Raw genomic sequence first — 55,544 nt, 5'->3', positions numbered from 1 at the left:
GTGAGGGCGACGGCGTCGGCCAGGGGCCCGGCGTTCACGGCGTCCCCCCGGTCCGCTGCCCGGCGGCCTCGGGCGGTCCGGCGTCCTGCCCGTCGCCGCGGGGGTCGACCAGCATCCCGCCGACGTAGCGGGCGACCGACACCGAGCCGACGAACGCGAGCAACGAGACGACGACGAGCACCGGCACGAGCGTCGGGTCCCGCGCCAGCGCGGCGTGCACGGCGAGGCCGGCGGCGATGATGACCAGCAGCGTGTCGGTGGCCACCACCCGGTCCAGCAGCGACGGGCCGCGGGCGAGGCGGACCAGGGCGAGCAGCGCCCCGCCACCGAGCATCCCGTAGGCCAGCCAGTAGACGACCGTCACGAGGGCCTCCCCGCGGGCTGCACTGGGCGCTGCAGCGCGGCGATCTCCTCCGCGGTGCCGAACGCCCGCACCACCCGCTCCTCGGTCAGCAGCACCGACCTGCGCTGCCGGTCGAGGTCCTCCCCGCTCTCCACGCTGAGCACGTGCAGGCCGATCACCCGGTGCTCGCGGTCGATCTCGATGACCATCGACCCGGGGACGAGGGTCACCGCCTCGGTCACGATGCTGATCAGCAGGTCGGAGTCGGTGCGCAGCTCGACACGCAGGATCGCGCTGGACGCGATGCCCCGGGGTCGCACGGTCTGCCACGCGACGAGCGCGCCGGCCCGGGCGAGGTCGGCCAGGAAGGTGCCCAGGAAGGTGAGCAGCGCCACGGGGCGCACCCGCACACCGCCGACCACCGGCGGCAGGGGGAGGACGAGGGTGACCACCAGTGCCACGGCCACCCCGGAGATCAGGTTCGCCCACGACCACGTGCCCCACAGCAGGTTCCACACGAGGACCAGCCAGAGCAGCAGCGGGAGCTGGTGACGCAGCCGGACGGCGACGCCCCCGTCGGTCGCGGTGCCGCTCACGGCGCCTCCCCCGTCCCGCCGAAGACGGCCTCCAGGTAGGGGCCGCGGTCCCGGAGGTCCCCGGCGGCACGCTCGGCGACCCCGTAGAGCGGACCGGCGAGGAGGGTGAGGGACACCGTGACCGCGACCATGGCCGTGGTCGAGGTGACCATGATCAGCGGCAGGGGTTCCAGCGGGGGCTGGACGCGGTGGTCGCCCATCTGGTCGGCGGCCGGCGTGCTCGCCGTGGCCACGGCCGCGTGCCGAGCCCAGGCGGCCCGCCGGGCCGAGGCGCGCCACCGGCGGCCCCCGGCGACCGTGGCCCCGGCCGGCGTCCGGCCGTCGCGGGCCGCCCCGTCGCCGGAGGGCCGGTCCCCGGTCACCGGGGAGCCGACCGGCTCGGGCACGAGTTCGGGCCCGGCATCGGCGGCCGCGGCGCGGTCGGTGTCCTGTGCCGGGGGCTGCGCCGCCGGACGCCAGAACGCCCGGCTCCACACCCGGGACACGGCCAGCAGGGTGAGCAGGCTGGTCACCGCGCCGGCGGCGACCAGCGTCAGTGGCAGCCAGCCGCCGTCCTGGACGCCGGCCTGCAGCAGCCCCAGCTTGCCGATGAAGCCGGAGAACGGCGGGATCCCGGCGAGGTTCATCGCGGGCACGAAGAACAGCACCCCCAGCAGGGGCGAGGCCTTCGCCAGCCCGCCGAGCCGGTCGATCGCCGTCGAGCCGCCCTGCCGCTCCACCAGCCCGGCGACCAGGAACAGCGTGGTCTGGATGGCGATGTGGTGGGCGACGTAGAAGACCGCGCCCGCCAGGCCGGCCGTCGTCGCCAGGGAGATGCCGAACACCATGTAGCCGATGTGGCTGACCAGGGTGAACGACAGGATCCGCCGGATGTCGGTCTGCGCGACGGCGCCGAGGATCCCGACGACCATCGTCGCCAGCGCCGCCCACATGAGCACGTCGTCGAGCGCGCCGGTGGGGAACAGCAGCGTCTGCGTCCGGATGATGGCGTAGACGCCGACCTTGGTGAGCAGCCCGGCGAACACGGCCGTCACCGGAGCCGGCGCGGTGGGGTAGCTGTCGGGCAGCCACGCGGACAGCGGGAAGACCGCCGCCTTGATGGCGAAGGCGATCAGCAGCATCGACTGCAGCAGCAGCTGGGTGCCGGCCGGCAGGTCGGCCAGCCGGCCGGCCAGCTGGGCCATGTTGACCGTGCCGGTGGAGGCGTACACCAGGGCGATGGCGGCCAGGAAGAGCAGCGAGCTCAGCAGGCTCACCACGATGTAGGTGATGCCCGCGCGGATCCGGGGGGCCGAGCCGCCCAGGGTCAGCAGGACGTAGCTCGCGGTCAGCAGGATCTCGAAGCCGACGTAGAGGTTGAACAGGTCGCCCGCGAGGAAGGCGTTGGCCACGCCGGCCATGAGGACGAGGAACGTCGGGTGGAAGATCGACAGCGGGGTCTGCTCCCCGCCGTCGGCCGAGCCCTGCCCGACGGCGAAGACGAGCACCCCGAGACCGACGCCGCTGGCCACGACGAGCATGAGCGCGGACAGCCGGTCGACGACCAGCACGATGCCCAGCGGTACCGGCCACCCCCCGACCGAGATGGCGGCGGCGCCGTCGACGTCGGCGAGCAGGAGCAGGGCCACCGACACCGTGAGCACCGCGCTGAGCACCAGGATGCTGAGGGCCCGCTGCGTCCACGGGTGCCGGCCGACCAGGAGCGCGCCGGCCGCGCCCAGCAGCGGCAGCAGCACCGGGAGCGGGGTGAGGACGCTGATCACCGGGAGGCCCCCCGGGTCGGTGGCAGGTCGATGTCGTCGGAGGGGATGCCCGCGTACCGCCGGGCGAGGGCCTCCTCGGCTGTGGAGTCACCCGCCCGCGCAGTCCGGTGGAGGCTGTCGGCGTGCGCCGCGGGCCGGTCCTCGGGCGCCAGGTCGTCCGGGTCCAGCTCGTCGGCGTGGACGCCCTCGCGGCGGGCGACGCGGCGGTCCTCCTCGTCGACGCCGACGACCTCCTGCCGGACCAGCCGCCACGACCGGTGGATGATCGCGAGCAGGAACGAGGCGATGCCGAACGTGATCACGATCGCGGTGAGCACCAGGGCCTGCGGCAGCGGGTCGCTCATGTCCTCCGGCTCGGTGACCCCGATGATCGGCGGTCCGCCGGCCGGGCCCGCCGCGGACAGCACCAGCAGGTTGGTCGCGTTGCCCATGAGCAGGAACCCCAGCACCACCCGGGTGAGGCTGCGGTCGAGCAGCAGGTACACGCCCGCCGCGTAGAGCCCCCCGATGACCAGGGGCAGGACGACGGTGGGGGTCATCGCAGGATCACCTCCTCGGGTGCCACGTCGAGGGTGTCGTCCTCGTCCTCCTGGCGGTCCAGCTCGGCGCCCAGGCTGCGCAGCACGTCGAGGACCAGCCCGACGACGATCAGGTAGACGCCCATGTCGAAGAACAGCGACGTGACGAGCTTGACGTCGCCGAGCACGGGCAGGGTCGTCTCCAGGATGGCCGTCTGCAGCACCTCGGCGCCGAACAGGAGCCCGCCCACGCCGCTGGTGCCGGCGACCAGCAGCCCGGCGCCGAGCAGCAGCCCGGGGTCAACCGGCGCGGCCTCGCCGAGCTCGTAGCGCCCGCCGGCCAGGTACCTCAGCACCAGGGCGAGGCCGGCCACCAGCCCGCCGGCGAAGCCGCCCCCGGGCTGGTTGTGCCCGCTGAACAGCAGGAACAGCGAGAAGACGACGATGCTGTGGAACAGGATCCGGGTCAGCACCTCGAGCACGACCGAGCGCCGCTCCGGGGGGAGCGCCTCGCTGCCGGCCAGCCAGCGCCGACGCGGCGCCCGCCGCGACCCGCGTGCGGCCCGCTGCTCCTGGGCCAGCCGCGCGATGACCCCCGTCCGCCGCCGGAGGAAGACCAGGCTGGCGATGCCGGTCGCGGCCACCACCAGCAGCGCGACCTCGCCGAGCGTGTCCCACGCCCGGATGTCCACCAGCGTGACGTTGACGACGTTCTCGCCGCCGCCGAAGTCGTAGGCCTGCTCCGGGTGGTCCACCGAGACCGGGGTGGCCGTACGGGCGCTGAGCGCCACGGCGCCCACCCCGGCCATGAGCAGCCCGACCGCCACGGCGATGACCCCGCGGACGGCGCGCTCCCGGGGCCGGTGCCGTTCGGTGATGTCCTTGGGCAGCTTGCGCAGCACCAGCACGAAGACCACCAGGGTGAGCGTCTCCACCAGGAACTGGGTGAGCGCGAGGTCGGGGGCGCCCTGCAGGGCGAACAGGACCGCCAGGCCGTACCCGGTGACACCGACGACCAGCACCGCGGACAGCCGCTGGTGGATCCGCAGCGCCAGGGCGGCGGCGATGAGCACGACCGCGCCGACCAGCGCCTGCACCGGGGTGTCCCAGGCCCGCCACTCCCCCGGCCACGGCGCGCGGAACACCAGCACCGAGCCCGGCAGGGCGAGGACGACGACGAGGATGGTGCCGAGGTAGGCCGGCAGCGAGCCGCGCTGGGTGGTCCCGGTGACCAGGACGGCGAGCCGGTCGACGGCCTGCAGCGTGTTCCAGTAGCCCTCGTCGGCGGAGGCACCGACCGCCCACCCGCGCTGCAGCTGGTACACCCGGTACCGGACGGCGAACAGCGCGGCCCCGCCGAGCAGGGTCAGCAGCGACAGCGCCAGGGCCGGCTGCCACCCGTGCCAGAGCGCCAGCTTCTCGGCCTCCCCGGCCAGCAGCGGCATCGTGTCCGCGTACCCGGCGACCAGCGGCTCCAGCAGCGGGCTGGCCGGGCCGAGCACCAGACCGGTCAGGCCGAGGACGACCGGTGCGGCGAGGAACAGCGGGGTCGGTGGGTGCGCCAGCTCGGCGGGAGCCGTGGGCGGCAGCGCCGGCTTGCGGGCGAAGGCCCCCCACACGAGGCGGAGGGTGTACGCGGCGGTGAGGGCCGAGCCCAGCACCAGACCGGCGAGGACCGCGAGGGCGGTCGTCCGGTCGGGCAGCCCGCCGTCCCACAGCGCGGTGAAGGCAGCCTCCTTGCCGACGAAGCCCAGCAGCGGGGGGAGGCCGGCCATCGACGCCGCGGCGAGACAGGCGGCGGCGGCCAGCACCGGCAGCCGCCGCCCGAGCCCGGAGAGCTCTCGCAGGTCACGGGTGCCGGTGGCGTGGTCGATGACGCCGACGCTGAGGAAGAGGGTGGACTTGAACAGCGCGTGGGCCAGCGTCATCGCCAGCCCGGCGGCAGCCAGCTCGCGGCTGCCGGCCCCGACCAGCGTCATGAGGAAGCCGAGCTGGCTGACCGTGCCGAAGGCCAGCAGGAGCTTGAGGTCGGTCTGCCGCAGCGCCCGGTAGCCGCCGACCAGCATGGTCGCCACGCCCAGCCCCAGCACCAGGGGTCGCCACCCGGGGACGTCGGCGAAGCCGGGGGCCAGCCGGGCGACGAGGTAGACCCCGGCCTTCACCATCGCGGCCGCGTGCAGGTAGGCGCTGACCGGCGTGGGCGCCTCCATCGCGGCGGGCAGCCAGAAGTGGAACGGGACCATGGCCGACTTGGTCACCGCCCCGGCGAGGACCAGCACGGTGCCCGCCGTGAGCAGCGGCCCGCTGCCGGGGTCGGCGACGACCTCGGAGAGCAGGTAGCTGCCGCTGGCCTCCCCGATCATGATCAGCCCGACGAGCATCGCCAGCCCGCCCGCGGTGGTGAGGACGAGCGCCTGGCTCGCCGCCCGCCGCGCCGCCAGGCGCGCTCCAGAGCCTCCGATCAGGAGGAAGGAGAAGACGGTCGTCAGCTCCCAGAAGACGTAGAGCAGCAGCAGGTCGTCGGCGAGGACCAGCCCGAGCATGGAGCCGGCGAAGGCGGTGAGGGTGCCCGCGAACCGGCCGGTGCCCTCGTCGCCGGGCTCGAAGTAGCGGGCGCAGTAGACCAGGACCAGCGCACCCACCCCGGTGACCAGGGCGGCGAAGGCCAGGGCCAGCGCGTCGAGCCGCAGGGTGACGGTCAGGTCCAGCTCGGGGACCCACGCGACGGACTGGCGCACCTCGCCACCGCCCACGACGGTGCCCAGCCGGGACGTCGTCCAGGCGAAGCCGGCAGCGGGCACCAGGGCCAGGGCGAGGAACGCCTGCCGCCCCCACCAGCGCACGAGCACGGGCGCCAGCACGCCGGCGACGAGGTGGAGCAGCAGCAGGGCGAGCACGTGTCTCCGGGAGTCGATGGGCGGCTCGGGGACACCAGGGACGTCGGTCGGACGGCAGCCGGCGGTGATCTCAGCTTACCCGCCCGGCCTGACCAGCCCGGACTCGTAGGCGAGGGCCACCGCCTGCACGCGGTCGCGCAGCCCCAGCTTGAGCAGCACCCGGCTGACGTGCGTCGTCACCGTCGCCTCGCCGAGGACAGCCGCGCGGCGATCTCGGCGTCGGACAGCCCGGCGGCCACCAGCGCCAGCACGTCGGTCTCCCGCTCGGTCAGCCGGGCCAGCGCCCCGACGCGCTCCGGGTCCGGCACCGGCGCCGCGGCGAAGGTCTCGATGACCCGCAGGGTGACCGCCGGGGCTGCTGGGCGCGGTCCCGGCGGTCGTGGTCGGCCTGCGGCTGCTCCAGCGCAACCGCGCGGAGGCCGCCGCCGCCTGAGCCCGGGACCCGTCCCCGCGCACCTCCGGCGCTGAGTGCCACGGCACTCGGCGCCGGAGGTGCGTCCGCTCAACTCTCGGCGAGCTCGGCGGCCGTCAGCCAGTCGGTCTCCACCTGCTCCTTCTCGGCCAGCACCGCGCGCAGCCGGGTGTCCAGCTCCCCGACGCGCACGTGGTCGGTCGCCGCCGCGGCCAGCTGGCCGTGCAGCCGCTCCTCCTCCGCCGCCAGCTTCTCCAGCCGCCGCTCCAGCCGGGCGGCCTCCTTGCGGGCGGCCCGGACCTCGCCGGCGGACCGCCCCGGGACGTCGTCCGCCGGTGCCGGCGACGACGCACCGGCGCCGGCCGCCGAGGACAGCGCCGCCTCGCCGGCCGCCCGGCGGGCCAGGTACTCCTCCACCCCGCCGGGCAGGGCGGCCAGCGAGCCGTCGCCCATCAGCGCGACCACCGAGTCGCACACCCGGTCGACGAAGTAGCGGTCGTGGCTGACCACCAGCACGGTGCCGGGGAAGCCGTCGAGCAGGTCCTCCAGCGCGGTCAGCGTGTCGATGTCCAGGTCGTTGGTCGGCTCGTCGAGCAACAGCACGTTCGGCTCGGCCATGAGCAGCCGCAGCAGCTGCAGCCGCCGGCGCTCACCGCCGGAGAGGTCGCCGACCGGCGTCCACTGCCGCGACGCCGGGAAGCCGAACCGCTCGGCCAGGGACGACGCGGAGATCTCCTGGTTGCCGATGCGCGCGATCCGGGCGATCTCCTGCACCGCCTCCAGCACCCGCAGCCGGCCGGGCAGCTCGGTGACGTGCTGGGACAGGTAGGCCGCCGCGACGGTCTGCCCGCGCACCACCCGGCCGCGGTCGGGCTCGGTCTCGCCGACCAGCAGCCGCAGCAGCGAGGTCTTGCCCGCCCCGTTGACGCCGACGACGCCGATCCGGTCGCCCGGGCCGACGTGCCAGGTGAGGTCGCGGAAGAGCGTGCGCGGCCCGTCGTCGGTCGGGACGGCGTGGTCGACGTCCTCCACGTCGTAGACGGTCCTGCCGAGCCGGCGGGCGGCGAACCCCTGCAGCGCCATGGTGTCGCGCGCCGGCGGCTCGTCCTCGATGAGCGCCTGGGCGGCCTCGATGCGGAACCGCGGCTTGCTGGTGCGCGCGGGCGGCCCGCGGCGCAGCCAGGCCAGCTCCTTGCGGACGAGGTTGAGCCGGCGCTCCTCGGTGGCCGCCGCGACCCGGGCCCGCTCGGCCCGGGCGAGGGTGTAGGCCGCGTAGCCGCCGTCGTACGCGTGCACCCGGCCGTCGGCGACCTCCCAGGTGCGCGTGCACACCTCGTCGAGGAACCACCGGTCGTGGGTGACGACGACCAGCGCGCCGACCCGGTCCCGCACGTAGTCGGCGAGCCACGCGACGCCCTCGACGTCGAGGTGGTTGGTCGGCTCGTCGAGCACCAGCAGGTCCAGCGGCCGGACCAGCTGCGCTGCCAGCGCGACCCGGCGCCGCTCGCCGCCGGACATCGGCGCCACCGGGCTGTCCAGGCCGAGCCGGTCGAGCTCGAGCCCGGTCAGCACGCTGCGCACCGCCGGGTCGGCGGCCCACTCGTGCTCGGCGGCGAACAGGCTCCCGGGCAGGACGACGTCGCGCACCGTCGCGCCGGGCGGCAGGGTCCCGGACTGGTCGAGGACGCCCAGGCGCACGTCGCCGCGGCGGGTGACCCGGCCGGAGTCGGGCTCGTCGGCGCCGGTGAGGACGCCGAGCAGCGTGGACTTGCCGCCGCCGTTGCGCCCGACCACGCCGATCCGCTCGCCGGCGGCGATGCCGAGGGAGACGTCGTCGAGCAGGACGGTCGTGCCGTGGGCCTTGTGCACCCGCTCGAGGTTGACCAGGTTGAGGGGCGCGCTCATCACCGCCGAGTATCCGCCCGGTCCGGCCGGCCCCGGCGCTCGCCCGGGGCGCGGTGCCGCGGTGTGTCCCGTGCGTTCCGTGCGGTCAGGGCGCGCCGCGGGGGTGGAGTGCCTACACCGCCGACCTGCGGGTCCAGGCGGGGCCACATACCGTCGGGCCGGTGCGTCTCCCCCCGGTCCCCTGGTCGGAGGTCGAGCGCCGCGCGCGCACCGTGCCCGGCGGCCCGGTCGCCCGCGTCGGGGGCACCGACGACCTGACGGTGCGCGGTCTGGTGACCGACTCGCGGCTCGTCGTCCCCGGTGCCCTGTTCGCCTGCGTGCGCGGCGCGACCAGCGACGGGCACCGGCACGCCTCCGCGGCGGCCGCGGCCGGCGCGGCGGGGCTGCTCGTCGACCGGCCGGTGGCCAGCACCCTGCCGCAGCTGCAGGTGCCGTCGGTGCGCGCCCAGCTCGGCCCGCTCGGCGCGCTGCTGGCCGGCGACCCGGCTGCGGCGCTGCGGCTGGCGGGGATCACCGGCAGCAACGGCAAGACGACGACCAGCGCGTTGCTGCGGGGCGTCCTCGACGCCGGCGGCGACTGCACCGGCGTCGTCGGCACCCTGGGGGCGGAGGTCGGCGGCCGGTCGCGGACGACCGCGCTGACCACCCCGGAGGCACCCGAGCTGCACCAGCTGCTGCGCTGGATGCTCGACGCCGGCGCACGGCGGGCGGTCGTCGAGGCGTCCTCCATCGCGCTGGACATGGGCCGGATGGACGGGTTGCGGTTCGAGGTGTCGGTCTTCACCGGCTTCGAGGAGGACCACCTCGACCACCACGGCACCCTGGAGCAGTACTGGGCCAGCAAGGCCCGCCTGTTCGAGGCCGGGCGGACCGGCGCCGCGGTGGTCGTCGTCGACGAGCCCTGGGGACGGCGGCTGGCCGACCAGGCGCAGGTGCCGGTGACCCGGGTCGGCTCGGGTGCTGACGCCGACGTGCGGGTGCTCGGCTGGCGGACCGGGAGCAGCGGCACCGAGCTGCTCATCGGCGACGACACCGGCGGGCACCGGGTGCGCAGCCCGCTGGTCGGGCGGGTGCACGTGGGCAACCTGGCGGCCGCGTGGGCCACCGGCCGGGTGCTCGGCGTCCCGCCGGACCGGATCGCCGCCGGGCTGGCTGCCGTCGCCCCGCCCCGGGGGCGCAACACCGTCCTGGGCGGGTCCGGCCGGCCGCGGGTCGTCGTCGACTACGCGCACACGCCGCGCGCCCTGGCCGCCGCCATCGCCACCGCGCAGGACCTCAGCGGCCCGGGCGGCCGGGTGCACCTGGTGCTCGGCGCCCGGGGCCGGCGCGACCGCTACAAGCGCCAGGGGCTGGGCGAGGCCGCGCGGGCCGCGGACGGCGTGTGGCTGACCAACGAGGGCAGCCACGGCGAGGACCCGGCCGCGATCCGCGCCGAGCTGCGCGTGGGCCTGCTCGGCTCCGCGGCCGGCGTGCGCACGGTGCCCGACCGGCGGGCCGCGATCACCGCCGCGGTGCGGGCCGCCGGGCCGGCCGACGTCGTCCTGGTGGTGGGCCGGGGCCACGAGACGCGGCTGCTGGACACCACCGACCCGCGGGACGCCGTCCACCTGGACGACGCCGAGGTCGCCGCGGAGGCGCTGGACGAGGCGCACCCGCAGCCCGGGGACCGGCTGCGCGAACGCGCCTCCTGACGCGGGGGAATGACGGCGGACCCGCGCACCGTTACCCTCGGAGTCAGTTGAGAGTTCAACCGAGGAGGCCGGCATGCCCGCCGTCACCGTCGAGGACACCACCACCCTGCCCCGCGTCCCGCTGCCCGTCCCGGGGACGGTGCGCCGCCGGGTGCGCTCGGTGACCACCGCGCCGTCGGGCTTCGAGGGCGAGGGCTTCCCGGTCCGCCGCGCGTTCGCCGGCGTGGACCTGCGTGACCTCGACCCCTTCATCCACATGGACCAGATGGGCGAGGTCGAGTACGCCCCCGGTGAGCCGAAGGGCACCTCGTGGCACCCGCACCGGGGCTTCGAGACCGTCACCTACATCATCGACGGCACCTTCGAGCACGCCGACTCCCACGGCGGCGGGGGCTCGATCACCGACGGCGACACCCAGTGGATGACCGCCGGCGGCGGCGTGCTGCACATCGAGCGCCCGCCGGAGCACCTGGTCGTCAGCGGGGGACTGTTCCACGGCCTGCAACTGTGGGTGAACCTGCCGCGCGCCCAGAAGTGGGTCGAGCCGCGATACCAGGACCTGCGAGCCCGCGAGTCGGTGCTGCTGGCCAGCCCGGACGCCGGCGCCCTGGTGCGGGTCATCGCCGGCGACGTCGGCGGGCACACCGGCCCGGGCTCCACCTACACGCCGATGGCCATGGTGCACGCCACGGTCGCCCCCGGCGCCACCCTCGACCTGCCGTGGCAGCCGGACTTCAACGCGCTGGTCTACGTGCTGTCCGGTGCCGGCTCGGTGGGCCCGGAGGGGCACCCGGTGCGGACCGGCCAGCTCGCCGTCCTCGGCCCGGGCGACACGATCTCGGTCGCCGGGGCGCGGCACCAGGAGTCGCGCACGCCGGCGCTGGACGTCGTCGTCCTCGGCGGCCGCCCCATCCGCGAGCCGATCGCCATGTACGGGCCGTTCGTGATGAACACCCGCACCGAGGTCGTCGAGGCCTTCGACGACTTCCGGGCCGGCCGGCTCGGCAGCATCCCGGCCCAGCACGTCCCGCACGGCGCCGTCCGCGGCGAGTCCGGCCAGCCCGGCGCACAGTAGGTCCAGGCTCCCGCACGCAGGAGGACCCGATGAGCAACCTCGAGCGCCGCCCGGCCGCCCGCGAGCTCGGCGGCCTGGACGGCACCGCCGCCGGGCCGGTGCTGGACCTGTTGCCGGGCAAGGAGGTGCTGCTCGGCGAGAGCACCCGCGTGCGGCGGCTCCTGCCCACCCTCGGCCGGCGACTGGTCGGCGCGTGGGCGTTCGTCGACCACTACGGCCCCGACGACGTCACCTCGTCGGCCGGCATGCAGGTGCCGCCGCACCCGCACACCGGCCTGCAGACGGTGTCCTGGCTGCTGGAGGGGGAGATCCACCACCGCGACTCGGTCGGCAGCGACGCCCGCATCCGGCCCGGTGAGCTCGCGCTGATGACCGCCGGGCACGGCATCGCCCACTCCGAGCAGTCCCCGGCGAGCCACCCGCGGTACCTGCACGGGGCCCAGCTGTGGGTGGCGCTGCCCGACGCCGCCCGCGACACCGCGCCCGCCTTCGCCCACCACACCGACCTGCCCGGCTTCACCTCCGACGGGCTGACCGCCACCGTGCTCATGGGCTCCCTCGGCGGGGCCACCTCCCCCGGCACGGCGCACACCCCGCTGGTCGGCGCCGACCTGGACCTGTCCGCTGGGGCCGACGTCCAGCTGCCGCTGGAGCCGGACTTCGAGTACGCGGTGCTGGCCTCGTCCGGGTCGGCGCAGGTCGAGGACGCGCCGCTGGAGGTGGGCGCGATGCTCTACCTCGGCACCGGCCGCCGCACGGTACGCGTGCGCGCCGGGCAGGACGCACGGCTGCTGCTGCTCGGCGGCGAGCCGTTCGAGGAGCGGATCGTCATGTGGTGGAACTTCGTCGGCCGCTCCGGCGAGGAGATCGCCGAGTACGCCGAGCGGTGGAACGCCGAGGACGAGCGCTTCGGTGCCGTCGTCGGCTACGACGGCGACCGGCTGACCGCCCCGCCGCTGCCGCCGGTGCCGCTCAAGGCCCGCGGCCGGGTGCGCTGACCGTCGTCAGGGCGCCGGCGGGACGACGCGGTCAGCGGCGAGCCGGTCGAACAGCTCCAGGAAGCGGTCCTCGGTGTCCAGGCAGTCGGCGAACCCGGCCTGCCGGAGTTTGACGGTCGAGCTCACGTTGTCGAAGCCCGACCGGAAGATGAACTCGCCGAAGTCCCAGCTCACGAGGTCCTCGTACGGCGTCGGCACCAGGCCGTGCCGGGCGGCCAGCCGCTCCCAGACGTCCCGCCGGTCGGCCATCGCCTCGGCGAGCGGCACCGGCTGCGGCTCGGCGTGGTCCATGCCGAGGTGGCGGGCGAACACCGGGAAGAGGTGCCGCCAGCGCAGCTGGTCGCCGTTGGTGACGTTGTAGACCTCCCCGTCGGCGTGAGGTGCGCCGCCGGCCCACACGGTGGCGCGTGCGAGCAGCTCGGCGTCGGTGACCTGGTAGAGCGCGTCGTAGGCGGCCAGGCTGCCGGGGAACCTCAGCGGCTGGCCCAGCTCCCGGCTGATCGCCGCGTAGACAGCGATCACCATCAGCAGGTTCATCGGGTTGCCGACGGCGTAGCCGATCACCCCCTCCGGGCGCAGCACGGTGCACCGGAAGCCGCGCTCCGCGGCGACGGCCCGCAGCAGGTCCTCCTGGTCGTAGTAGAAGTTGGGCTGGACGATCCGCGGGTCGCGCTCCCGGGCCGGGGTGTTGAAGAAGCCCATGTGTGCGCCGTAGGCCTTGCCGCCCTGGTAGAGGGTCACGTGTTCCAGCGGGGCGCCCGCGGCGGCCAGGGCGTCGAGCGTGTGGCGCAGCAGCGCGACGTTGACCTCCGACAGCTCCCGGGTCGTCGGGCGTTCGGCGTAGGCGCCGGCCACCAGGTGGGTGACGTCGCCGAGGCCGGCCATGCCCTCCCGCGCCGAGCCGGCGTCGGCGAGGTCCACCGGCAGGTGCTCCCAGGTCGCCTGCCGCGGGGTGCGGCGGCTGACCCCGCGGACGGCCCACCCGGGTCGCCGGGCGTACTCGGCCGCCACGTGCGACCCGATGACGCCCCCGGCTCCGGTCACCACGACGCTGCCTGCCACCTGCCGCTCGCTCATACCGGTCCCGTCCCCCGTCGGCGGCTGTCCCACACCCACCGGGTCCCGGCGCGCGAGCGTCACGTCCCCGGCGACCGGGCGCGGGTCCGCGGTGGCGCCCTCACCCGATGAGGCTGAGCCACAGCGGCAGGGTCAGCATCGCGGCCAGGGTGGTGAGGGACAGCTGGGCGGCCACGAACGGCCCGTCCCCGCCCATCCGCGCGGTGAGGACGTAGGAGGCGGTCGCCGGCGGCACGGCGGCGAAGGCCAGCAGCACCGCCCGCTGCTCCCCGACGACGCCCAGGACGGTCGCCAGGCCGAGCGCGGCGGCGGGCACCACGACCAGCTTGACCAGGGCCAGGTGGGCGGACACCAGGCGCCGGCCGCGCTCGGGCCACGCGCTCCGCAGGGCCGCACCCACGGTGAGCAGCCCCAGCGGCACGGCGGCGGCGGCCAGCCGGGACGCCGTCGCGTCCACGGTCTCCGGCAGCGTCACGCCCGCCAGGTTGCCCGCGAGCCCGGCGGCGGTGGCCAGGATGAGCGGGTTGCCGACCACGGCGGTCAGCAGGCGCAGGCCGGCGCTGCGGCGGTGCTCCTCGCCCGCCGGGGCTGGCGCGCCGTGGGCCAGCGCGCTGACGGCCAGCACGTTGACCACCGGCACGCTCACCCCGAGCAGCACCCCCATGAGGGCCACGGCGGCCGGCCCCCCGTCGTCGACGAGGGCGAGCGCCAGGTAGGAGTTGAACCGGAACGCCGTCTGCCACCCGGAGGCGGCCGTCGACCGGTCGGCCCCGGGCAGCAGCCACACGGCCGCGGCGACGAGGGCGCCGACGCCGGTGGCACCCAGCGCGGCCAGCAGCACCGTCCCGGCGCCGGCCGCGCCGAGGTCGGCGGCCAGCGTCGTGCGCACCAGCAGGACCGGGAACAGCACGAGGTAGACCAGGCGCTCCAGGTCCACCCAGAACTGCGGGGAGCGCCAGGCCCAGCGCCGCAGCACCACGCCCAGGACGAGCAGGGCGAACTCCGGCAGGACCAGTCCGACGTCGATCACCGGCCGGCACCCGGGCTGCCTTGGGCCACTGCGCTCCGAGTGCGTTCCCCGATCACGACTGCACACCCAAGCAGGTCAGGGCACCGACTCCCGAGGCGCCGGGCACACCGGGCCGGGGGTCGACGTTGCTGGCGGCATGACCACCGTCGACCCCCGCATGCTCGACTTCCTCGCCCGGCACCGGTGGGGCGTGCTGGCGACCGTCAAGCGCGACGGCCGCCCGCAGCTGTCCAACGTCGGCTACGCCTGGGACCCGGAGGCGCAGCTGATCCGCGTCTCGGTCACCGCCGACCGGGCGAAGACCCGCAACCTGCAGCGCGACCCGCGGGTCACCCTGCACGTCTCCTCGCCGGACTTCTGGAGCTGGGCCGCGGTGGAGGGCACCGCGGACCTGACGCCCGTCGCCGCCGACCCGCACGACGCCGCGGTCGAGGAACTGGTCACCTACTACCGCGGCATCTCCGGCGAGCACGAGGACTGGGACGCCTACCGTGCGGCGATGGTCGCCGACCGGCGGCTGGTCGTCCGGCTGCGCCCCGAGCACGCCTACGGGCAGCTCCGCGCCTGAGAGAGGACCCCCTCGCCCCCAAGCCCCGTCGCAGGGGCCTGCGCCGAGCCTGCGGGGCGTGAGGGCCGCGGGGGCCTCAGCTGCCGGGGACCGGCATGTCCCCGGGGACCTGCATGACGGAGAACGGCGCACCCCACGGGTCGTCGACCACGGCGAGGCGGCCGTACTCGGTGTCCATCGGCGCCATGGTCACCTTGCCGCCGGCGGCCTCCACCGCGGCGACGGTGTCATCGGTGGAGCCGACCGCGAAGCAGGCCGTCCAGCCCTTCGCCGCGCCCGGCTGGGTACCGCCCACGCCGCCGAGCGGGTGGTCGCCCAGCGTGAAGGTCTGGTACCCCTCGGCGCCGGGGACGTCCTCGTAGGTGAACCCGAACACCGCCGCGTAGAACTCCTTCGCCGCGGCCGGGTCGTCCGCGGCCACCTCGCTCCACACCAGGGAGCCGGGCTCGTTGAACACCCGGTAGCCGGTGTGCTCCCCGGACTGCCACAGCCCGAACGCGTTGCCCTGCGGGTCGGCGGCGATGACCATCGTGCCCATCGGGCCGACCTCCATCGGCTCCACGACCACGGTGCCGCCGGCCTCGCGGATGCGCGCGCAGGTGGCCGCGGCGTCGTCGGTGGCGAAGTACGTCGTCCAGCCCGGGGAGTCGGCGGGGTTCATCAGCGGGCCCAGACCCGCGGCCGGCTCGCCGTCGCGCGTGGCGTTGAGGTACCCGCCGTACTCCGGTTCGCCGCCGGTGTACTCCCAGCCGAGCAGGCGGCCGTAGAAGTCACGGGCGGCATCGACGTCCGAGGCGCCGTAGTCGATCCAGCACGGGGTGCCGGCCGGCCACGGGGTGTTCCGAGTGGGCATGGCTCCTCCTCGTCGGGTGGGGGAGGCCACCCTGGCACCGGGGACCGACAGTTCCCAGGGCCCGTCGCCCCGGTTCGCCGGGAGTCCACCGCACCGGGCGACCGGTCAGAAGCGCCCGCCGCCGGAGCGGCCCCGGCTGCGCGAGCCGCCGAAGCTGCCCGCCCGGCGCCGGCCACCACCGCCGGGGGACCCGCCCCCGCCGAAGCCGCCGCCGTACCCGCCGGCCCGGCCGCCCCCGCCGAGGAGGATCCCGCCGAGCACCAGGCTGCCGAGGTCCACACCGCCGCGCGGCCCGCCGCCGTAGCCGCCCCCGAACCCGCCGGGGCCGTAGCCGCCGCCGGGGCCGCCGCCCCACCCGGCGACGTCGGACTGCGCCTGCTGCAGCGCCCGCTGGGCCAGCGCGTCGGCCGTCTGCGCCTCGCGCAGCGCGCCGACCGGGTCGGTGCGGCCCTGGGCGACCGCGAGGTCCAGGTGCCGCTGCGCCTCGGCCAGCCGGGTGCGCGCCTCCGCGCCGACGGCACCGCGACGGGTGCCGATGAAGTCGCCCGCGGCGGCGATGCCCGACCGGGCAGTGAGCAGCGCCTGGTCCAGCGAGGCCGCGGCGCGCCGGGCCCGCTGCTCGGCGTCCCGGGCGACGGCCAGCGCCTGCTCGAGGGCGATGTCGGCCTCCTCCAGCTGACGCAGCGCGGCCAGCGGGTCGGGTCGCCCGCCGTCCGCGGGGTGCAGCGCGGCGTCGGCCGCGGTCAGCGCCGCCTCGGCGCGGGCCACCTGGGGGCGCAGCCCGGAACCGGTGCCGCCGGCAACCAGGGCCCGGGCCTCGGCGAGGTCCGCCTCGGTCTCGGCCCGGACCTCCGCCACCCGCGCCTCGGCGGCCTGCAGGTCGCCGCCCAGCCGGGCGACGGCGTCCAGCAGCGTGCCGGTCTGGGCGAGGGCGTCCTCGGCGACCCGGATGTCGCCGACAGCGGCAGCCGACCGCCCGGCCGTGAGCTCGTCGCGCGCCTCGGCGACCGCCTGCTCCGCCGCGTCCAGCCGGGCCCGCGCCTGGACGGGGTTGTCGGCGACCGGCGCCAGCGCCGCCGCGGCGTAGCGGCGCTGCAGCGCGGCGAACCGCTCCTCGTCGGCCGGCAGGCGGCCGCGCAGCGCGGTGATCCGCGAGGTCAGCGCGTCCAGCGCCTGCGGGGCCGTGCGCTCCAGGTCGCGCAGCCGGTCGAACGCCTCGGCCTGCTCGTCGAGGCGGGCGTCGGCCGCGGTGGTCAGCTGCAGCATCTCGGTCAGCATCCGCCGCTTCGTGGGCTCGTCCTCGGGGTGCTCGTCGTCCAGCAGCTGGCGCAGCGTGAAGGCCCGGGAGAGGTCCTGCTCCGAGGCGGCGAGCGCCTCGGTGAAGCCGGCGACCGCATCGGCGCCGTACTGCAGCCGGGCGTAGTCCAGGTCCAGCCGGGAGGTCTTCACCGCCTCGTCCAGCTCCAGCAGCGCGGTGCTGGCCTGCGCCTCCAGCTGCCCGGTCGGGACGCCGGCGTGCGGGTCCGGCCGCTCGATCCGGCGGGTCGGCGGCGGGCCCTGCCCGCGGCGGCGGCGGGCGCGCGTGACGAGGTAGGCGCCGCCGGCGACCGCCGCGACGCCGGCGACGACGGCGACCGCGCCCAGCCCGCCGCCTCCCCCGTCGCTGCCCAGGCCCTCGGCGAGGGCCACGGCCGCCCCGTCGAAGTCGCCCGCGGTGAGCTCCGGCTCGACGTCGGAGGTGACCACCTGCTGGAGGTCCTGCTCCGAGAGCCCGAGGTCCGCCGACGGGCTGTACCCGTAGAGCCGGTCCTCGACCGCGACGGCGAACAGCACGTCGTCGCCGCCGAACCCGGACAGTCCGGCGGTCCGGTCCGCCCACGTGTCCGGGTCGACGCCGTCGAAGGTGTCGACGTAGACGACGAACAGCTGCACCTGGTCCTCGGTCTGCAGCTGGGCGAGGACGTCCTGGACCTGCGCCTCCTGGGCCGGGCTCAGGACGTCGGCGGTGTCGGTCACCTGCCCCGGCACGTCGAGGGGCTCCTCGGCCAGCGCGGGCCCACCACCGAGGAGGACGGCGGCGGCCAGCGGGACGAGGGCGGCGGTCAGCCGGCGCACGGGGACCTCCGGGGTCGGGTGCGCCGGACCTTACCCGCGCCCGCCCGTCTGACCCGCCGTTCCCCGGGGTAGGGGCACGTCCCCGAGACCTGGAGGCACCGTGCCCGACCCCGACCGCATCCCCGCCGCCGACCTGCCGCCTGGAGCGGTCCGCCGCGTCGGCAGCTGGGCCGTCGGCAACCGGGACGGCGGGTACTTCGCCGTCTCCCGCCGCTGCCGCCACCAGCTCGCCGACATGTCGGAGGGGAAGCTGGACGCCAACGGGTGCCTGGTCTGCCCGTGGCACCAGGCGCGCTACGACGTCCGCACCGGCGAGATGGTGGAGGGCCCGCGCGGCTTCCTCGGCTACCACGGCCCGACGCCGGGCTACACGCAGTTCGTGCGGGCCTACGCCCGTCGGCTGCGGCTGCGCGTCCGCCGCGCGGTCCGCCGCGGCGACGACGTCGTCCTGGAGTAGGGCGACGGCGTCAGAACACCTCGGTCGGCTCGTCCAGGCCCTGCACCAGCGAGTCGCCGCCGGCGTCGTCGGCACCCCTGGGCCGCACCGACACCCCCTGGGTGGCGGCGACCTCCTCCGCCGACCGGGGGGTCAGCAGGCCGTCCCGGATCTGCTCGGCCCAGTGGCAGCTGACCAGGTGGGGTGGGCGGGACGAGCCCCCAGCCAGCTCGCGCAGCACCGGCACCTCGTCGTCGCAGCGGGTCTCCTGCCGCCAGGGGCAGCGGGTGTGGAACCGGCAGCCGCTGGGCGGGTTCGCCGGCGACGGCAGGTCGCCGGCGAGCAGGATGCGCTCGCGCCGCTCCTCCACGACCGGGTCGGGCACCGGCACGGCGCTCATCAGCGCCCGCGTGTACGGGTGCAGCGGCGCGTCGTAGAGGTCGTCGGCGGGGGCCTGCTCGACCAGCGAGCCCAGGTACATGACGCCGACGACGTCGCTGATGTGCCGGACCACGGCCAGGTCGTGGGCGATGACGAGGTAGGTGAGGCCGAGCCGCTGCTGCAGCTCCTCGAGCAGGTTGACCACCTGCGCCTGCACGCTGACGTCGAGGGCGGACACCGGCTCGTCGGCGATCAGCAGGTCCGGCTCCAGGGCCACCGCGCGGGCGATGCCGATGCGCTGCCGCTGGCCGCCGGAGAACTCGTGCGGGTAGCGGCGCAGCGCCGCCGACGGCAGCCCGACGGCGTCCAGCAGCTCGCGGATGCGCGCGGCGATGCCCGCCTTCCCCCCGCCCAGGCCGTGCGCGCGCAGCGGCTCGGACAACAGCGACTCGACGTCCTGCCGCGGGTCCAGGCTGCCCAGCGGGTCCTGGAAGACCATCTGCATCCGCCGGCGCATGCTGCGCAGCGCCTCGCCCCGCAGCGAGGCGACGTCGGTGCCGTCGAAGAGCACCTGCCCGGCGGTGGGCTCGACCAGCCGCAGGACGGCGCGGCCCAGCGTCGACTTGCCGCACCCGGACTCCCCCACCAGGCCGTAGGTGGTGCCCCGGTCGACGGCCAGGTCGACGCCGTCGACGGCGCGGACGTGGCCGACCGTGCGGTCGACGAACACCCCCCGCTTGATCGGGAAGTGCACCTGCAGCCCCTGCACGCGCAGCAGCGGCTCGCCCGCGGCGGTCACCGGCCGGCTCCGGACGCCGTGCTGCCGGACGACGTGCTGCCGGAGTCCGTGCTGCCGGACGACGGGGCCCCGGCGGGGGTCTGCCGCGGGTACGTGAGCGGGTGGCGGCAGCGCAGCTCGCGGCCGGGCCCGTCGTACTCCAGCGGCACGGTGCTCCCCGCGACCTCGGTGAGGCAGTCGTCCTGGGCGTTGTCGCAGCGCGGGGCGAACGCGCAGCCCTCGGCCCAGGGGATGGCGTCGCGCGCCGACCCGCGGATCGGGGTCAGCGGGGTGCCGCGGCCGGCGTCCAGCCGCGGCACGGAGGCGAGCAGCCCGCCGGTGTAGGGCTGCCGCGGGCGGGCGAACAGCTCGTGCCGGTCGGCGGTCTCGATGACCTTCCCCGCGTACATGACGTGCACCCGGTCGCAGAGGCCCGCGACGACGCCGAGGTCGTGGGTGATCATCACCAGCGCCGTCCCGGTGTCGACGACCAGCTCGCGCAGCAGCTCGAGGATCTGCGCCTGGATGGTCACGTCGAGGGCCGTCGTCGGCTCGTCGGCGATGAGCAGCCGGGGCGAGCAGGCCAGCGCCATCGCGATCAGCGCCCGCTGCCGCATGCCGCCGGACAGCTGGTGCGGGTACTCCTTGAGCCGGCGGGTGGGGTCCGGGATGCCGACCCGGTCCAGCAGGTCGGCGGCCTCGGCCACGGCCCGCTTGCCGGACATGTCGCGGTGCTCGACGAGCACCTCGGTGACCTGGGTGCCGATCGGCACGGTCGGGTTCAGCGAGGACAGCGGGTCCTGGAAGACCATCGCCATGTCCGCGCCGCGCAGCTCGCGCAGCGTGCGGTCCGGTGCGCCGATCAGCTCGGCGCCGTTGAACCGCACGGACCCGCCGACCTGCACCCCGCGGCGGGGCAGCAGGCCCATGACCGCCAGGGAGGTCACCGACTTGCCGCAACCGGACTCCCCGACCAGCCCGATGGTCTCCCCGGCCGCGACCGAGAAGCTCACCCCGTCGACGGCCCGGGTCGGCCGCTCGCCGCGGCGGGTGAAGGTGACGGTGAGCTCCTCGACCTCCAGCACCGGGACGGCGGACCGGTCAGGGGCCGCCGGCGGCAGCGCCTCGATGCTCATGGCCTCACCTCCGGAACTTCGGGTCGAGTGCCTCGCGCAGCCGCTCCCCGAGCAGCGTGAAGCCCAGCGCGACGACGATGATGCACACCGCCGGCCAGATGGCGAGGGCCGGGCGGATGGACAGGAAGTCCTGCGCGCTGGCCAGCATCGCGCCCCACTCCGGGCGGGAGATGTCGGGGTCGCCCAGGCCCAGGAAGGACAGCGCGGCCGCCTCGATGATCGCCGTCGCCAGCGACAGCGTCGCCTGCACGATCACCGGGGACAGCGAGTTGGGCAGCACGTGGCCGAACACGATCCGCCCCCGCCGCACGCCCAGCGCCCGCGCCGCGAGGGCGTAGTCGCTGCCCCGCTGGGCCAGCATCGACCCGCGCAGCAGCCGGGCGAAGACGGGCACCTGGACGACGGCGATGGCGATCATCAGCGCGTACTGGTTCTGCCCGAGGAGCACCGAGACGGTGATCGCCATCAGCAGCCCGGGGATGGACAGCAGGATGTCCACGAACCGCATGACCACGGTGTCCACCCAGCCGCCCAGGCCGCCGGCCAGCACGCCGAGTGCCATGCCCACCACGACACCGAGCACGGTGGAGACGAACCCGATGAGCAGCGACTGCCGGGACCCGTAGACCAGCCGGGACAGCAGGTCGCGGCCGAGGTTGTCCACGCCGAGCGGGAAGCCCTCCCGCGGGCCGGGGATGGAGCCGGGCCGGATCTCGCTGAGCAGGTACTGGGTGACCGGGTCGCGCGGCGCCAGCAGCGGCGCGAGTGCCGCGACCAGCAGGAAGACCACCACGATCACCGCGCCGGCGATGGCCACCGGGTCCCGGCGCAGCCGGCGGACCGCGCTGCGGGTGAGCGAGACCCCGCCCTCGCCCTCCGGCACCTGGCCGGCCCGGGCGGCGAGCTCGTCGATCCGGCGCCGCCGGACGTCCCCCAGCGCGGTCACCGGCTCCGCCCCCGTCCGCTTCGCCGGCTCACCGGACCCTCACCCGCGGGTCGAGGACCCCGTAGGAGATGTCCACGAGCAGGTTGACCAGCACGTACACCACCGCCAGCAGCAGGATGAAGCCCTGCAGGATGGCGAAGTCGCGGTAGGTGATCGCGTCGCGCAGGGCCAGGCCGACCCCACCGAAGGCGAACACCGTCTCGGTCAGCACGGCCCCGGACAGCAGCAGGCCGGTCTGCAGCCCGATGGTCGTCGAGACCGGCAGCAGCGCGTTGCGGACGACGTGCCGCCGGCGCACCGTGGCCGCGGAGAGCCCCTTGGCGTTCGCCGTCCGCACGTAGTCCTCGTTGACCACGTCGAGGACCGAGGCCCGGGTGATCCGCACGATGATCGCCAGCGGGATGGTGCCCAGCGCCAGCGCCGGCAGGACCAGGTGCAGCAGCGCGTCCCACGCGGCGTCCCACTCGCGGGTCAGCAGGCCGTCGAGCACGTAGAAGTTGGTGATCCGGGTGGCGTCGATGCGCACGTCCTGGCGCCCCGAGCCGGGCAGCCAGCCGAGCTCGACGGCGAACAGCAGCCGCAGCAGGTAGGCGAGGAAGAACACCGGGACGGCCACGCCGAGCAGCGAGCCGACGACCGACGCGGAGTCCAGGGCGCTGCCGTAGCGGCGGGCCGCGACGTAGCCCAGCGGGATGCCCACGCCGATGGCGAAGACCATCGCGGCCAGGGTCAGCTCGATGGTGCCGGGGAACCGCTCGAAGAAGACCTCGGTGACCGGCCGCCCGTACTGCGTGGAGTTGCCGAAGTCCAGGGTGACGGCGCGCTGCAGGAAGCGCAGGTACTGGATCCAGATCGGCTGGTCCAGGCCGAACAGCCGGTTGTACTGCTCGATGTCCTCGGGGGTGGCCCGCTCCCCCAGCGCGGCCTGCGCCGGCCCGCCGGGCAGGGCGCGCAGCCAGGCGAAGAGCAGCACAGACAGCCCCAGCAGGATGGGGACCAGCTGCAGGAGCCGGCGGACGGTGAATCGGAGCACGCGCTCGCTCAGCCTCCCGGGTCGACCACGTCCGGGCCCCGGTCGCGGGCCCTCGGTTCAGGCACGGACCGGCGACCGCGCCGGCGGCGGCATGGTGCCACCACCGGCGCGGTCGCCGGGCGCGGGGTCAGCTGGTCAGGGACACCGTCGAGAAGTCCTCGGCGGTCAGCGGGCTGGGCGTCAGCCCCTGCACGTCCTCGGCGACGACCAGCGCCGGCGGGGAGTGCGACACCGGGACGGCCGGGAGGTAGTCCATGATCAGCCGGTTGGCCTCCTGGTAGAGCGCGGTCCGGTTGGCCGGGTCCGGCTCGGCGTCGGCCCGGTCGAGCGCCGCGAACACCTCGGGCGCGTCGAACGCGCCGAACTCGGCCTTGGCCAGCCCGTCGGCCTTGGCCGCGAAGAACGTCCCGATGAAGTTGTAGGCGTCGTTGTAGTCACCCGTCCACCCGAGCAGGTGGACGTCGGCCTGCCCGGCCTGCGCGGCCTGCAGGTAGTCCGGGTTCCACTGCAGCGCGGTCGGCTCGATGGTGAAGCCCACCTCCGACAGGTCCTCGCTGATCGCCTGGAACATCGCGGCCGGGTCCGGGAGGTAGGGCCGGGTGACGTCGGTCGGGTAGTAGAACCGCAGCGTGCGGCTGGCCGGGTTCACCTCGTCGATCAGCTGGCGGGCCCGCTCGGGGTCGTAGTCGTAGGTGGTGACGTCGTCGGCCCAGCCGTCGACGGTCGGCGGCATGAACTGGGTGGCCACCTCGGCGCCCTCGGGGAGCAGCGAGTTGACGATGGTCTGCCGGTCGATGGCGTGCGCGATCGCCTGGCGGATGCGCGGGTCCTGCAGCGCCGGGTTGGCGTTGGTGCCGGCCACGTTCCCGGCGTTGATGCCCAGGTACAGGATGTTGAACGGGTCGCGCACCAGGACCTGCGCGCCCTCGCCCTCGAGCGTGCCGTAGTCGGCGGGGGCGACGAAGTCGTAGCCGTCGATGGTGCCGGCCTGCAGCTCCTGCCGGCGGGTGTTCCCGTCGGGGATGGTGCGGAAGACGATCTCGTCGAGCAGCGCCGGCTCGCCCCAGTACTCGTCGTTGCGGACGATGGTGATCTGGCCGTTGCCGCGGTCCCAGCTGTCGAACCGGAAGGGCCCGGTGCCGGTGGGGTGCTCCAGGCCGTACTCGGAGTAGGTGAAGGCGTCCTCGTTGCCGGAGAGGTTGTCCGCGTCGTACTCCTGCAGCGCCGTCGGGCTCTGCATGGAGAAGGCGGGCAGGGTGAGCGCGGCCGGGAACTTGCTGGTGACCCGGTTGAGCCGGATGACCGCGGTCAGCTCGTCGGTCGCCTCGCACCCGGCGTAGATGTTGGGCACGTCCGGGGTGTCGGCGAAGCCGCCGAAGACGTCCTGGTAGTAGGACGACGCGCTCGGGCTCTGCGCCAGGCCGGTGAAGTTGTACCAGCGCTCGAAGTTGAAGCAGACCGCCTCGGCGTTGAAGTCCGTGCCGTCGTGGAAGGTGACGCCGTCGCGGAGGGTGAAGGTGTACTCCAGGCCGTCGTCGCTGACCTCGTAGCCCTCGGCGAGGTCGGGCTCGGCCTCGGTGCTGCCCTCGGCGGGCTGCAGCAGGCCGTCGTAGATCTGCCGCAGCACGCGGAAGGTCTCGCCGTCGCTGGCGAAGGCCGGGTCGAGGTTGGAGGGGTCGCCGGTCGCGCCGAAGACCAGGGTGCCGCCGGACTGGGCCTCGCCGCCCTCGCCTCCCCCGCCGGAGTCCCGGTCGCTGGAGGCGCACGCGGAGAGCGTGACGGCGGTGAGCGCGGCCGCCGAGGCGGCGAGCACGCGGGAGGGACGACGCTGCATCGCGGACGACCTGCCTTCTCGGCCTCTGGGGCCGGATGAGTACCCGACTTCGCGGCCGGAGGGCGCGTGCCCTCTCGGACGTGGGTCGGACCCTAGGCGGGGCGTGCGCGCGATCGTGAGCGGCGGCCGCCCATCGACACCATCCTGTGATGAAGGGCCGCAGCCCCCACCTCAGGCGTCGATGCGGCGGCGGCCCTCGAAGGCCCGGCCCAGCGTGACCTCGTCGGCGTACTCGAGGTCGCCGCCCACCGGCAGGCCGCTGGCCAGCCGGGAGACCGCCAGCCCGAGCGGGCCGACCAGGCGGGCCAGGTAGGCGGCGGTGGCCTCGCCCTCGAGGTTGGGGTCGGTGGCGATGATCAGCTCGGTGACCGCGCCGCTCATCAGCCGGGTCATCAGCTCCTTGACCCGCAGGTCGTCGGGGCCGACGCCCTCGATCGGGCTGATCGCGCCGCCGAGGACGTGGTAGCGCCCGCGGAACTCGCGGGTGCGCTCGATGGCCACGACGTCCTTGGGCTCCTCGACGACGCAGATGACGTCGTCGACCCTCCGCGGGTCGCGGCAGATGCGGCACTGCTCGCCCTCGGCGACGTTGTAGCAGGTGCTGCAGAACCGGACCTCGGCCTGCACCCGCTGCAGGGCCGCGACCAGCCGGCTCACGTCGGCGGACTCCGCCGCCAGCAGGTGGAACGCGATGCGCTGGGCGCTCTTCGGCCCGACGCCGGGCAGCCGGCCGAGCTCGTCGATGAGGTCCTGGACGGCCCCCTCGTACACGGTGTCCCTCTCGTCGGGTGGGTCGGCCGCGGCTCAGAGGCCGGGCAGCCCCATGCCGCCGCCGAGGCCGCCGGCGAGCGGCCCCATGCGGTCGGCGGTCAGCTCGTTGACGGCGCGGGAGGCGTCGCGGAAGGCCGCGACGAGGAGGTCCTGCAGGGTCTCCAGGTCGTCGGGGTCGACGGCGGCCGGCGCGATGGTCACCGCGGTCACCTCGCCCTGCCCGGTCATGGTCACGCTGACCAGGTCACCGCCGGCGGTACCGGTGACCTCCTCCTGCGCCAGCTGCTCCTGCGCGGCAGCCAGCTGCTGCTGCATCTGCTGCGCCTGCCTCAGCAACTCCGACATGTCGGGCTGGCCTCCGGGGAACATGCGCCGAGCCTAGGCCGCGGGGCCGACATCCGCGGGGACGCCACATCCTCAACCAGGTGGTTGACGACGCCGCCGCCGAGGTGCACGCTCTTTTCAACCGAACGGTTGAGTAAGGGAGGTCCCCGGATGGCCGCCGATCCGCTCTCCCGGGTCTTCGCGGCCCTGGCCGACCCCACGCGGCGCGACATGGTCGCCCGGCTGGCGGTCGCCGACGCCACCGTCGGCCAGCTCGCCGAGCCCTACGACGTGAGCGTCCAGGCCGTCTCCAAGCACCTGCGGGTGCTCCAGGAGGCCGGCCTGGTGACCCGCAGCCGTGACGCCCAGCGGCGCCCGGTGCACCTGGAGGCCGAGGTGTTCGACCTCATGACCGCGTGGATCGAGCGGTACCGGCGGCGGGCCGAGGAGCGCTACCGCCGGCTCGACGACGTCCTGGCGTCCCTGCCGGACGACGACCCCACCGACCCCACCACCACCGAGAGAGGGACCCCGTCATGAGCACCACCACCCACGAGACCCGGATCGACGTCGACCCCGAGGTCCCGCTCGTCCGGATCACCCGCGAGTTCGACGCCCCGCGCGCCCGGGTGTTCCGCGCGCACACCGACCCCGAGCTGCTCGTGCAGTGGCTGGGCCCGCGCGGCCTGGAGATGACGATCGACCACTACGACTGCCGCACCGGCGGCTCCTACCGGTTCCTGCACCGGCAGGGGGCGGAGGAGTACGGCTTCCACGGCTGCTTCCACGAGGTGCGCCCCGACGAGCTGATCGTGCAGACCTCCACCTTCGAGGGCGCGCCGGACGGCGTCGCGCTGGAGAAGCTGGTGCTCACCGACCTCGGCGGCGGCCGCACGCGGCTGACCTCGACGTCGCTGGTCGACTCCTTCGCCGACCGGGACGCCATGGTGGCCAGCGGCATGGACGTCGGCGTCCGCGAGGGCTACGAGAAGCTGGACGAGGTCCTGGCGCGCGGCTGAAGGAGGACCCGCCTGCCCCCCGCCACTCGCGAGCTCGTGGCGGGACCCTGCAGGCGGGCCTCAGTCCAGGGGGCGGGCGCCGAGGTGGGTGCGCAGCAGGGACAGGGCCGCCTGCTCCGGGTCGACGGCCGGCGGTGGCTCCCCGTCGCCACCTGGCTCCTCCGCCGCCCGCTCGGCCATGAGCTCGCGCGCCTCGGCGGCCTCGGCGGCCCGGGCGGCCTCCCGGGCCGCCTCGGGTGCGACCGGGGCCGCGCCGCCGCGGGTGGCCGCGCCCTCCACGACGACCTGCACCTTCCACCGGACGCCGAGCAGCTCCTGCAGGGACTGGCGGACGACGTCGCGGTTGAGGTCGTCACCGAGCATCTTGGCCAGCGCGGGTGACGTCGCCGTGAGGGTGAGCACGCCGCCGGCCAGGTCGTGCACCTGGGCGCTGCGCAGCAGGGCCTCGGTCGTGCGCTTGTGACCGCGGGCCACCTTGAGCAGCTCCGGCCACACCCGGCGGACGTCGCTGGTGGTGAGCTCCCCGTCGACGGCCTGCTCCGGAGGGTTGGCCGTCACGACCGGCATCGGCTCGGCACCGCGCGGCGCCGGGGAGGACCCCGCTGCGGCGCGGGGGGACGACTCGGCCGCGGGGCGCGGCCGGTCGAGCCGGGCGGCCGCCGCGTCGGCCGCGTCCGGCTGGGCCGGGTGCGGCCAGTCCTCGTCGTCGGTCGGCTCGGGCGGCAGCGGGACGTCCGGCTCGCCGACGGCCACGCGGGTGCGCCGCGGCTCCCCGGCCGACGGCGGGGTCGCCGGCGCCGGGGCGGACGCCGCCGGGCGCTGCTGCCCGCCGCCGCCCGGCGGCGTGGTCTCCGGCCAGCCGTCGTCGGCCGGCGGCCGGGCAGCCGGCTCGGGCGCCGCGGGCGGAGCCGGCTGCGCGGGTGCCTGCGGGGCGGCCTGGGACCGGCGCACGAACTCCCGCGCGGGGCGGGCGGGCGGCTCGGCCGCCGGTGGCGGTGCCGGTGCCGGTGCCGCGGCCGCGGGCGCCGGCCGGGCGGGCGGCACCGGCGCCTCCCGCACCGGGGCGTCGGAGCCGGCGGGCTCGGGCGCGCGGCCGGCGTGCTCGCCGGCGATCGACATCCGCCGCTCGAGCCGCTCCAGCCGCTGCAGCGTGGCCGCCGCGGAGCCGTCGGTGGCGGGCAGCAGCATCCGGGCGCAGACCAGCTCCAGCAGCAGCCGGGGCGCCGTCGTCCCCCGCATCTCGGTCAGGCCGGCGTGCACGGTGTCGGCCATCCGCGACAGGGTGGCCGAGCCCAGCGCGCGGGCCTGGGAGCTCATCAGGTCCAGCCGGTCGGGCGGGCAGTCGAGCAGGCCGTTGCCCCCGGCCTCCGGCACGGCGTCGAGCACGATGAGGTCGCGCAGCCGGTCGAGGAGGTCGGTGGCGAACCGGCGCGGGTCGTGCCCGGCCTCCACCACCCGGTCGACGGCGCGGAAGACACCGGCAGGGTCGGCCGCGGCGAGGGCGTCGATGGTCTCGTCGAGCAGCGCGTCGTCGGTGACCCCGAGCAGGCCGACGGCGCTGCGGTACGTGACGCCCTCGTCGCCGGCACCGGCGAGCAGCTGGTCGAGGATGGACAGCGAGTCGCGCACCGAGCCGCCGCCGGCGCGCACGACCAGCGGGAAGACGGTCGGCTCGACGACGACGCCCTCGGCCTGGCAGGTCCGCTCCAGCAGGCCGCGGAGCGTGGTCGGCGGCACCAGCCGGAACGGGTAGTGGTGCGTCCGCGAGCGGATCGTGGACAGCACCTTGTCCGGCTCGGTGGTCGCGAAGACGAAGACCAGGAACTCCGGCGGCTCCTCGACCAGCTTGAGCAGGGCGTTGAAGCCCTGCGTGGTGACCATGTGCGCCTCGTCGACGATGTAGACCTTGAAGCGGCTGTTCACGGGGGCGAAGAAGGCGCGCTCGCGCAGGTCGCGGGCGTCGTCCACACCGCCGTGGCTGGCGGCGTCGATCTCGATGACGTCCAGCGAGCCCGGCCCGTCGGGCGCCAGGGCCACGCAGGACCCGCAGGCGCCGCAGGGGGTCGACGTCGGCCCCTGCTCGCAGTTCAGCGACCGGGCGAGGATGCGCGCCGAGGAGGTCTTGCCGCAGCCGCGCGGGCCGCTGAACAGGTAGGCGTGGTTGATCCGGCCGCCGTCGACGGCGTTGACCAGCGGGGTGGTGACGTGCTCCTGCCCGACCACCTCGGCGAAGGTCGCCGGGCGGTACTTCCGGTAGAGCGCCAGTGCCACGGTCGGTCAGGTTACGTGCCGGCGCCGACGGTGCGGGTGCCTCGGGGCGGGCCTCCGGACGAGGCCGGGCGTCAGCGCACGAGGCGCAGCAGGAACTCCACCGAGCCCTCGTCCTCGACGCGGACGAAGCCGAGGTCCGGGGCCTCGATGCCGTGGTCGGCGAAGGTCACCGGGACCGACCCGGAGACGTCGACGCCGTCGGCGGTCCGGACGGCGGACAGTGCCGCCTCGACCGGCCGGGTGGTGCCGGCCAGCGTCAGCTCGCCGGCGACCGGCACGGTGACCGGGGTGCCGGAGAGCTCGGGCAGGTCCACCGGCCCGGTGACGGCGAACGTCGCGGTGGGGTGCGCCGCGACGTCCATGACCTGCTCGCGGAAGTAGCCGTCCCGCCGGTCGCTGTCGGTGGTGACGCTCGCGACGTCCACGGTGACCTCGGCCGCGGTGAGGTCGCCGCCGTCGACCACCAGGGTGCCGTCGACCCGGTCGGTGGTGCCGGCCACGGTGACGTCGGCCCCGTTGAGGACCTCCTCGACCCGGTACCCGGCGGTCGACCCCGCGGCGACGGTCCAGGTGCCGTCGGTGTCCGGCGCGAGGGCGACCTCGGTGGGCTGCGCCTGCACGGTCGCGGCCGGCGCGGCGTCCTCCTGGAGGGCGGCGTAGGCCAGCGGCCCCCCGACCGCACCCAGCACCGCCACCCCGGCGACGGCACCGGCGATCCCCCACCCGCGACGTGACACGTCCACTCCCCCCGCTCGACGACGGGTCCAGGGAACACCGCGGAGCTGGCAGGGAGCTGTGCGCCGGTCGGAGGGGCCGGGGAAGCAGAGGACCCCCCGCGCACCCGCCAGAGCCCGCTTATCCTTGCTGCCTTCCGGCCCTGGGGAGGTTCACGGGATGACGCCGCACGAGGGGTCTGCCCCCACTGTAGAGGAAAGGCCGCCGCGGACCCGCCCTCCCCTGGCTACCCTGCGTGCCATGACGCCCCGGTGCGCCCGAGTGCTGCCCCCGCCCCGCTCCTGACCCGGAGCACCGCGGATCGACCTCCCCCGGCGTGAGCCGCCGGGACGCTGCGCCGTGCTCCGGACCGCCCCGTCCCGATCCGGAAGCGTCCCAGGAGCGTCGTGTCCACCACCCCCGCCGCCGCGCGCGGCTTCCCGCTGGTCGTCCTGGCCGCCCTGTGCTGGGGCACCTCCGGCGTCAGCGCCCGCATCGTCACCGACCGCACCGACCTCGGCCCGCTGGACGTCGCCTGGCACCGCATGGCCGTCGGGGCCGCCGTCCTGCTGGCCGCCCACCTGCTCACCCGGCGCCGCCGGACCGCGCCGGACGTCCCCCTGGACCGGCCGCTCGCCGTCCGGCTGGGGCTGGTCGCCGCGGGGCTGGCCGCCTACCAGCTCGCCTTCTTCGCCGCCGTCGACCTGGCCGGGGTGAGCGTCTCGACGCTCGTGGCGCTCGGCCTGGCCCCGCTGCTCATCGCGCTCGGGGCGGCCGCACTCGGGCACGGCCGGCCGGACCGGGCGACCTTGACCGCCCTCGCCGCGGCCCTCGTCGGGCTGGTCCTGCTCGTCGGGCTGACCGCCGGGGCGTCGGCGGGGACGGCGGTGCTGCTCGGCGCGCTGCTGGCGTGCGGCTCGGCCCTCGGCTACGCGCTCGTCACGCTGGCCGGCGGGGCCCTGCCGGCCGGGGTCCCGGTGACGCTGGCCGGCTTCACCGGCGGCGCGCTGCTGCTGACGCCGGTCGTCCTGGCCGCCGGCCTGCGCCTGACGGCCGAGCCGGTCGCGCTGGCGACGCTGCTCTACCTGGGGGCCGTGCCCAGCGCGGCGGCGTACGCGCTGTTCTTCCGCGGGCTGCAGACCGTCCCCGGCGCGGTGGCCGGCATCGTCACGCTCCTGGAGCCGGTGACCGCGACCGTGCTGGCGACCGCGTTCCTCGGCGAGCGGCTGCCGCTCGGGGCACTGGCCGGCGGGCTGCTCGTGCTGGCCGCCGTGGCCGGGCTGTACCTGCGGCCGGCCCGGGTGCGGCGGGAGGCCGCCACCGGGGCGCCCGGATGAGCGGGGGCGGGGAGCCCCTCCTGGCGGAGGATGGGAGATTCGAACTCCCGAGGGGTTGCCCCCAACCCGCTTTCCAAGCGAGCGCCATAGGCCACTAGGCGAATCCTCCAACGGCACCGTCGACGATACCGGGCGCGGTCGGGACGGTCGGCCGCGGGACCCGGGAGCGGCGCCTGCCCCGCGGCGCCGGGTGGTCAGGCCCGCGCCGTCTAGGGCACCCTGGCCCCGTGCGTCGAGGACACGGCGCGCGCCGAGGACAGGAGAGCAGCCCCCGTGAGCGAGACCGACCGGCTCCGGCCCGACGTCGTGGAGGCCATCGTCGCGGTGCTCAAGGGCGCCGACGCCGCCGACCTGCCGGCCTCGGCCACCAAGGAGGAGAAGGACGCCGCCAAGGACCGGTACCTCTCGGAGTTCGTCGCCGAGCGCAGCAAGCGCGACCGGCAGAACCGCGCGTGGGAACTCCTGCTGACCCGCAGCTACGACGAGCCGCCGACCTGGCAGCGGCTGTTCGACGACCTGTCCCCCGACGCCACGCGTGAGCTCGGCGAGCTCTACGACGCGCTCCCCGCGGGCGCGCAGGAGGAGTACGCCCGCCGCTACGGCGTCCCGAGCGGCGTCTGAGCGGCACCACGGGCAGGGGGTGCGCGGCGTGACCGGGTCCGGCCGCGTCGTCGCCGGGCGCTACCGGCTGCTCGAGCGCATCGGCGGCGGCGGCATGGGCGCCGTCTGGCTGGCGGCCGACGAGCTGCTGGGCCGCCAGGTGGCCGTCAAGCAGGTGCTGCCCCCGCCCGGCGCCGACGCGACGGTCACCGACCAGCAGCGCCAGCGGGCGCTGCGGGAGGGCCGGATCGCCGCCCGGCTGTCCCACCCGCACGCCATCAGCGTCTACGACGTCGCCGTGGAGGACAGCACGCCGTGGCTGGTGATGGAGTACCTGCCCTCCCGCAGCCTGGCCGAGGTGCTCAAGGAGGACGGCCTGCTGACCGTGGACCAGGTCGCGCAGATCGGCGCCCAGGTGGCCGACGCGCTGGCCGCCACCCACGCCGCCGGGATCGTGCACCGCGACGTCAAGCCGGCCAACGTGCTCATCGGGCGGGGGCCGCGGGTCGAGGGTCTGGTGAAGATCACCGACTTCGGCATCTCGCACGCGCGGGACGACGTGACGCTCACCCAGACCGGGCAGATCACCGGCACCCCCGCGTTCCTGGCCCCCGAGGTCGCGCAGGGCAGCGAGGTGACGCAGGAGAGCGACGTCTTCTCCCTCGGCGCGACGCTGTACACCTGCCTGGAGGGCCGGCCGCCGTTCGGCATGGACGACAACGCGCTGCGGCTGCTGCACCGGGTCGCCGCTGGTGAGCTGGACCCCCCGCGCCGCGCGGGCTCGATGACCGACGCGCTGAGCCGGATGCTGGCCGTCGACCCGGCGGAGCGGCCGACGACGGTCGAGGTCCGCGACGAGCTGGCCCGGCTGGCGGCCGGCCGGGACGGCGACCCGACCACGGTGCTGCTGGCCCGCACGGCGCTGCGCTCCTCGAGCAACCGGGAGCGGACGGCGGAGCTGCGGACCGGGGTGCTGCCGGCCGTGGGCGCGGGCGGGGCTGCGGCGGGCGGAGCTGCGGCGGCCGGGGCCGCGACCGCTGGGGCGGCGTCCACCCGGGTCCCGCCCCCCGGCGCGCCCGCCAGGACCGCGGCCGCCGACACCGCGGCCGGGGCCCGCCCGGCCCCCGGCCCGGCTGCGTCGCCCCCGGCCGGTCCCCCCGCCGGCCGGCGCCGCCGGCGCGGCCTGCTGGTCGCGCTGGCGCTGCTCGCCGTGCTGGTCCTCGGCGGCGCCGTGTGGCTCGGCACCCGCGACGACGGCGCCACGACCGCGGACCCGCCCGCCCCGTCCCCGGCGGAGAGCACCGCGCCGGAGACGACCGCGCCGGAGAGCACGGCGCCGGAGACCAGCGCGCCGGAGACCAGCGCGCCGGAGACCACGGCCTCCGAGCCGGCGCCGTCCACCAGCGAGGCGCCCCCGGCCAGCGAGCCGCCGGCCGACACCCCTTCGGCGGTCGTGCAGCAGACGCTGGGCCGGTACTACGACCTGCTCCCCGACGACCCCGACGGGGCCTACGCGATGACCGGCCCCTACCTGCGGTCGCAGGCCAGCACGGGGTACTACCGCGACTTCTGGGAGCCCTGGGCGGAGGTCGAGCTGCGGGGCGTGCGCGGTGCGCAGCTGTCCGGCGACGGCGTCATCACCGCCACGACCGAGGTCGCCTTCACCGGCGACGACGGGAGCAGCCTGGTCGAGGTGCACGAGCTGCGCCTGGTGCAGGGCGACGGCGGCGACTGGCTGGTCGACCTGGACCTGGTCACCTGAGCCCGGGACGACGACGGCGGCGCCCGGCGGGGTCGAGGCCCCTGCGCGGACGCCGCCGTGACGGTCCCGATGGCGGTGGCGGTGGGATTTGAACCCACGGAGGCTTGCACCTCACACGCTTTCGAGGCGTGCTCCTTCGGCCGCTCGGACACGCCACCGCCGAAGAGACTACAGGCCCCGCCGACGGCGGAAGAACGCGTGCAGCAGCGTGGCGGACTCCTCGGCCCGGACGCCGCCGGTCACCTGCGGGCGGTGGTTGAGCCGCCGGTCGCGGACGACGTCCCACAGCGACCCGGCCGCGCCCGCCTTGGGGTCGTCGGCGGCGTAGACGACGTGCCCGACGCGGGCCAGCACGGCCGCACCGGCGCACATCGTGCAGGGCTCGAGGGTGACGACCAGCGTCGTCCCGGTCAGCCGCCAGCCGTCGCCGTGCACCCGGGCGGCCGCGCGCAGGGCCAGCACCTCGGCGTGCGCGGTGGGGTCCCCCCGCTTCTCCCGCTCGTTGGCCGCCTCGGCGAGCACCACGCCGTCCGGCCCGAGGACGACGGCGCCGATCGGCGTGTCGCCCCACTCGACGGCCGCGGCAGCGAGTTCGAGCGCGCGTCCCATCGCGGCGTCGACGTCCACGGTCACCGGCGTCCCCCCGCGGTCTTCCCACCCTGCCCCACCTGGTGGGCAGGGTCGGAGCGAGCCGCGACCCACCCCCCGCCCGGGGCCGCGGTCACGTCGTCGCGCCGTCCCGCAGGTCGATCCCGACCAGCGCGGACAGCTCGGCCAGCGCCGCGGCCGGGTCGGTCACCTTGATCGTGTGCATGCCCATGGCCCGGGCCGGCTTGAGGTTGATGCCCAGGTCGTCGAGGTAGGCGCAGTCCGACGGCTCGAGCGGCCGGCCGGCCGCCTCCGACAGCCGGGCGAGCGCGCGGCGGTAGATCTCCGGCTCGGGCTTGCGCACGCCCTCCACCGAGGACTCGACCACCACGTCGAAGAGGTCCAGCAGCTCGCCGAGCCGGCCGGTGCGCTCCATCGGCGCCACGTTGTTCGACAGCAGCGCCAGGGGCAGCCCGGCCGCGTGCAGCCGCCGCACCGCCCCGACCACCTCCGGGCGCACCTCCCCGGCCAGCGCGGCCAGCACCCGCCGGGCGTCCAGCCGGTGCCCGGCGGCCAGCGCCTCGGCCTCGAAGGCGTCGGTGAACCCGGCGGCGTCCAGCTCGTTGCGCTCGTAGCGCGCCCAGGCGTTCGTGTCCGGGGCGGTGCTGTTCAGCCGCACGATCAGCCCCTCGGGCAGCCCGGCCTCGGCCTCGTAGGCGGTGAAGGCGGTCATCGGGCTCTCGGTGATGACGCCGCCGAGGTCGAAGACGACGGCGGAGACGCTCACGGCGTCACCGCCGCGGCCAGCTCGTCGGCGAACCCCAGCCGTGCGGCGATGGCGACGACCATCTCGTCGGCCCACAGGTCGTCGGCGGTGACGATCGGCCGCAGCTGCTCGGCGGGCAGCCCGTCGTCGGCGAAGACGTCCAGGTCGCCGCCGGGCCAGCCGGTCTCGTCGTCGTCGAAGGCCCCCTCGGCGTCGACGGCGATGCCGTAGCGCTCCACCACCTCGGCGGCCAGCAGCCACTCCTGCATGGTGGCGTCGGAGATCAGCGCCCGCACCAGCCCGCCGGGCCCGTGCCGCAGCACGACGAAGTACAGCCGGGAGTCGACGACCACGACGAACGGGCCGGGCCAGCCGCCCGCCCCCGGGTCGCCGAGCGCCCGCTCCAGCGCCGGCAGCTCGTCACCGGCGTCCGCGGCGAGCAGCTCCACCCGCCACCCGCCGCCGGGCCGGGTCACCCGCACCGCCCAGCTGCCCGGCGCGTCCGCGGTGCTCACCGGCGCCGCAGCATCGTCAGGCCGTCGGACAGCGGCAGCAGCACCGTCTCCCAGCGCGGGTCGGCGGCCAGCGCGGCGTTGAGCTCGGCGAGCGCGCGGTCGTCGTCGCTCTGCGGGTCGAGCACCCGGCCGCCGCGCAGGGTGTTGTCCAGCAGCACGACGCCGTTGCCGGTCATCCGCGGGTGCAGCTGCTCGACGTAGTCGGCGTAGCCGGTCTTGTCCGCGTCGACGAAGGCCAGGTCGAAGGTCGCCTCGGCGGGCAGGGCGCGCAGCGACTCGTGCGCGTCGCCGAGCCGCACCTCGACGCGGTCGGCGAGCCCTGCGCGCGCCCAGTACCGGCGGGCCACCGCCGTCCACTCCGCGCTGGAGTCCAGGCAGAGCAGCGAGCCGTCCTCGGGCAGCCCGCGGGCCACGCACAGCGCCGAGTACCCGGTGAACGTGCCGATCTCGATCGCCCGGCGAGCACCGAGGGCGCGGGTGAGCAGCTGCATGAAGGTGCCCTGCTCCGGCGCGATCTGGTAGGTCGGCGAGGCCTCGCCGCGGTCGGCCAGGGCGGCGGTCTCGGCCAGCAGGTCGGCGACGACGTCGTCCGGCGGCTCGGAGGAGGCGCGGACGTAGTCGCCGAGCTCCGGGGTGAGGAGGAACGACCGGGGGGTCATGGCGCGCGGGGTGCGAGGAGCGCGGGGGTCCCGGCGCCCGGGGGCCGGAGGAGGGCGTGGGTCCCGGCGCCCGGGGGCCGGAGGAGGGCGTGGGTCCCGGCGCCCGGGGGCCGGAGGAGGGCGTGGGTCATAGGGTCCGATCATGGCGGACCCGCAGGACGACGTCCCGGCCGAGCTGCTCACCCGGCTGGCCGCCGACCCGCTGGCCGCTCACCTCGGGATCGTCCTGCAGCAGGTCCGGCCCGGGTACGCGCGGGCGGAGATGACCGTGGGCCCGCAGCTGCTGAACGCGGCCGGCGCGGCGCACGGCGGGGCCACGATGGCCCTGCTCGACGTCGTGCACGCGGCGGTCAGCAACAGCCACGGCACCCTCGCGGTGGCCCAGGACGTGCACACCGAGTTCCTCGCCGCCGGCCGGCCGGGCGACGTCCTGACCGCCGAGGGCACCGAGGTGCACCGCAGCCGGCGCACCGCCGTCTACCGGATCGAGGCGCGCGCCCAGGACGGCCGGCTGGTGGCCACCGCGCTGGCGCGGGTGTTCCGCACCGACCGCGAGTGGGAGACGGCGTGACCCGCCTCCCGGTGCCGACGCTGCCCGCTCCCCCGGTCGGCGTCGTCGGGCTGGGCCAGCTCGGCGGGTCGCTGGCCGCCGCCCTCGTCGCCGCCGGGCGGGAGGTGACCGGCTGGGACGTCGACCCCGCCGCGCGGGACGCCGCCGCCGCGCGCGGGGTGCGGATCGGCCGGGACCTCGGCGGCGTGGTCGTCCTCGCCGTCCCGCTGCCGGCGATGGCCGGGGCACTCGAGGGGCTCGGCGTCGACCCCGCCGCGACCGTCACCGACCTGGGGTCGGTGAAGACCCCGGTGCTCGCTGAGCTGGGGCCGGCGCTGGGCGGCCGCTACGTCGGCGGGCACCCCATGTGCGGCACCGAGCGCTCCGGGCACGCGGCGACCGACCCCGGCCTGTTCACCGGCGCCCGCTGGGCGCTGTGCCTGGAGCCGGGCACCGAGCTGCCGCGCTGGCTGCGGGTGGCCGAGGTCGCGCTGGACGCGGGTGCCGAGGTGGTCCCGGCGACCGCCGCCGAGCACGACGACGCCGTCGCCGCCGTCAGCCACGTCCCGCACCTGCTGGCGGCGGCGCTGGCCGCCGCCGCCGGGGAGGCCGGCCCGCTGGCCCTCGCGCTGGCCGCCGGCAGCTTCCGCGACGGCACCCGGGTCGTGGCCAGCGACCCGGCGTTCGTCACGGGGATGGTGCAGGGCAACGCCGGCCCGACGACGGCCGCGCTGTCCCGGGTGCTGGGGCAGCTCGCCCGCCCGTGGCCGGAGCTGGTCGCCGCCGGGCACGCGGTGCGCGCGGCCGCACCGGCCGGGCGCCGCCCGGTACGGGTGCCCCTGGACCGCACCGCGCTGCTGGCGCTGGGCCGGGCCGGCGGTGCGGTCACCGGGCGGCTGGCCGCGTTCGTCGAGGGCCACCTGCCCGGGCCGGGCTGACCCGTTTCGCCCGCACCGCGGCGGGCAGGGACCGGGCATGGACGACAGCGAGATCCACGCCCGCATCGACGCGCTGGTGGCCGAGGAGCACCGCCTGCGCGACGGCGGCCAGCACACCGACGAGGAGCGTGCCCGGCTCCGGGCGATCGAGGAGGAGCGCGACCAGCTCTGGGACCTCATCCGCCAGCGGGACGCCAAGCGCCAGTACGGCGAGGACCCCGACGAGGCCAGGCCGCGCCCCGAGCAGCAGGTCGAGGGCTACCTGCAGTGAGAGGACCCCGCCCTCCGCACCGTTCGCAGGCTCACGGTGGGCCTCGGGACGGGGCCGGGACACTTAGGAGCTTGAGTGTGTGAGGTGTTGATCACCGGGTAGGACCCGCGGCGGTGCGCACGGTCGCGTGCCCCGGTGCGGATGGGAGCAGGCATGGTGCGCGCGGCACGGACGGTCCGGCGGGCGGTGGTGACCGGGGGCGCCGGCTTCCTCGGGTCCCACCTCTGCGAGCAGCTGCTCGCGCGCGACGTCGAGGTCGTCTGCCTGGACAACTTCCTCACCGGGTCGCCGCAGAACGTGGTGCACCTGATGGAGCACCCCGGCTTCCGGCTGGTGCGCTGCGACGTCACGGACTTCGTGCACGTGCCCGGCGAGGTCGACCTGGTGCTGCACTTCGCCTCGCCGGCCAGCCCGCTGGACTACCTGCGGATGCCGATCGAGACCCTGAAGGTCGGCAGCCTGGGCACGCTGCACACCCTCGGGCTGGCCCACGAGAAGGGCGCCCGCTACGTGCTCGCCTCCACCTCCGAGGTGTACGGCGACCCGCTGGTGCACCCGCAGGACGAGGAGTACTGGGGCAACGTCAACCCGGTCGGCCCGCGCGGCGTGTACGACGAGGCCAAGCGGTTCAGCGAGGCCATGACCACGGCCTACCGGACGTCGAAGGGCACCGACACCGGCATCGTCCGGATCTTCAACACCTACGGCCCGCGGATGCGCCCGGACGACGGCCGGGCCATCCCCGCGTTCGTCGGGCAGGCGCTGTCCGGCCGCCCGCTGACCGTCGCGGGCGACGGCTCCCAGACCCGGTCGATCTGCTACGTCGACGACACCGTGCGCGGCATCCTCGCGATGGCCTTCTCCCACCACGCCGGGCCGGTGAACATCGGCAACCCCGACGAGCTGTCCATGCTGCGGCTGGCCGAGTGGATCGTGAAGCTCACCGGGTCCACCTCGCCGATCTCCTTCATCGACCTGCCGGTGGACGACCCGCGGGTCCGCCGTCCCGACACCACCCGGGCCGAGCAGCTGCTCGGCTGGCGGCCGACGGTGCCCTCGGAGGAGGGGCTGCGGCGCACCGTGGCGTGGTTCGCCGAGCACCTGCGGGCCGCCGCCGTCCGAGCCGGGTGATCCACAGAGGGTCAGGGAACGCATCTACTCTGTCGTGGGCGGTCGCAGGGGTCGCCGGAGCGCCTGACCACTCCGACGGGGGAACTGTTCGATGGGCCGCCACGCCGCCACCTCCGCGGGCCGCCGGCCGGCGCAGCTGACGCCGCAGGTCCTCATCGCCCTCGCGGTGGCCGCGGTCGTCCTGCTCGCCGGCGGCCTCACCGTGTGGGCCGTCGACGCCGGGGGCGGCGAGTGCGAGAGCACCGCGGTCGTGCGGGTCGCCGTCGCCCCGGAGCTCGCCCCCGTCGCCGAGCGGGTGCTCGCCGACGCCGAGGGCCTGCGTCCCGCGGACTGCGCGGCCGCCGAGGTCACCGCCCAGCAGCCGGTGCAGACGGTGGGCGACCTCGGCGCGCTGGACGCCGCGTCCCTGCCGCACGTGTGGGTGCCGGACTCCTCGCTGTGGACCGCGCGCGCCGAGGGTGCCGACCTGCAGACCGTGGGGTCGGTCGCCTCCTCCCCCGTCGTGCTGGCCACCAGCGCGGCGGCGGTCGACGAGCTCGACTGGACCGACGGTGCGCCGGGGTGGGCCGAGGCCATGGCCAGCCCGCAGGGGAGCATCCTCCCCGACCCCGCTGCGAGCGCCGAGGCCGTCGCCGCGCTGGGCGCCGTGCGGACCGCGCTGGGCGGGGACGAGGACGCCGACAACGCCGTGGTGCAGGCGGTGCTCGCCGCCGAGCGCGGGCCGTCGCTCTCCCCGGCCGAGGCGCTGGCCGCGGGCAGCGCGGGCGACGCAGACGCGCCGCTGGTGCCGGTCAGCGAGCAGGAGGTGTGGGCGGCCAACGCCGGCTCCGAGGACCCGCAGCTGGTCGCCGTCTACCCCGCGGACGGGTCGCCGGTGCTGGACCACCCGCTGGTGCGGGTCGGCGCCGCCTCGGCCGTGGACGCCGCGGCGGTCGACGCCGTGGTGCGCGCGCTGACCTCCGACGCGGCTCGGTCCGCCGTCGTCGAGGCCGGCTTCCGCGACACCGGCGGCGCCGCGCCGGCCGGCGCCGAGGCGGCCGGGGTCGCCGAGCAGGCCCCCGAGACGCTGCAGCTGGACCCCGCCGAGGTGCAGGCGCTGCTCGCCCAGCTGGCGGAGCTGGCCGCGCCGTCCCGGATCCTCACCGTCTTCGACGTGTCGACGTCCATGGAGGCGCCGGCCGGCGACGGGACCCGCGCCACGCTCGCCCGCGACGCCGCACGCAGCACGCTCACCCTGGTGCCGGAGGAGTTCGCGCTGGGGCTGTGGTTCTTCGCCGCCGAGCTCGACGGCGAGCGGGACTGGACCGAGGTGGTGCCCACCCGGCAGCTCGCCGCGGAGGTCGAGGGCAGCGTCCAGCGCGACCTGCTCGACGAGCAGCTGGCCGCGATCCCCGAGCGGCTGCGCCCCGGCGGCACCGGCCTGTACGACACCACGCTGGACGCTGTCCGGGCGGCGCGCGCGGACTTCGACCCGACCTCGGTGAACAGCGTGCTCCTGGTCACCGACGGCGCCAACGAGGACGGCGACGGCATCGGGCTCGACGAGCTGCTGGACACGCTGCGCGACGAGGCCGACCCCGACCGGCCGGTCAAGGTCATCGGCGTCGCGCTCGGCCCGGACGCCGACCTGGCCGTGCTCGAGCAGGTCGCCGAGGTGACCGGCGGGGCGGCCTACTCCGCGGTCGACCCGGCCGACCTGCAGACCGTCCTGTTCGACGCGCTCCGCCAGCGCTGACATCGCGGCGGTCAGAGCAGCGAGTCCAGGGCCGCGGTCACCTCCGCGACGGTGACCCGGGCCAGCGCCGGGTCCAGCGCGGTGCCCCAGGGGTCGCCGGTGCCGTCCCCGTGCCAGAGGACGACGTGCAGTGCCCCCTGCTCCCCGGCCCTGAGCGGGGGACCCCACAGCGCCGGGGACACCGGCCCGAACAGCACCACCGAGGGGCGGCGGTAGGCGGTCGCCAGGTGGGCCACGCCGGTGTCGCCGCTCACCACGACGCGGGCACCGGCGACCACGGCGGCCAGCTCGAGCGTCGTCGTCCGCCCGGCCAGGACGCAGCCCTCCCCCAGCCCGGCGGCCTCGGCGACCGCGCGGGCCAGCGGCACCTCGGCCGGGCCCCCGGTGACCCGCACGTCCAGGCCGCGGTCGGCGAGGTGCCGGGCGACGGCGGCGAACCGGTCGGCCGGCCACCGCCGCGAGGGGAACGCCGCGCCCGGGTGGACCAGGGCCACCCCGGCGGGCGCGGGCGGGGCCACGCCGGGGACGGCGAGGTCGAGGGCGTCCGGGTCGGCGTCGACCCCCAGGCCCTCGGCGACCAGCCGGCACCAGCGGTGCACCTCGTGCTCGTCGGGGTACCAAACCGGGCCCGGCCAGCCGGGGCTGGCGAAGGTGAGCAGCCGTCCCGGGTGCAGGCCGGCGACGACGACGTGCGAGGCCGGCCCCTTGCCGTGCAGGTCGACGGCGAGCTCCGGGGGCGGGCCGGGCCAGTCCAGCGGCTCGAGCTCGCGGGCGGGCAGCACCTCGTCGACGGCGTCGACCAGCGCGGCCAGCGGCGCCAGCGCCGCCGTCGTGGCCAGCACCAGCCGGTGGCCGGGCACCGCGGCCCGCACCGCCCGGATCGCCGGGACGCCGGTCAGCAGGTCCCCGAGTCCCAGCGGCCGCAGCACCACCGCGACACGGCGGCCCGTCACACCTGCGAGCGCTCGACCAGGGCGGTCGTGGAGTGCCCGTCGAGGTAGGGCAGCACGACGGCCTGGCCGCCCCAGCGACGCAGCACCGCGGCCTCGGGCAGGTCCGCGCCGGCGTAGTCGCCGCCCTTGGCCCACACGTCCGGGCGCAGCCGGCCGATCACCTCGGCCGGCGTGTCCTCGTCGAAGACGACGACCGCGTCGACGAACTGCAGCGCCTCCAGCACCCGCGCCCGGTCGGCCGCGGTCACCAGCGGCCGGGTCGGGCCCTTGAGCCGCCGCACCGAGGCGTCGGAGTTGATGCACACCACCAGGCAGTCGCCCAGCCCGCGGGCGGCCCGCAGCGTGGCGACGTGGCCCGGGTGCAGCAGGTCGAAGCAGCCGCCGGTGGCCACGACGGTGCCGCCGGCCGCGCGGACGCGGGCGATCACGCCGTCCGCCCCGGGCTCGGCGCCGGCGCCCGGCCCGGCCGGGGGCTCCGCGTCCCACGCCGACGCCCCGCCGCGGGCCACGAAGGCGCCGGCGGACGCAACCGCGGCCGCCACCGCCTCGCCGGTCACCGCGCCGTCGGCCAGCGCGACCGTGGCCGCGGCGGCGAAGGAGTCACCGGCCCCGCACGGGTCACCGCCGGTCACCGGGACCGCGGGCACCACCATCGGCGCGCCCTCGCCGTAGGACAGCAGCGCGCCGCGGGCGCCGAGGGTCACCGCCACCGCGCCGACGCCCCAGTGCCGGATCAGCGCCTCGGCGCGGGCGCCCACGGCGGCCAGCCCGTCCCCCTCGGCGGCCACCCCGGCGGCGGCGGCCACGCGGGCCGCCTCGGCACCGTTGGGGGTCACCAGCCGGACGGTGGGCACCGGGTCCGCGCCGCGGGGGTGCGGGTCCCAGACCACCGGCCCGCCGGCCGCGGCCAGCGCCGCGCGGACGGCGGGGTCGGCCGTCGTCCCCCGGCCGTAGTCGGCGACCAGCACCGCGGCGGCCGAGCCGATGACCGCGGCCGCCTCGGCCGGCAGCGCGCCCAGCGAGGCCACCGGGGCGCCGCTGTCGATGCGGGCCACCGAGTGGTCGCCCACGCGGACCCGCCGCTTGACCGCCGTCCCGCCGGTCGCCGGGATCTCGACCAGCCGCACCCGGCCGGCCAGCAGCGCGCGCAGCCGGTCGGCGTCCGCGTCGTCGGCCATCGGGGTGACCAGCACGACCTCGCGCCGGGTGGCGCGGGCGGCGACCACCGCGGCCAGGGCCGCGCCGCCGGGGCGCTCGCGGGTCTCGACGTCCTCGACCACCGGCACCGGCGCGTCGGGCGTCAGCCGGGACGCCGTCCCGACCAGGTCGACGTCGAGCAGCGCGTCGCCGACCACGACGATCGCTCGCCCGCCCACCCCACTCACCGGGCCACCCCGAGCCGGCTCTCCGGCACGCGGGCCGGCTCGGCGAGCACCGCGGCGTCGAAGGCCGCGCAGAGCAGGTGCAGCGCGACCAGGTGGCACTCCTGCACCGTCGCCGTCCACGGCGAGTCGATGCACACCGCGTCGTCGGCAGCGGCGGCCAGCGGGTTGGGCGCCGGGCCGGTCATCGCCAGCACGGTGATGCCGCACTCGCGAGCCCGCCGCGCGGCGGCGACGGCGTTGGGGCTGCGGCCGGAGGTGGAGAGCAGCACCAGCACGTCCCCGGCCCGCCCGTGCGCCTCCACCTGGCGGGCGAACAGCTCGTCGGCCGGGTAGTCGTTGGCGATCGCGGTCAGCGAGGAGGTCTCGGCGGTCAGGCAGATCGCGGAGAACGGCGGCCGGTCGGCCCGGTAGCGGCCGACCAGCTCGGCGGTCAGGTGCTGCGCCTGCGCGGCGCTGCCCCCGTTGCCGGCCGCGAGCAGCCGCCCGCGGTGGGCCCCGCAGAGCACGTCGGCGACCTGCCGGCCCCACCCGTCGAGGGTGTCGAGCTGGCCGTCCAGCGACCGCAGCGCAGCGGTCAGCGAGGCGACGTGGTCGGCGCCGGTCAGGTGGCTGCAGGTGTCGGGCGACACGGACTCGAGACTCATCGGGCGACCTCCACGGGCGTGCGGCTGGCGATGACCTGCCGGTAGACGGACTCGGTGTCGGCGACCACGCGGGCCCACCGGTAGCGGGCGCGGGCGCGCCGGACGCCGGCCGCGCCGTACGCGGCGCGGCGGGCGTCGTCGGCGAGCAGCGCGCCCAGGACCTCGCCCAGCCGGGCGGGGTCGCGGGGCGGGACGAGGTCGCCGGTGACGCCGTCGGCGACGGAGTCCTGCAGCCCGCCGACCGCGGTGGCCACCACCGGGCGGCCGCAGGCCATGGCCTCCAGCGGGGTGATCCCGAACGGCTCGTACCAGGGCACGGCGAGCACCACGTCGGCCGAGCGGATCCAGGCCGGGACGTCCTCCCGGGCCACCGCGCCGGTGAACACCAGCCGGTCGCCGACGCCGAGGGAGGCGGCGACCGCGCGCAGCCGGCGCACCTCCGGGTCGTCGTCCAGCCGCCCGGCCGGCGGGCCGCCGACGACGACCAGCTCCGCGCCGGGGACGGCGGCCAGCGCGCGCACGGCGTCCTCCTGGCCCTTGCGCTCGACCAGCCGGCCGAGGACCAGCAGCCGCTGCCGCTCGCCGCGCGGGGCCACCGGGCCGCGCGGGCTGAACACGCCGGTGTCCACGCCGCAGGGCACGATCGAGGCCCGGTCGCGGGCCAGGCCCAGCCGGCGCAGCTCGAAGACCTCGTCGGAGCAGGTGGCCACCACGTGCGCGACCGTGCGGCACAGCGAGCGCTCCAGCTGCACGCGGTTCGGCGGCGAGGTGTCGGCGGCGCCCTGGTGGCGGCGCTTGACCGAGCCCAGCGCGTGGAAGGTCTGCAGGACCGGGACCGGCCCCGCGGCGGCGACCGCGGCCAGCCCGCTCATCCAGAAGTGCGCGTGCACCAGGTCCGGGGACCGCCGCGCCCATTCCCGGCGCAGCACCGCGGCGAACTCGGGCATGTGCCGCAGCAGGTCGTCCTTGGGGAGCACCCGCGCGGGCCCGGCGGGGACGTGCACGACGTCGTAGCCGTCGGCGGTGGTCACCCGGTCCGGGGCGTCCGGGTCCTCCCGGCGGGTGTGCACGGTCACCGCGTGCCCGCGGCGGGCCAGGCCCGCCGCCAGGGCGGCGACGTGCACGTTCTGCCCGCCGGCGTCCACCCCGCCGATGGCGGCGAGCGGGCTGGCGTGCTCCGACACCAGGTCGACGATCACCGGGTCACCTCCTCGAGCAGCACGTCCCAGTCAGCGAGGAAGCGGGCCAGCCCGTAGCGCTCCAGCGCGGCGGCGCGGGCCGCCTTGCCGGCCAGCCGGGCGGCGTCCTCGTCGTGCAGCCAGGTGCGGACGGCGTCCCACAGCCGCTCCGGGCGGGTGGACAGCACCCCCGCCCCGGGCGGGACGGCCTCGACCGCCTCGGTGGTGGCCAGGGCGGCCACCGGCATGCCCAGGTGCATCGCCTCGAGCAGCGACAGCCCCAGGGAGGTCCACCGGACCGGGTGCACGTACGCGCGGCGGCGGGCCAGCTCGGCGTGCATGGCCGCCTGCGGCGGGTCGTCGTGCAGCGCGACCCGGGCGGGGTCCAGGCCGTAGCGCTCGTGCAGCCCGGCCAGCCCCATGCCGAAGACGTCGACCGGCGCGACCCGGGCCAGGCCGGGCAGCAGGTCGGCGCCCACGGTGCGGCCCCGGCGGACCGGCTCGTTGGTGACGACGGCGGCGCGGGCGAGCTCGCCGGTCCAGCGCTCGCCGGGGTCGACGATGCCGTGCTCGACCACCGTCGTGGGGGCGCGGCCGTTGTCGTAGAAGAGCCGGTTGAAGTGGGTGACGTGCGCGATCGGGATGTCGCCGCGGTCGGCCAGCGGGTGGCGGGTGTGCGGGACCGGCCCGTCGTCCGGTTCCAGCCCGGGGGCGTTGTGCTCGAGGAAGACCGCGGGCAGGTCCCGGCCGGGCTCGCGGCCCAGCCACTGCCGTACCAGCTCCAGGTCGCGCACCCGCTGCAGGACGACCACGTCGACGTCGGTGCCGCGCAGCTCCTCCGGGGTCACCTCGCGGGCCGACGCCGGCCAGTCCCAGGTGCGCGCGCGGCCCAGCCCGTCGGGGCCCCGATCGGGGGTCACCGGCAGCAGGTACTCGTGCCGGCCCTGGACGAACGCCGTCGTCCACGAGCCGTGCACGTGCCAGAGCAGGACCCTCACGCGCTGCCCACCTTCTCCACCGCGGCGACGACGTCGGCCGCGGTCACCGATGCCAGGCACGGGTGGCCGGGCACCGGGCACTCGCGGGCCCGGGTCAGCCGGCAGGGCGCGTCCTGGTCGCCCAGCAGCACGGTCGGCACGCCGTACGGGGCCCACCGCGCCGCCGGGACGACCGGGGAGAACAGCGAGACGACCGGCGTCCCGACGGCGGCGGCCAGGTGCGCCGGGCCGGTGTTGCCGACGACGACCGCGGCGGCGCCGCCGAGCAGCGCGGCGAGCCCGGCCAGGTCCAGCGCGCCGCCGAGGTCGGTCCCGCGGGTGCCCGCGACGGCGGCGGTGAGCGCCCGCTCCCCGGGCCCGCCGGTGACCAGCACCCGGTGGCCGGCGTCGGCCAGCGCCTCGACCGCCTCCGCGCAGCGGTGCGCCGGCCAGGCCCGGGCCGGCACCGAGGCGCCGGGGTGCAGCACGATGTATCCGGGCGGCAGATCAGGGCCCCCGGGTTCGTGCGCGACCGGCGGCAGCGGCCGGCGGACGGCGAGGCGGCCGTCGTCGCCCGGCGGCAGGTCGAAGCCGGCGGCGCGGGCCAACGACAGTGCCCGCTCCGGCTCGGGCAGGTCGTCGTCGACGCGGTGCCGGACGTCGAGCAGCGCGCCGGGGTAGTCGACGCTGATCGCCGAGACCCGCGGCACCCCGGCGGTGCGCAGCAGCAGCGCCAGCGGCAGCGGCGACTGGTGGAAGGAGGTGGAGAGCACCGCCTGGGCCGGCGCGAGCGCGCGGACCCGGTCGGTCAGCGCGGCGAGGTCACCGGCGTCCACGGGCGGCGGGTCGCCGAGGATCCACGGGCAGGCCCACGTCCACACCTCGTCGACCCCGGGCAGCAGGCCGGCCGCCTCCGCCCCGGCGGGGCCGGCGAGGAAGACGACCCGGTCGGCCCCGTGCGCGACCGCGCGCACGAGCGGCCCCTGGACCAGCACGTCGCCGACGGAGTCCAGCCGCGCGACGAGCACGGTGCCGCTCACCAGTCCCCCGCCAGGACCTGCCCGACGGCCTCGGTGAGGGTGGCCGCCCGGCGGGGGGCGGCCTCGACCTCGGCCCGCCGGGTGACCGGGGTGGGCACCAGGACGCCGACGGCCCCGGCCGCGGCGGCGGCCTCGACGTCCGCGCCGATGTCGCCGATGACCACGGTGCGCGCGGGGTCGACGTCCAGCTCGGCGCAGGCGGCCTTGACCATCCCGGGTGCGGGCTTGCGGCAGGAGCAGCCGTCGTCCGGGCCGTGCGGGCAGACCTGCACCGTCTCGAACGGGCCGAGCAGCTCCTCGAGCCGAGCCGTGCAGGCGTCCACCTGCGCGCGGGTGATCAGCCCCCGGGCGACGCCGGACTGGTTGCTCACCACGCCCACCCGCACGCCGCGGGCGCGCAGCGCGTCGACGGCCTCCCGCGCGCCGGGCACCGGCTTCACGAACGCCGGGTCCCCGTTGTACGGGAAGTCGCGGACCAGGGTGCCGTCGCGGTCGAACAGCACCAGGTCGGGCAGGCCGCGCCAGGGGCGCACGCCGACGTGCCGGACGACCCCGCGCAGCCAGTGCCAGGTGGCCAGCTGCGGGATGAGCGCGCTGGTGGCCAGCATGGTGGTGACCTCGGCGCGGTCGCGCGGGCCCGGGGCGGTACGGGCCCAGGCGAACTCGCCCGTCCCGGCGGCCCAGGCGAGGGCGGCCAGGGCGGCGGCGCGCGGCCGGCGGGCCACGGCGAGGCCGGCGGCGGCCAGCCCGGCCGCGGTGACGGCCAGGTGCTGCGGGCGGCGGCCCAGCGGGGCGTCGGCGCGCTCCCGCCAGTCCGGGCCGTGCAGCCGGCGCATGAGGACGTCGTCGGCGTTGCCCGCCTGCACGCGCAGGCTCACCCAGCGGTCGACCGGGCGGACCGGGTGGGTGATGCACCGCTGCCCGCGCACCAGCCGGGCGCCGGTGTCCATGACCCGCAGCGCCAGGTCGGAGTCCTCCCGGAAGGCGCGCGGGAAGCGCTCGTCGAAGCCGCCCACCGCGGCCAGGGCGGCGCGCCGGTAGGCGAGGTCGGCGGTGATCCAGGAGCTGGTGGCCAGCCCGGCGGTGCCCCGCTCCCAGTCGGTGGGGCGGCGGTCGGCCGGCAGGGGCACCCGCACCCGGCCCTGGCTGCCGGCGACGTCCGCGGGCAGCCCGGCGAGGTCCTCGGCCAGCCGCTGGTACCAGTCGGGGTCGGGGACGACGTCGTCGTCGAGGAAGGCCACCCAGGCGGTGCGCACGCTGCGCCAGCCGAGGTTGCGGGCGCGGGCCGGGCCGCCGCCGCCGGTGCGCAGCACGCGCACGGGGGGCAGGCCGGGACGCTCCGGCCGCAGCGGCTCGCCGGCGGGCCGGTCGTCGACGAGCACCAACTCCGCCGGGCGCGGGCCGGGGGCCTGGGCGAGGGCGTCGAGCAGCACGTCGAGCGACGGCCGGCCGACCGTCGGCACGACCACCGAGCACTGCGCGATCCCCACCTGCATGATCGCGTCCTGCCCGCCCTGGGTGGAGTGGAAACACTACGGGCTTGAAGTGTCCCGGACGGTGTGAACCCGGCTGCTGAGCGCCTGCGTCAGCGTCGGGTGCGGGCGGCCGCGGAGACGCGGGCGAGGGCGTCCGTGACGACCGCCGCATCGTCCCCCAGCAGGGCGAGCAGGTGGGCCACCAGACCGTCGTGGGTGGGCCGGGCCTCCTCCACCTTGGCCCGGCCGGCGGGGGTCAGCCGGGCGTGCAGCAGCCGCCGGTCGCCGGCGGAGCGCTCCCGGACGACGTGGCCAGCGGCCACCAGGCGGGTCACCGTGCTGGTGACGCCGGCGCGGGAGATGCCGAGCGCCTCCGCCACCTCGCCCATGGTGGCCCGCTCGCCGGGCGCCTCGGCGATCCGCCGCAGCGCCTCGTAGCCGGTGAGCGAGAGGTCGTGCCGCCGGTGCAGCGCGGAGTCGACGCGGCGGGTGATCCGGTCGTGCACCTGCACGATGCGCAGCCAGGTCTCGGCCGCGGTCGGGACCACGCCGGGGACGTCGGCCACGTCCCCGGGGACGGGCTCGGCGGGCAGGTCGAGCGCCGGGACGTCGTCGGGGCGGGCCACCGGACCATCGTCGCCGACGGCGCGCTCAGGCGCTCCCGAAGGGCGGCGTCGACCGCGGGCGGCCGCCCGGCCGCCGGCCGCCGGAGACGACCGCGACCCCGGCACCGGCCGCGAGCACGGCGCCGCCGGCGGCCAGCAGGGGCCAGCGGCTGCCGCCGTCCTCCCCGGCGGGCCCCTGCTGGGCGGCGACGGTGACGGCGGCGGGCGACCCCGCGGCGGCGCCCTCCCGCGGCGGGCCCGCGGGCACCACCGGGCCGGCGAGGGCCGCGCACTCCCCGGACGACGGGCGGGTGAAGTCGAAGCCGGCCAGCCCGTCGACGTACGCCGGGCCCGAGCCGTCCAGCGGGGTGTACTCCAGGTACGGGTCGACGGTCTCCCCCCAGTCCACCGGCCCGGTGCGCAGCACGACGACGGTCCCCGGGGCGACCTCCGCGGCGTCCTCCCCGGCGGGACGGCGGGCGGTGGCCAGCGTGACCGCGTAGCCGACGGTGCCGGCGGTGACCTCGACGACCACCCCGCCGGGCCGGCAACTGGGGCCGTGGGTGACGCGGGTGTCGGGGAGGGCCGCGTGGTCGACGGCGGCCGCCGGGCCGGCCAGGGTGACGCCCGCGCAGAGCAGCCCGGCGGACAGGAGTCCGAGCACCACCACGGGTGCCGGCCGAGTGGCCACCTGCACGTGCACGTCCCCCTGCTCCACGCGCCGGCGCACCGACGGCGCCCCGGTGCCGACCATGATGCAGGCGGCCTGGCCCGTCGTGGGCCGTCCCGCGCCGCTGGTGCGTGTCGTCCCGGCGTGTCGGTGGAAACTGCCACCGGCACCGCACGACGGGCTGTGACGCAGCCCTCACTACGGTGGCGCCGTGGACTCAGCAGCGGGCACCGGCCGCCGCCGGCAGGACGAGGTCTACCGCGCGGGGGTGTACGGGCGCCGGCCACTCGTGCCCACCGCCGCCCGGGCGCTGCAGCGCCGCGCACGGCAGCGGCTGGGCGCCCGCGCGTACGCCTACGTGGCGGGCGGGGCCGGCGAGGAGGCCACCCAGCGGGCCAACCGCGCGGCGTTCGACCGCTACGCCGTCGTCCCCCGGGTGCTGCGCGACGTGAGCACCCGGGACACCTCGGTGCAGCTGTTCGGGCGGTGGCTGCCCGCCCCGCTGCTGCTCGGCCCGGTCGGGGCGCTGGAGCTGGTGCACCCGGCGGCCGACCTCGCGGTGGCCCGCGCGGCGGCGTCCCTGGGCGTGCCCATGGTGTTCTCCAACCAGGCGTCGGTGCCGATGGAGGAGTGCGCCGCGGCCATGGACCAGGCCCCCCACCCCGCCCCGCGCTGGTCCCAGCTGTACTGGTCGACGTCGGACGAGCTGGTGGAGAGCCTGGTCGGGCGGGCGGAGGCCAGCGGCTGCGACGCGCTGGTGGTCACCCTCGACACCACGATGCTCGGCTGGCGCCCGCGCGACCTGGACCTCGGCCACCTGCCCTTCGCGCTGGGCAAGGGCATCGCGCAGTACACCTCCGACCCGGTGTTCCGGCGGCTGGTCGAGGAGCGCGCGGCGGCGCCCGCGCCCACCGAGCCGGGCGCCGCGGCACGGCGGGACCGGCAGCCGCGGCCGACGCTGTCCGCCGTCCGCGCGCTGGTCGGCATGGCGCGGGCCTGGCCCGGGCCGCTGCTGGACAACCTGCGCTCGCCGCTGCCGCGAGCGGCCGTGGAGACCTTCCTGTCCATCTACTCCCGGCCCTCGATCACCTGGGCCGACCTGGCCTGGCTGCGGGCCCGGACCCGGCTGCCGATCGTGCTCAAGGGGGTGCTGCACCCCGACGACGCCCGGCGGGCGGTGGACGAGGGCGTGGACGGTGTGGTGGTCAGCACGCACGGCGGCCGGCAGGTGGACCGCTCGATCGCCGCGCTCGACGCGCTGCCCGACGTGGTCGCCGCGGTCGCCGGCCGCGCGCCGGTGCTGCTGGACAGCGGCGTGCGCAGCGGCGCCGACGTGCTGACCGCGGTGGCCCTCGGCGCGCGGGCGGTGCTGCTCGGCCGGCCGTTCGCGTGGGGCCTGGCCCTCGGCGGCGAGGAGGGGGTGCGCCAGGTGGTGTCCGACGTGCTGGGCGAGTTCGACCTGACCCTCGGGCTCACCGGCCACACCGCGGTCGACCGGCTGACGCCGGACGTGCTGCGCCGGGTCGGCTGAGACGACACGCCCGGCGCGTCTTGACCCGTGGGAGTGACCGGGGTCACAGTGGACGCGGGCGGGGGCAGCCGGCAACGAGTGGCCTCCCACTGCTGGGAGGACCGACCAACGCGGCCAGACCGTCAGGACCGGCCCCCCGCCCCCAGCCCACCCGGGCGCGCTCACCCGCCACGCTGCGACAGTGGCCCGGTGACCGATGTCCCGCCCGTGGCGGACGCCGCCCTCGCCGCGCGCCTGCAGGGCGTCCTCGACGTCCCGCTGCACCGCTGGCTGGGGCTGCGGCTCGCCGACCCGGCCGACTCGCGGGCGGGGGTCGTCCTGCCCGTGGGGCCGCCGGCGCTCAACAACGTCGGCGTCCTGCACGGGGGCATCGTCGCCGCGGTGCTCGACGTGGCCGCCTACGTCCGGCTGCTGCCCGAGCTGGCCCCGGACGAGGACGCGGTGACGCACGACGCGACGTGTTCGCTGGTCCGGGGCGTGCCCGAGGGCGCGGAGGTCCTGCTGCAGGCCGAGCTGGTGCGCCGCGGCCGCACGCTGGCCTTCCTGCGGTCCGACGCCACCGTGGACGGCGCGGTCGTGGCCGTCGGCACGGTGACGAAGTCGCTGCTGCGCCCCCGCCGCTGAGCGGCCTCACCCGGCGAGGTGGCCCCACTCGTCGACCAGCTCCGACCACGCCAGCGCCGACCGCTCGGAGCTCGCCCCGACCACGGTGACCCCGCGGCGGCGCGGCGCCTCCCACAGCTCGGTCCCGGTGCGGGCGTCGAGCGCGGAGGACACGTCGTCGGCGACCAGCAGCTCGGCGTCCGTGGCCAGCGCCCGGGCCAGCGCCAGTCGCTGCACCTGCATGTCCGGCGGCGGACACACCGCGGCCCCGCCCTCGGTGAGGAGGACGGGGCCGCGGAGCTGTCTCAACCAGACGTGCACCCGAAGGGATTCGAACCCCTAACCTTCTGATCCGTAGTCAGATGCTCTATCCGTTGAGCTACGGGTGCGTGCTGTTCAGTTGTCCTGCGCGGAGGCTCCGGGATTTGAACCCGGGATGGGGATTAACCCAAACCGCATTAGCAGTGCGGCGCCATAGACCGGACTAGGCGAAGCCTCCCGGGGTCCGGGTCCCCCCGGAACCACCGAGAGGGAAGACTACCAGCGCGGGGGCGGCCGCCCGCCGGGGGGCGGCCGGCCCCCGGCCGGGCTGCTCAGGCGCCGACCGGCTCGCGCACCCGCTCGCGGGCGGGCTGCCGGCCGGGCACCAGGGTCACCAGCACCGCGACCGCGGCGCCCGCGACGGCGAGCAGCAGGCTGCCGGTGACCCCGGCCGGGCCCTCGATCAGCGCGCCGCCGAGCGCCGCCCCGACCGCGGACGCGCCGGTCGCCATCGTGGACAGCCAGGTGAACGCCTCCGTGGTGGCGTGGGCCGGGGCGATGGCGCCGACCAGCGAGTTCTGCACGGTCAGCGTCGGCGCGATCGCCGTCCCCCCGAGGAAGAGCAGCGCGCCGAGCACCCACGGGCTGGACGCCGCGGTGAGCGGGGCCAGGCCGATGGTCACGCCGAGCAGCAGCCAGCGGTACTGGCGCGGCAGCGAGACGCTGACCACCCGGGCGCCGAACCACAGTCCGCCGGCGACCGAGCCCAGCGACCACAGGGCGAGCAGGACGCCGGACATCCCCGGCGAGCCGGCGGCGTCGGCGAACGCGGGGATGGCCACCTCCAGCGCGCCGAAGCCGAGCATCAGCGCGCCACCGCTGAGCAGCACCCGCGGCAGCCCGGGGGTGAGCACCGTGGCGAACGGGGAGGTCCGCTGCCCGGCCGGCACCGGCACCCACCGGCGCATCGCCGCCGACGTCGCGACGCCGAGGGCACCGGCCACGGCCAGCGCCCCGGCGACGCCGACGGCCCACGCGGGGCCGGCGAGCACCGTGAGCGCGGCGACCAGGGTCGGGCCGGCCACGAACACCAGCTCGGTGGCGGTGGCGTCCAAGGCGAACGCGGTGCCGCGCACCGCCGGGTCGACCCGGGACCACAGCGCGCGGACCACGCCGGACACCAGCGGCGTCCCGGCGCCCGCGGCGGCCGACGCGGCGACGATCACCGCCGTCGGCGCACCCCCGAGGACGGCGGCCACCAGCAGCCCGAGCAGCAGCGGGTACGCGCCGGCCTGGGCGAGCAGCACCGGGCGCGGGCTGCGGCGGTCGGCCAGCCGGCCGAGGACCGGCGCCATCCCCGCCATCGCCAACCCGTAGGTGGCAGCGGCGAGGCCGGCGACGGCATAGGAACCGGTCCGCTGCTGCACCATGAGCAGCAGCGCCAGCGGGACCATGGCCGACGGGAGACGGCCGGCGAAACCGGCGACCAGCAGCACCGGGGCGGACGGCAGGCGCCAGACGGACAGGTAGGAACGCACGACGAACTCACTCAGAACGAGGGGTGGACGGGAAGAGTAGGCGGCCAAGCGCCGTTGACCCCCTACACGGTACGGAGCCGTACGTAGGTGGTCAAGTCGCCGTAGCCCCCTACGGCGTGTCGGCGCGCACCAGCGGCAGGGACGGGCGGGAGACGGGCATGGACTACGACACCTACGGGTCCACGGCGGTCGAGCTGGCCATCGACCTGGCCAACGCCGACCGGGAGGCCGGCCCGGAGTGGGCCACGGCGTTCCTGCGCGCGCACGCCGAGTGGCTGGAGCCGGGCACGGCCACCGAGCTGTCCGCGGACGAGGCCTGGCGGGCCGCCGCCACCGCGGACCTGGTCCGGGCGGTCGCCCTCGCCACCGCCCAGCCGGAGGTGCTCGAGCGGCTCAACGCGCTGCTCGCCCTGGCCCACCCGCAGCCCTACGCCACCGACCACGACGGCGAGCTGCACCTGCACTACGCCCGCCGCGAGGCCCCGGCGCTGGAGCAGCTGACGACGACGGTGGCGATGGGCCTGGCGCAGGTCGTCGCCCAGCACGGGTGGCAGCGGCTGGGCGTCTGCTCGGCCGAGGGCTGCGACGACGTCTACGTGGACACCTCGCGCAACGCCAGCCGCCGCTACTGCTCCAACACCTGCGCCAGCCGGTCCACCGTCGCCGCCTACCGGGCCCGCCGGAGGGAAGAGGACCCCGCGGCCGCGCCGGGTCACCCTCGGTAGCGTCGGGACATGCGGGGCGCACGGCACTGGGACGCGCGCCTGCACTCCCTCGTCGGCGGGGTGCCCGCCACCGCGGCCGACCCGTGGCTGCGCCGGCTCACCACCGCCGCCGACCACGGCCGGCTCTGGGTGGCCGCCGCCGCGCTGCTGGCCCTGCGCGGGGGCCGGTTGCGCCGCGGCGCCGTCCGGGGACTGTGCGCGATGGCGCTGTCCAGCGGGCTGGTCAACGCCGCGCTCAAGCCGGTGTTCGGCCGCCGGCGTCCCGACCTGGGTGCCCACCCGGTGCACCGCCTGCTGCACCGGGCGCCGGACACGCACTCCTTCCCCAGCGGGCACTCGTCCTCGGCCGGGGCCTTCGTGGCCGGTCTCGCGCTGGAGTGCCCCGCCGCTGGCGCGGCGCTCGCGCCACTGGCGGTGGCCGTCGGCTACTCCCGCGTGCACGTGGGCGTGCACTACCCCGGGGACGTCGTCGCCGGACTCGCCGTGGGCGCGGCGGTCGCCCTGGCCGGGTGGCGCCGCTGGCCGGCGCCGCTGGCCGGGGTGCCATCGCCACCGGCGGCGAGGCGCTGAGCCACGCCGCAGTTCCGCACGTTCTGGATCCGGTCGCTCACGAGCCGTCCGCCCGCGCGGTGTGCCGCGGCCGCCGGACCCCTCCCGGTTGCCCGGCCGCGCCGCTCGCCCGATGGTCCTGGTCAGACCGGCCGGTCCGCCCCGCGGACCGGCCACCACGCGTCCCGAGCGGGAGGGGGTGGGTCCGGTGGGTGGGCTGCGCGCACGGGCGCGTGGCCCTGCGCTGCCCCCGACGGCCGGGCTCCCGTCCCGCACCCGACGGCCGGTCCTGGCGGTGCTGCTCGCCGCCGCGGCCTGGGTGCTGCTGGCGCTGCTCGCCGACCGGGCCCGCGCCGCGGACGCCCCGCCCGATCCCGAGCCCGCCGTGGACACCGCGGAGGGCCTCCCCGCCCCGGTGGTCGCGGACGCCGCACCCCACCCGGACCCGCCGCCCGCCGACGCGCCGGCCGCCGCGGACACCACCGGGCCCGACCCCGGCGGGCCACCGGCGGCCGGTGGGGGCGACGAGCCGGACGGGACCACGCCCCCGGCACCCGAGCCCGCCCAGGAGGGGACCGGCACCCGGCCGTCCCCGGACGACACGGACGTGCCGGCCCCCACGGGCGATCGTGACCCCTCCGCCCGCGACGACCCGCCGGCCGCCGACGCACCGCCGGGCCCCAGCGACCCGCCGCCGGTGACCGGCGACGCTCCTGGCACCGACCCCGCACCGGTCAAGAGCACGCCGCCGGCCGATGACACCCCGCCGGCAGACGCCCCCGCGCGGCCCGCCAACCCCCGGTCGTCGCCCACCGACGCGCCCCCGGCCGGGGACGCCGGGACCCCGGTCCCCGGCGCGGACGACGCCCCGGACCCGGACGTCCCGCCGGCGCCGGCCCCCGCACCGCCGGACACCACCGCCCCGGACACCACCGCCCCGGACACCACCGCCCCGGACGCCCCCGCGACGGACGCCCCCGCCCCGGACACCACCGCCCCGGACACCACCGCCCCGGACACCCCCGCCCCGGACACCCCCGCGACGGACACCCCCGCCCCGGACACCCCCGCGCC

Annotated in this window: 55 protein-coding genes, 4 tRNA genes, 1 other RNA gene and 1 pseudogene (1 of these 61 running past the window's edge); 20 read left to right on the top strand and 41 right to left on the bottom strand. The window is 76.8% G+C overall.

Annotated features, from left to right (window positions below; all coding sequences use genetic code 11):
- From mnhG to CHB98_RS13235, 8 genes are all read right to left on the bottom strand, one after another.
- Positions 1 to 38, bottom strand: the 5' portion of a protein-coding gene (mnhG, locus tag CHB98_RS13270) for a monovalent cation/H(+) antiporter subunit G (RefSeq protein ID WP_089306084.1). Its footprint begins 358 nt before the window's first position; the window shows 38 of its 396 coding nt (coding positions 1-38); the start codon lies at positions 36 to 38; its stop codon lies beyond the left edge, outside the window.
- Positions 35 to 364 carry an MrpF/PhaF family protein gene (locus tag CHB98_RS13265; RefSeq protein WP_089306083.1) on the bottom strand — a complete coding sequence of 110 codons (330 nt, stop codon included), beginning with the start codon at positions 362 to 364 and terminating at the stop codon, positions 35 to 37. The genes mnhG and CHB98_RS13265 overlap by 4 nt, the downstream gene beginning before the upstream one ends.
- Positions 361 to 939, bottom strand: coding sequence for a Na+/H+ antiporter subunit E (locus CHB98_RS13260; RefSeq protein ID WP_089306082.1), 579 nt, complete (start codon positions 937 to 939; stop codon positions 361 to 363). The genes CHB98_RS13265 and CHB98_RS13260 overlap by 4 nt, the downstream gene beginning before the upstream one ends.
- Positions 936 to 2,702, bottom strand: a complete 1,767-nt coding sequence (locus tag CHB98_RS13255; protein ID WP_218822362.1) for a Na+/H+ antiporter subunit D — start codon at positions 2,700 to 2,702, stop codon at positions 936 to 938. Before CHB98_RS13255 ends, CHB98_RS13260 begins: the two co-directional genes overlap by 4 nt.
- On the bottom strand, positions 2,699 to 3,241 hold the full coding sequence (locus CHB98_RS13250) for a Na(+)/H(+) antiporter subunit C (RefSeq protein WP_089306081.1): 543 nt from the start codon (positions 3,239 to 3,241) through the stop codon (positions 2,699 to 2,701). Before CHB98_RS13250 ends, CHB98_RS13255 begins: the two co-directional genes overlap by 4 nt.
- Positions 3,238 to 6,117 (bottom strand): Na+/H+ antiporter subunit A, encoded by a 2,880-nt coding sequence (locus CHB98_RS13245; protein WP_089306080.1) that lies wholly within the window; start codon positions 6,115 to 6,117, stop codon positions 3,238 to 3,240. Before CHB98_RS13245 ends, CHB98_RS13250 begins: the two co-directional genes overlap by 4 nt.
- A gap of 176 nt (positions 6,118 to 6,293) precedes the next feature.
- Positions 6,294 to 6,425, bottom strand: a complete 132-nt coding sequence (locus tag CHB98_RS23070; protein WP_218822361.1) for a LuxR C-terminal-related transcriptional regulator — start codon at positions 6,423 to 6,425, stop codon at positions 6,294 to 6,296.
- A gap of 194 nt (positions 6,426 to 6,619) precedes the next feature.
- Positions 6,620 to 8,434: an ABC-F family ATP-binding cassette domain-containing protein gene (locus CHB98_RS13235; protein WP_089306079.1), complete on the bottom strand. Its 1,815-nt coding sequence runs from the start codon at positions 8,432 to 8,434 to the stop codon at positions 6,620 to 6,622.
- A gap of 161 nt (positions 8,435 to 8,595) precedes the next feature.
- Between CHB98_RS13235 and CHB98_RS13230 the strand changes: the two genes are divergently transcribed.
- From CHB98_RS13230 to CHB98_RS13220, 3 genes are all read left to right on the top strand, one after another.
- Positions 8,596 to 10,125: a Mur ligase family protein gene (locus tag CHB98_RS13230; RefSeq protein WP_089306078.1), complete on the top strand. Its 1,530-nt coding sequence runs from the start codon at positions 8,596 to 8,598 to the stop codon at positions 10,123 to 10,125.
- A gap of 73 nt (positions 10,126 to 10,198) precedes the next feature.
- The gene (locus CHB98_RS13225) at positions 10,199 to 11,200 is read left to right on the top strand and encodes a pirin family protein (protein WP_089306077.1); all 1,002 of its coding nucleotides are present in this window, start codon (positions 10,199 to 10,201) and stop codon (positions 11,198 to 11,200) included.
- A 29-nt stretch (positions 11,201 to 11,229) separates the two neighbouring features.
- Complete coding sequence (locus CHB98_RS13220) at positions 11,230 to 12,198, top strand: pirin family protein (protein WP_089306076.1); 969 nt, start codon at positions 11,230 to 11,232, stop codon at positions 12,196 to 12,198.
- Between the two features lie 6 nt (positions 12,199 to 12,204).
- Here the strand turns inward: CHB98_RS13220 and CHB98_RS13215 are convergent, their stop codons facing one another.
- Together CHB98_RS13215 and CHB98_RS13210 are read right to left on the bottom strand one after the other, a co-directional pair.
- Positions 12,205 to 13,275, bottom strand: a complete 1,071-nt coding sequence (locus CHB98_RS13215) for an SDR family oxidoreductase (protein ID WP_089306075.1) — start codon at positions 13,273 to 13,275, stop codon at positions 12,205 to 12,207.
- Positions 13,276 to 13,375: 100 nt separating this feature from the next.
- Entirely contained in the window at positions 13,376 to 14,305 is a 930-nt protein-coding gene (locus CHB98_RS13210; protein ID WP_089306074.1) for an AEC family transporter, read from the bottom strand.
- Positions 14,306 to 14,441: 136 nt separating this feature from the next.
- On the opposite strand from CHB98_RS13210, the gene CHB98_RS13205 reads away from it, so the two are divergent.
- Positions 14,442 to 14,873, top strand: a complete 432-nt coding sequence (locus CHB98_RS13205; RefSeq protein WP_089306073.1) for a PPOX class F420-dependent oxidoreductase — start codon at positions 14,442 to 14,444, stop codon at positions 14,871 to 14,873.
- A gap of 76 nt (positions 14,874 to 14,949) precedes the next feature.
- Here the strand turns inward: CHB98_RS13205 and CHB98_RS13200 are convergent, their stop codons facing one another.
- A complete protein-coding gene (locus CHB98_RS13200; RefSeq protein WP_089306072.1) occupies positions 14,950 to 15,726 on the bottom strand; it encodes a VOC family protein in 777 nt (258 codons plus the stop codon).
- Between the two features lie 105 nt (positions 15,727 to 15,831).
- A complete protein-coding gene (locus CHB98_RS13195; RefSeq protein ID WP_089306071.1) occupies positions 15,832 to 17,841 on the bottom strand; it encodes a TPM domain-containing protein in 2,010 nt (669 codons plus the stop codon).
- Between the two features lie 100 nt (positions 17,842 to 17,941).
- Here CHB98_RS13195 and CHB98_RS13190 point away from each other — a divergent pair, with 100 nt between their 5' ends.
- On the top strand, positions 17,942 to 18,298 hold the full coding sequence (locus CHB98_RS13190) for a Rieske (2Fe-2S) protein (RefSeq protein WP_089306070.1): 357 nt from the start codon (positions 17,942 to 17,944) through the stop codon (positions 18,296 to 18,298).
- Positions 18,299 to 18,308: 10 nt separating this feature from the next.
- Here the strand turns inward: CHB98_RS13190 and CHB98_RS13185 are convergent, their stop codons facing one another.
- The 7 genes from CHB98_RS13185 to CHB98_RS13155 all read right to left on the bottom strand — a co-directional run bounded on the left by CHB98_RS13185 (position 18,309) and on the right by CHB98_RS13155 (position 25,525).
- Positions 18,309 to 19,457 carry an ABC transporter ATP-binding protein gene (locus CHB98_RS13185; protein ID WP_089306069.1) on the bottom strand — a complete coding sequence of 383 codons (1,149 nt, stop codon included), beginning with the start codon at positions 19,455 to 19,457 and terminating at the stop codon, positions 18,309 to 18,311.
- Positions 19,454 to 20,572, bottom strand: a complete 1,119-nt coding sequence (locus CHB98_RS13180; RefSeq protein ID WP_089306068.1) for an ABC transporter ATP-binding protein — start codon at positions 20,570 to 20,572, stop codon at positions 19,454 to 19,456. The genes CHB98_RS13185 and CHB98_RS13180 overlap by 4 nt, the downstream gene beginning before the upstream one ends.
- A 4-nt stretch (positions 20,573 to 20,576) precedes the next feature.
- Positions 20,577 to 21,518 carry an ABC transporter permease gene (locus CHB98_RS13175; RefSeq protein ID WP_089306067.1) on the bottom strand — a complete coding sequence of 314 codons (942 nt, stop codon included), beginning with the start codon at positions 21,516 to 21,518 and terminating at the stop codon, positions 20,577 to 20,579.
- A 28-nt stretch (positions 21,519 to 21,546) separates the two neighbouring features.
- Positions 21,547 to 22,551 (bottom strand): ABC transporter permease, encoded by a 1,005-nt coding sequence (locus CHB98_RS13170; protein ID WP_089306066.1) that lies wholly within the window; start codon positions 22,549 to 22,551, stop codon positions 21,547 to 21,549.
- 127 nt (positions 22,552 to 22,678) lie between these two features.
- Positions 22,679 to 24,385: an ABC transporter substrate-binding protein gene (locus tag CHB98_RS13165; RefSeq protein ID WP_089306065.1), complete on the bottom strand. Its 1,707-nt coding sequence runs from the start codon at positions 24,383 to 24,385 to the stop codon at positions 22,679 to 22,681.
- 171 nt (positions 24,386 to 24,556) lie between these two features.
- Positions 24,557 to 25,156, bottom strand: a complete 600-nt coding sequence (recR, locus tag CHB98_RS13160) for a recombination mediator RecR (protein ID WP_089306064.1) — start codon at positions 25,154 to 25,156, stop codon at positions 24,557 to 24,559.
- A 33-nt stretch (positions 25,157 to 25,189) separates the two neighbouring features.
- Positions 25,190 to 25,525, bottom strand: a complete 336-nt coding sequence (locus CHB98_RS13155) for a YbaB/EbfC family nucleoid-associated protein (protein ID WP_089306063.1) — start codon at positions 25,523 to 25,525, stop codon at positions 25,190 to 25,192.
- 126 nt (positions 25,526 to 25,651) lie between these two features.
- On the opposite strand from CHB98_RS13155, the gene CHB98_RS13150 reads away from it, so the two are divergent.
- Positions 25,652 to 26,020 (top strand): ArsR/SmtB family transcription factor, encoded by a 369-nt coding sequence (locus CHB98_RS13150; RefSeq protein WP_089306062.1) that lies wholly within the window; start codon positions 25,652 to 25,654, stop codon positions 26,018 to 26,020.
- Entirely contained in the window at positions 26,017 to 26,499 is a 483-nt protein-coding gene (locus CHB98_RS13145) for an SRPBCC family protein (protein ID WP_089306061.1), read from the top strand. The genes CHB98_RS13150 and CHB98_RS13145 overlap by 4 nt, the downstream gene beginning before the upstream one ends.
- 60 nt (positions 26,500 to 26,559) lie before the next feature.
- Here the strand turns inward: CHB98_RS13145 and CHB98_RS13140 are convergent, their stop codons facing one another.
- The 3 genes from CHB98_RS13140 to ffs all read right to left on the bottom strand — a co-directional run bounded on the left by CHB98_RS13140 (position 26,560) and on the right by ffs (position 29,687).
- Entirely contained in the window at positions 26,560 to 28,770 is a 2,211-nt protein-coding gene (locus CHB98_RS13140; protein ID WP_089306060.1) for a DNA polymerase III subunit gamma and tau, read from the bottom strand.
- A 71-nt stretch (positions 28,771 to 28,841) separates the two neighbouring features.
- On the bottom strand, positions 28,842 to 29,507 hold the full coding sequence (locus tag CHB98_RS13135) for a YceI family protein (RefSeq protein ID WP_089306266.1): 666 nt from the start codon (positions 29,505 to 29,507) through the stop codon (positions 28,842 to 28,844).
- Between the two features lie 84 nt (positions 29,508 to 29,591).
- Positions 29,592 to 29,687: signal recognition particle sRNA small type (gene ffs, locus CHB98_RS13130), an RNA gene on the bottom strand.
- A gap of 204 nt (positions 29,688 to 29,891) precedes the next feature.
- Between ffs and CHB98_RS13125 the strand changes: the two genes are divergently transcribed.
- The gene (locus tag CHB98_RS13125; protein ID WP_245821133.1) at positions 29,892 to 30,821 is read left to right on the top strand and encodes a DMT family transporter; all 930 of its coding nucleotides are present in this window, start codon (positions 29,892 to 29,894) and stop codon (positions 30,819 to 30,821) included.
- Between the two features lie 21 nt (positions 30,822 to 30,842).
- Here CHB98_RS13125 and CHB98_RS13120 read toward each other — a convergent pair.
- A tRNA-Ser gene (locus tag CHB98_RS13120) sits at positions 30,843 to 30,930 on the bottom strand.
- A gap of 164 nt (positions 30,931 to 31,094) precedes the next feature.
- Here CHB98_RS13120 and CHB98_RS13115 point away from each other — a divergent pair.
- A complete protein-coding gene (locus CHB98_RS13115) occupies positions 31,095 to 31,442 on the top strand; it encodes a hypothetical protein (protein ID WP_089306058.1) in 348 nt (115 codons plus the stop codon).
- A 28-nt stretch (positions 31,443 to 31,470) separates the two neighbouring features.
- Complete coding sequence (locus tag CHB98_RS13110) at positions 31,471 to 33,183, top strand: serine/threonine-protein kinase (protein WP_218822360.1); 1,713 nt, start codon at positions 31,471 to 31,473, stop codon at positions 33,181 to 33,183.
- Between the two features lie 70 nt (positions 33,184 to 33,253).
- Here CHB98_RS13110 and CHB98_RS13105 read toward each other — a convergent pair.
- From CHB98_RS13105 to CHB98_RS13085, 5 genes are all read right to left on the bottom strand, one after another.
- Positions 33,254 to 33,341, bottom strand: a tRNA-Ser gene (locus CHB98_RS13105).
- Between the two features lie 10 nt (positions 33,342 to 33,351).
- A complete protein-coding gene (locus CHB98_RS13100) occupies positions 33,352 to 33,816 on the bottom strand; it encodes a nucleoside deaminase (RefSeq protein WP_089306057.1) in 465 nt (154 codons plus the stop codon).
- Positions 33,817 to 33,904: 88 nt separating this feature from the next.
- Positions 33,905 to 34,558: an HAD-IA family hydrolase gene (locus CHB98_RS13095; RefSeq protein WP_089306056.1), complete on the bottom strand. Its 654-nt coding sequence runs from the start codon at positions 34,556 to 34,558 to the stop codon at positions 33,905 to 33,907.
- Positions 34,555 to 35,052 (bottom strand): tRNA adenosine deaminase-associated protein, encoded by a 498-nt coding sequence (locus tag CHB98_RS13090; protein ID WP_089306055.1) that lies wholly within the window; start codon positions 35,050 to 35,052, stop codon positions 34,555 to 34,557. The genes CHB98_RS13095 and CHB98_RS13090 overlap by 4 nt, the downstream gene beginning before the upstream one ends.
- Positions 35,049 to 35,711 carry an O-methyltransferase gene (locus CHB98_RS13085; protein ID WP_089306054.1) on the bottom strand — a complete coding sequence of 221 codons (663 nt, stop codon included), beginning with the start codon at positions 35,709 to 35,711 and terminating at the stop codon, positions 35,049 to 35,051. Before CHB98_RS13085 ends, CHB98_RS13090 begins: the two co-directional genes overlap by 4 nt.
- Before the next feature lie 142 nt (positions 35,712 to 35,853).
- On the opposite strand from CHB98_RS13085, the gene CHB98_RS13080 reads away from it, so the two are divergent.
- The 5 genes from CHB98_RS13080 (at position 35,854) to CHB98_RS13060 (ending at position 40,336) form a co-directional block, all read left to right on the top strand.
- Complete coding sequence (locus CHB98_RS13080; RefSeq protein ID WP_089306053.1) at positions 35,854 to 36,282, top strand: PaaI family thioesterase; 429 nt, start codon at positions 35,854 to 35,856, stop codon at positions 36,280 to 36,282.
- Positions 36,279 to 37,199, top strand: coding sequence for a prephenate dehydrogenase (locus CHB98_RS13075; protein ID WP_089306052.1), 921 nt, complete (start codon positions 36,279 to 36,281; stop codon positions 37,197 to 37,199). Before CHB98_RS13080 ends, CHB98_RS13075 begins: the two co-directional genes overlap by 4 nt.
- A gap of 37 nt (positions 37,200 to 37,236) precedes the next feature.
- Positions 37,237 to 37,470 (top strand): DUF2630 family protein, encoded by a 234-nt coding sequence (locus tag CHB98_RS13070; RefSeq protein ID WP_089306051.1) that lies wholly within the window; start codon positions 37,237 to 37,239, stop codon positions 37,468 to 37,470.
- 153 nt (positions 37,471 to 37,623) lie between these two features.
- Positions 37,624 to 38,601: a UDP-glucuronic acid decarboxylase family protein gene (locus CHB98_RS13065; RefSeq protein WP_089306050.1), complete on the top strand. Its 978-nt coding sequence runs from the start codon at positions 37,624 to 37,626 to the stop codon at positions 38,599 to 38,601.
- Between the two features lie 91 nt (positions 38,602 to 38,692).
- On the top strand, positions 38,693 to 40,336 hold the full coding sequence (locus tag CHB98_RS13060) for a vWA domain-containing protein (RefSeq protein ID WP_089306049.1): 1,644 nt from the start codon (positions 38,693 to 38,695) through the stop codon (positions 40,334 to 40,336).
- An 11-nt stretch (positions 40,337 to 40,347) separates the two neighbouring features.
- On the opposite strand, the gene CHB98_RS13055 is transcribed toward CHB98_RS13060, so the two are convergent.
- From CHB98_RS13055 to CHB98_RS13015, 9 genes are all read right to left on the bottom strand, one after another.
- Positions 40,348 to 41,268: a glycosyltransferase family 9 protein gene (locus CHB98_RS13055; protein WP_245821132.1), complete on the bottom strand. Its 921-nt coding sequence runs from the start codon at positions 41,266 to 41,268 to the stop codon at positions 40,348 to 40,350.
- Between the two features lie 17 nt (positions 41,269 to 41,285).
- Entirely contained in the window at positions 41,286 to 42,665 is a 1,380-nt protein-coding gene (gene rfaE2, locus CHB98_RS13050; protein WP_089306047.1) for a D-glycero-beta-D-manno-heptose 1-phosphate adenylyltransferase, read from the bottom strand.
- A gap of 5 nt (positions 42,666 to 42,670) precedes the next feature.
- Positions 42,671 to 43,318, bottom strand: a complete 648-nt coding sequence (locus CHB98_RS13045) for a D-sedoheptulose-7-phosphate isomerase (RefSeq protein WP_089306046.1) — start codon at positions 43,316 to 43,318, stop codon at positions 42,671 to 42,673.
- Positions 43,315 to 44,517: a glycosyltransferase gene (locus CHB98_RS13040; protein WP_089306045.1), complete on the bottom strand. Its 1,203-nt coding sequence runs from the start codon at positions 44,515 to 44,517 to the stop codon at positions 43,315 to 43,317. The genes CHB98_RS13045 and CHB98_RS13040 overlap by 4 nt, the downstream gene beginning before the upstream one ends.
- Positions 44,514 to 45,494 carry a glycosyltransferase gene (locus CHB98_RS13035; protein WP_089306044.1) on the bottom strand — a complete coding sequence of 327 codons (981 nt, stop codon included), beginning with the start codon at positions 45,492 to 45,494 and terminating at the stop codon, positions 44,514 to 44,516. The genes CHB98_RS13040 and CHB98_RS13035 overlap by 4 nt, the downstream gene beginning before the upstream one ends.
- Positions 45,491 to 46,513: a glycosyltransferase family 9 protein gene (locus CHB98_RS13030; RefSeq protein ID WP_245821131.1), complete on the bottom strand. Its 1,023-nt coding sequence runs from the start codon at positions 46,511 to 46,513 to the stop codon at positions 45,491 to 45,493. Before CHB98_RS13030 ends, CHB98_RS13035 begins: the two co-directional genes overlap by 4 nt.
- Positions 46,510 to 48,009: an HAD-IIIA family hydrolase gene (locus CHB98_RS13025; protein WP_089306043.1), complete on the bottom strand. Its 1,500-nt coding sequence runs from the start codon at positions 48,007 to 48,009 to the stop codon at positions 46,510 to 46,512. Before CHB98_RS13025 ends, CHB98_RS13030 begins: the two co-directional genes overlap by 4 nt.
- 89 nt (positions 48,010 to 48,098) lie before the next feature.
- Entirely contained in the window at positions 48,099 to 48,614 is a 516-nt protein-coding gene (locus CHB98_RS13020) for a MarR family winged helix-turn-helix transcriptional regulator (protein ID WP_089306042.1), read from the bottom strand.
- A gap of 25 nt (positions 48,615 to 48,639) precedes the next feature.
- Positions 48,640 to 49,347: a hypothetical protein gene (locus CHB98_RS13015; RefSeq protein WP_089306041.1), complete on the bottom strand. Its 708-nt coding sequence runs from the start codon at positions 49,345 to 49,347 to the stop codon at positions 48,640 to 48,642.
- Positions 49,348 to 49,474: 127 nt separating this feature from the next.
- Between CHB98_RS13015 and CHB98_RS13010 the strand changes: the two genes are divergently transcribed.
- Positions 49,475 to 50,794, top strand: a complete 1,320-nt coding sequence (locus tag CHB98_RS13010; RefSeq protein WP_089306040.1) for an alpha-hydroxy-acid oxidizing protein — start codon at positions 49,475 to 49,477, stop codon at positions 50,792 to 50,794.
- A 189-nt stretch (positions 50,795 to 50,983) separates the two neighbouring features.
- Positions 50,984 to 51,418 (top strand): PaaI family thioesterase, encoded by a 435-nt coding sequence (locus CHB98_RS13005; RefSeq protein ID WP_245821130.1) that lies wholly within the window; start codon positions 50,984 to 50,986, stop codon positions 51,416 to 51,418.
- A gap of 6 nt (positions 51,419 to 51,424) precedes the next feature.
- On the opposite strand, the gene CHB98_RS13000 is transcribed toward CHB98_RS13005, so the two are convergent.
- The 4 genes from CHB98_RS13000 to CHB98_RS12985 all read right to left on the bottom strand — a co-directional run bounded on the left by CHB98_RS13000 (position 51,425) and on the right by CHB98_RS12985 (position 53,196).
- Complete coding sequence (locus tag CHB98_RS13000) at positions 51,425 to 51,640, bottom strand: P-loop NTPase family protein (protein WP_218822359.1); 216 nt, start codon at positions 51,638 to 51,640, stop codon at positions 51,425 to 51,427.
- 73 nt (positions 51,641 to 51,713) lie between these two features.
- Positions 51,714 to 51,786: transfer RNA gene (locus CHB98_RS12995), tRNA-Arg, on the bottom strand.
- 21 nt (positions 51,787 to 51,807) lie between these two features.
- Positions 51,808 to 51,896, bottom strand: a tRNA-Ser gene (locus CHB98_RS12990).
- 94 nt (positions 51,897 to 51,990) lie between these two features.
- Positions 51,991 to 53,196, bottom strand: coding sequence for an MFS transporter (locus tag CHB98_RS12985; protein WP_089306038.1), 1,206 nt, complete (start codon positions 53,194 to 53,196; stop codon positions 51,991 to 51,993).
- 158 nt (positions 53,197 to 53,354) lie between these two features.
- Between CHB98_RS12985 and CHB98_RS12980 the strand changes: the two genes are divergently transcribed.
- From CHB98_RS12980 to CHB98_RS21665, 3 genes and pseudogenes are all read left to right on the top strand, one after another.
- On the top strand, positions 53,355 to 53,921 hold the full coding sequence (locus tag CHB98_RS12980; protein ID WP_089306037.1) for a CGNR zinc finger domain-containing protein: 567 nt from the start codon (positions 53,355 to 53,357) through the stop codon (positions 53,919 to 53,921).
- Between the two features lie 9 nt (positions 53,922 to 53,930).
- Positions 53,931 to 54,491 (top strand): phosphatase PAP2 family protein, encoded by a 561-nt coding sequence (locus CHB98_RS12975; RefSeq protein WP_089306036.1) that lies wholly within the window; start codon positions 53,931 to 53,933, stop codon positions 54,489 to 54,491.
- A 274-nt stretch (positions 54,492 to 54,765) separates the two neighbouring features.
- A pseudogene (locus CHB98_RS21665) lies at positions 54,766 to 55,544 on the top strand (hypothetical protein); the annotation flags it as partial.

It is taken from the genome of Geodermatophilus pulveris (assembly GCF_900188375.1).
Classification (GTDB): Bacteria; Actinomycetota; Actinomycetes; order Mycobacteriales; family Geodermatophilaceae; genus Geodermatophilus; species Geodermatophilus pulveris.
The sequence above is the reverse complement of the archived record's forward strand: the minus strand, read 5'-3'. Positions and strand labels throughout refer to the sequence as shown.

Bases quoted from the DNA above. Each gene is read 5' to 3' on its own strand.
- CHB98_RS13250 (WP_089306081.1), bottom strand. From the start codon at position 3,241: ATGACCCCCACCGTCGTCCTGCCCCTGGTCATCGGGGGGCTCTACGCG.
- CHB98_RS13235 (WP_089306079.1), bottom strand. From the start codon at position 8,434: ATGAGCGCGCCCCTCAACCTGGTCAACCTCGAGCGGGTGCACAAGGCC.
- CHB98_RS13225 (WP_089306077.1), top strand. From the start codon at position 10,199: ATGCCCGCCGTCACCGTCGAGGACACCACCACCCTGCCCCGCGTCCCG.
- CHB98_RS13220 (WP_089306076.1), top strand. From the start codon at position 11,230: ATGAGCAACCTCGAGCGCCGCCCGGCCGCCCGCGAGCTCGGCGGCCTG.
- CHB98_RS13215 (WP_089306075.1), bottom strand. From the start codon at position 13,275: ATGAGCGAGCGGCAGGTGGCAGGCAGCGTCGTGGTGACCGGAGCCGGG.
- CHB98_RS13205 (WP_089306073.1), top strand. From the start codon at position 14,442: ATGACCACCGTCGACCCCCGCATGCTCGACTTCCTCGCCCGGCACCGG.
- CHB98_RS13200 (WP_089306072.1), bottom strand. From the start codon at position 15,726: ATGCCCACTCGGAACACCCCGTGGCCGGCCGGCACCCCGTGCTGGATC.
- CHB98_RS13180 (WP_089306068.1), bottom strand. From the start codon at position 20,572: ATGAGCATCGAGGCGCTGCCGCCGGCGGCCCCTGACCGGTCCGCCGTC.
- CHB98_RS13165 (WP_089306065.1), bottom strand. From the start codon at position 24,385: ATGCAGCGTCGTCCCTCCCGCGTGCTCGCCGCCTCGGCGGCCGCGCTC.
- CHB98_RS13155 (WP_089306063.1), bottom strand. From the start codon at position 25,525: ATGTTCCCCGGAGGCCAGCCCGACATGTCGGAGTTGCTGAGGCAGGCG.
- CHB98_RS13150 (WP_089306062.1), top strand. From the start codon at position 25,652: ATGGCCGCCGATCCGCTCTCCCGGGTCTTCGCGGCCCTGGCCGACCCC.
- CHB98_RS13145 (WP_089306061.1), top strand. From the start codon at position 26,017: ATGAGCACCACCACCCACGAGACCCGGATCGACGTCGACCCCGAGGTC.
- CHB98_RS13085 (WP_089306054.1), bottom strand. From the start codon at position 35,711: ATGACCCCCCGGTCGTTCCTCCTCACCCCGGAGCTCGGCGACTACGTC.
- CHB98_RS13080 (WP_089306053.1), top strand. From the start codon at position 35,854: ATGGCGGACCCGCAGGACGACGTCCCGGCCGAGCTGCTCACCCGGCTG.
- CHB98_RS13070 (WP_089306051.1), top strand. From the start codon at position 37,237: ATGGACGACAGCGAGATCCACGCCCGCATCGACGCGCTGGTGGCCGAG.
- CHB98_RS13065 (WP_089306050.1), top strand. From the start codon at position 37,624: ATGGTGCGCGCGGCACGGACGGTCCGGCGGGCGGTGGTGACCGGGGGC.
- CHB98_RS13060 (WP_089306049.1), top strand. From the start codon at position 38,693: ATGGGCCGCCACGCCGCCACCTCCGCGGGCCGCCGGCCGGCGCAGCTG.
- CHB98_RS13045 (WP_089306046.1), bottom strand. From the start codon at position 43,318: ATGAGTCTCGAGTCCGTGTCGCCCGACACCTGCAGCCACCTGACCGGC.
- CHB98_RS13025 (WP_089306043.1), bottom strand. From the start codon at position 48,009: ATGCAGGTGGGGATCGCGCAGTGCTCGGTGGTCGTGCCGACGGTCGGC.
- CHB98_RS13015 (WP_089306041.1), bottom strand. From the start codon at position 49,347: ATGGTCGGCACCGGGGCGCCGTCGGTGCGCCGGCGCGTGGAGCAGGGG.
- CHB98_RS13000 (WP_218822359.1), bottom strand. From the start codon at position 51,640: ATGCAGGTGCAGCGACTGGCGCTGGCCCGGGCGCTGGCCACGGACGCC.
- CHB98_RS12980 (WP_089306037.1), top strand. From the start codon at position 53,355: ATGGACTACGACACCTACGGGTCCACGGCGGTCGAGCTGGCCATCGAC.
- CHB98_RS12975 (WP_089306036.1), top strand. From the start codon at position 53,931: ATGCGGGGCGCACGGCACTGGGACGCGCGCCTGCACTCCCTCGTCGGC.